The 53,812-nt window shown below is 72.4% G+C and carries 48 protein-coding genes and 1 riboswitch; of the genes, 36 read left to right on the plus strand and 12 right to left on the minus strand.

Features of this window, described 5'->3' with window-relative positions; all coding sequences use genetic code 11:
• Window positions 1–219: 219 nt before the first annotated feature.
• The 7 genes from ABT122_RS24390 to metK all read left to right on the plus strand — a co-directional run bounded on the left by ABT122_RS24390 (window position 220) and on the right by metK (window position 6,650).
• Entirely contained in the window at window positions 220–1,413 is a 1,194-nt protein-coding gene (locus tag ABT122_RS24390; RefSeq protein WP_351556189.1) for a quinone-dependent dihydroorotate dehydrogenase, read from the plus strand.
• On the plus strand, window positions 1,410–2,252 hold the full coding sequence (pyrF, locus tag ABT122_RS24395; protein ID WP_351556065.1) for an orotidine-5'-phosphate decarboxylase: 843 nt from the start codon (window positions 1,410–1,412) through the stop codon (window positions 2,250–2,252). The genes ABT122_RS24390 and pyrF overlap by 4 nt, the downstream gene beginning before the upstream one ends.
• Before the next feature lie 291 nt (window positions 2,253–2,543).
• Window positions 2,544–2,867, plus strand: coding sequence for an integration host factor (locus tag ABT122_RS24400; RefSeq protein ID WP_003956414.1), 324 nt, complete (start codon window positions 2,544–2,546; stop codon window positions 2,865–2,867).
• A gap of 38 nt (window positions 2,868–2,905) precedes the next feature.
• Window positions 2,906–3,478 (plus strand): guanylate kinase, encoded by a 573-nt coding sequence (gene gmk / locus ABT122_RS24405; RefSeq protein ID WP_351556068.1) that lies wholly within the window; start codon window positions 2,906–2,908, stop codon window positions 3,476–3,478.
• 80 nt (window positions 3,479–3,558) lie between these two features.
• Window positions 3,559–3,831 carry a DNA-directed RNA polymerase subunit omega gene (rpoZ, locus tag ABT122_RS24410; RefSeq protein WP_005319902.1) on the plus strand — a complete coding sequence of 91 codons (273 nt, stop codon included), beginning with the start codon at window positions 3,559–3,561 and terminating at the stop codon, window positions 3,829–3,831.
• A gap of 108 nt (window positions 3,832–3,939) precedes the next feature.
• Window positions 3,940–5,142, plus strand: a complete 1,203-nt coding sequence (gene coaBC, locus ABT122_RS24415) for a bifunctional phosphopantothenoylcysteine decarboxylase/phosphopantothenate--cysteine ligase CoaBC (protein ID WP_351556071.1) — start codon at window positions 3,940–3,942, stop codon at window positions 5,140–5,142.
• A gap of 284 nt (window positions 5,143–5,426) precedes the next feature.
• On the plus strand, window positions 5,427–6,650 hold the full coding sequence (gene metK / locus ABT122_RS24420) for a methionine adenosyltransferase (RefSeq protein WP_351556074.1): 1,224 nt from the start codon (window positions 5,427–5,429) through the stop codon (window positions 6,648–6,650).
• Window positions 6,651–6,722: 72 nt separating this feature from the next.
• Here metK and ABT122_RS24425 read toward each other — a convergent pair whose 3' ends face one another.
• From ABT122_RS24425 to ABT122_RS24440, 4 genes are read right to left on the minus strand one after another with little or no spacing between them, the layout of a single operon-like run.
• Entirely contained in the window at window positions 6,723–7,844 is a 1,122-nt protein-coding gene (locus tag ABT122_RS24425; protein WP_351556077.1) for a hypothetical protein, read from the minus strand.
• Window positions 7,841–9,808: a hypothetical protein gene (locus ABT122_RS24430; protein WP_351556080.1), complete on the minus strand. Its 1,968-nt coding sequence runs from the start codon at window positions 9,806–9,808 to the stop codon at window positions 7,841–7,843. Before ABT122_RS24430 ends, ABT122_RS24425 begins: the two co-directional genes overlap by 4 nt.
• The gene (locus ABT122_RS24435; protein WP_351556083.1) at window positions 9,805–10,536 is read right to left on the minus strand and encodes a toll/interleukin-1 receptor domain-containing protein; all 732 of its coding nucleotides are present in this window, start codon (window positions 10,534–10,536) and stop codon (window positions 9,805–9,807) included. The genes ABT122_RS24430 and ABT122_RS24435 overlap by 4 nt, the downstream gene beginning before the upstream one ends.
• Before the next feature lie 17 nt (window positions 10,537–10,553).
• Window positions 10,554–11,780 carry an NsdA family TPR-like regulatory protein gene (locus ABT122_RS24440; protein WP_351556086.1) on the minus strand — a complete coding sequence of 409 codons (1,227 nt, stop codon included), beginning with the start codon at window positions 11,778–11,780 and terminating at the stop codon, window positions 10,554–10,556.
• Between the two features lie 245 nt (window positions 11,781–12,025).
• On the opposite strand from ABT122_RS24440, the gene ABT122_RS24445 reads away from it, so the two are divergent.
• On the plus strand, window positions 12,026–14,170 hold the full coding sequence (locus tag ABT122_RS24445; protein ID WP_351556088.1) for a primosomal protein N': 2,145 nt from the start codon (window positions 12,026–12,028) through the stop codon (window positions 14,168–14,170).
• Window positions 14,171–14,343: 173 nt separating this feature from the next.
• On the opposite strand, the gene ABT122_RS24450 is transcribed toward ABT122_RS24445, so the two are convergent.
• Window positions 14,344–14,859, minus strand: a complete 516-nt coding sequence (locus ABT122_RS24450) for a hypothetical protein (protein WP_351556091.1) — start codon at window positions 14,857–14,859, stop codon at window positions 14,344–14,346.
• 240 nt (window positions 14,860–15,099) lie between these two features.
• On the opposite strand from ABT122_RS24450, the gene fmt reads away from it, so the two are divergent.
• From fmt to ABT122_RS24470, 4 genes are all read left to right on the plus strand, one after another.
• Window positions 15,100–16,041 carry a methionyl-tRNA formyltransferase gene (fmt, locus tag ABT122_RS24455; protein WP_351556094.1) on the plus strand — a complete coding sequence of 314 codons (942 nt, stop codon included), beginning with the start codon at window positions 15,100–15,102 and terminating at the stop codon, window positions 16,039–16,041.
• Between the two features lie 224 nt (window positions 16,042–16,265).
• On the plus strand, window positions 16,266–17,714 hold the full coding sequence (locus tag ABT122_RS24460) for an RsmB/NOP family class I SAM-dependent RNA methyltransferase (protein WP_351556097.1): 1,449 nt from the start codon (window positions 16,266–16,268) through the stop codon (window positions 17,712–17,714).
• Between the two features lie 365 nt (window positions 17,715–18,079).
• Window positions 18,080–18,766 (plus strand): ribulose-phosphate 3-epimerase, encoded by a 687-nt coding sequence (gene rpe / locus ABT122_RS24465; RefSeq protein ID WP_351556100.1) that lies wholly within the window; start codon window positions 18,080–18,082, stop codon window positions 18,764–18,766.
• 180 nt (window positions 18,767–18,946) lie between these two features.
• Entirely contained in the window at window positions 18,947–19,978 is a 1,032-nt protein-coding gene (locus ABT122_RS24470) for a sugar-binding transcriptional regulator (protein ID WP_351556103.1), read from the plus strand.
• A gap of 146 nt (window positions 19,979–20,124) precedes the next feature.
• Here ABT122_RS24470 and ABT122_RS24475 read toward each other — a convergent pair whose 3' ends face one another.
• Entirely contained in the window at window positions 20,125–20,616 is a 492-nt protein-coding gene (locus ABT122_RS24475; protein ID WP_351556106.1) for a hypothetical protein, read from the minus strand.
• Between the two features lie 389 nt (window positions 20,617–21,005).
• Here ABT122_RS24475 and ABT122_RS24480 point away from each other — a divergent pair, with 389 nt between their 5' ends.
• From ABT122_RS24480 to ABT122_RS24500, 5 genes are all read left to right on the plus strand, one after another.
• A complete protein-coding gene (locus ABT122_RS24480) occupies window positions 21,006–21,614 on the plus strand; it encodes a helix-turn-helix domain-containing protein (protein WP_351556109.1) in 609 nt (202 codons plus the stop codon).
• Window positions 21,615–21,701: 87 nt separating this feature from the next.
• Window positions 21,702–22,208 (plus strand): hypothetical protein, encoded by a 507-nt coding sequence (locus tag ABT122_RS24485; RefSeq protein WP_351556112.1) that lies wholly within the window; start codon window positions 21,702–21,704, stop codon window positions 22,206–22,208.
• Entirely contained in the window at window positions 22,201–23,496 is a 1,296-nt protein-coding gene (locus ABT122_RS24490) for an MAB_1171c family putative transporter (protein WP_351556115.1), read from the plus strand. The genes ABT122_RS24485 and ABT122_RS24490 overlap by 8 nt, the downstream gene beginning before the upstream one ends.
• Window positions 23,497–23,696: 200 nt before the next feature.
• Entirely contained in the window at window positions 23,697–25,139 is a 1,443-nt protein-coding gene (locus tag ABT122_RS24495) for a GuaB1 family IMP dehydrogenase-related protein (protein WP_351556118.1), read from the plus strand.
• 156 nt (window positions 25,140–25,295) lie between these two features.
• Window positions 25,296–26,168 carry an RNA polymerase sigma factor SigF gene (locus ABT122_RS24500; RefSeq protein WP_351556121.1) on the plus strand — a complete coding sequence of 291 codons (873 nt, stop codon included), beginning with the start codon at window positions 25,296–25,298 and terminating at the stop codon, window positions 26,166–26,168.
• On the opposite strand, the gene ABT122_RS24505 is transcribed toward ABT122_RS24500, so the two are convergent.
• Window positions 26,128–27,123: a GDSL-type esterase/lipase family protein gene (locus tag ABT122_RS24505; RefSeq protein ID WP_351556124.1), complete on the minus strand. Its 996-nt coding sequence runs from the start codon at window positions 27,121–27,123 to the stop codon at window positions 26,128–26,130. The two genes, ABT122_RS24500 and ABT122_RS24505, sit on opposite strands and share 41 nt — an antisense overlap.
• A 384-nt stretch (window positions 27,124–27,507) precedes the next feature.
• Here ABT122_RS24505 and ABT122_RS24510 point away from each other — a divergent pair, with 384 nt between their 5' ends.
• The 3 genes from ABT122_RS24510 to ABT122_RS24520 all read left to right on the plus strand — a co-directional run bounded on the left by ABT122_RS24510 (window position 27,508) and on the right by ABT122_RS24520 (window position 30,715).
• Entirely contained in the window at window positions 27,508–27,963 is a 456-nt protein-coding gene (locus ABT122_RS24510) for an Lrp/AsnC family transcriptional regulator (protein WP_351556127.1), read from the plus strand.
• 198 nt (window positions 27,964–28,161) lie between these two features.
• Window positions 28,162–28,959 carry a carbon-nitrogen hydrolase family protein gene (locus tag ABT122_RS24515; protein WP_351556130.1) on the plus strand — a complete coding sequence of 266 codons (798 nt, stop codon included), beginning with the start codon at window positions 28,162–28,164 and terminating at the stop codon, window positions 28,957–28,959.
• A gap of 64 nt (window positions 28,960–29,023) precedes the next feature.
• Complete coding sequence (locus ABT122_RS24520; RefSeq protein WP_351556133.1) at window positions 29,024–30,715, plus strand: flavin monoamine oxidase family protein; 1,692 nt, start codon at window positions 29,024–29,026, stop codon at window positions 30,713–30,715.
• A gap of 9 nt (window positions 30,716–30,724) precedes the next feature.
• On the opposite strand, the gene ABT122_RS24525 is transcribed toward ABT122_RS24520, so the two are convergent.
• Complete coding sequence (locus tag ABT122_RS24525; RefSeq protein WP_351556136.1) at window positions 30,725–31,411, minus strand: DUF5995 family protein; 687 nt, start codon at window positions 31,409–31,411, stop codon at window positions 30,725–30,727.
• A 73-nt stretch (window positions 31,412–31,484) separates the two neighbouring features.
• Window positions 31,485–32,882, minus strand: a complete 1,398-nt coding sequence (locus tag ABT122_RS24530) for a uracil-xanthine permease family protein (protein WP_351556139.1) — start codon at window positions 32,880–32,882, stop codon at window positions 31,485–31,487.
• A gap of 176 nt (window positions 32,883–33,058) precedes the next feature.
• Between ABT122_RS24530 and ABT122_RS24535 the strand changes: the two genes are divergently transcribed.
• A complete protein-coding gene (locus ABT122_RS24535) occupies window positions 33,059–34,330 on the plus strand; it encodes an alginate lyase family protein (RefSeq protein ID WP_351556142.1) in 1,272 nt (423 codons plus the stop codon).
• A gap of 583 nt (window positions 34,331–34,913) precedes the next feature.
• On the opposite strand, the gene ABT122_RS24540 is transcribed toward ABT122_RS24535, so the two are convergent.
• A complete protein-coding gene (locus ABT122_RS24540; RefSeq protein ID WP_351556144.1) occupies window positions 34,914–36,113 on the minus strand; it encodes an MFS transporter in 1,200 nt (399 codons plus the stop codon).
• 100 nt (window positions 36,114–36,213) lie between these two features.
• On the opposite strand from ABT122_RS24540, the gene ABT122_RS24545 reads away from it, so the two are divergent.
• The 11 genes from ABT122_RS24545 to ABT122_RS24595 all read left to right on the plus strand — a co-directional run bounded on the left by ABT122_RS24545 (window position 36,214) and on the right by ABT122_RS24595 (window position 46,550).
• Window positions 36,214–37,392 (plus strand): ROK family transcriptional regulator, encoded by a 1,179-nt coding sequence (locus ABT122_RS24545; protein ID WP_351556146.1) that lies wholly within the window; start codon window positions 36,214–36,216, stop codon window positions 37,390–37,392.
• A 313-nt stretch (window positions 37,393–37,705) separates the two neighbouring features.
• Window positions 37,706–37,836, plus strand: a riboswitch (FMN riboswitch).
• 160 nt (window positions 37,837–37,996) lie between these two features.
• A complete protein-coding gene (gene ribD / locus ABT122_RS24550; RefSeq protein ID WP_351556149.1) occupies window positions 37,997–39,088 on the plus strand; it encodes a bifunctional diaminohydroxyphosphoribosylaminopyrimidine deaminase/5-amino-6-(5-phosphoribosylamino)uracil reductase RibD in 1,092 nt (363 codons plus the stop codon).
• Window positions 39,089–39,697: a riboflavin synthase gene (locus ABT122_RS24555; protein WP_351556152.1), complete on the plus strand. Its 609-nt coding sequence runs from the start codon at window positions 39,089–39,091 to the stop codon at window positions 39,695–39,697. It begins immediately after the preceding gene.
• A complete protein-coding gene (locus ABT122_RS24560) occupies window positions 39,694–40,338 on the plus strand; it encodes a nicotinamide mononucleotide transporter family protein (RefSeq protein WP_351556154.1) in 645 nt (214 codons plus the stop codon). The genes ABT122_RS24555 and ABT122_RS24560 overlap by 4 nt, the downstream gene beginning before the upstream one ends.
• A complete protein-coding gene (locus tag ABT122_RS24565) occupies window positions 40,335–41,684 on the plus strand; it encodes a bifunctional 3,4-dihydroxy-2-butanone-4-phosphate synthase/GTP cyclohydrolase II (protein ID WP_351556157.1) in 1,350 nt (449 codons plus the stop codon). The genes ABT122_RS24560 and ABT122_RS24565 overlap by 4 nt, the downstream gene beginning before the upstream one ends.
• A 25-nt stretch (window positions 41,685–41,709) precedes the next feature.
• The gene (gene ribH, locus ABT122_RS24570; protein WP_351556160.1) at window positions 41,710–42,195 is read left to right on the plus strand and encodes a 6,7-dimethyl-8-ribityllumazine synthase; all 486 of its coding nucleotides are present in this window, start codon (window positions 41,710–41,712) and stop codon (window positions 42,193–42,195) included.
• Window positions 42,196–42,228: 33 nt separating this feature from the next.
• Window positions 42,229–42,501 carry a phosphoribosyl-ATP diphosphatase gene (locus ABT122_RS24575; protein WP_351556163.1) on the plus strand — a complete coding sequence of 91 codons (273 nt, stop codon included), beginning with the start codon at window positions 42,229–42,231 and terminating at the stop codon, window positions 42,499–42,501.
• A gap of 55 nt (window positions 42,502–42,556) precedes the next feature.
• Entirely contained in the window at window positions 42,557–43,414 is an 858-nt protein-coding gene (gene hisG / locus ABT122_RS24580; protein WP_351556166.1) for an ATP phosphoribosyltransferase, read from the plus strand.
• A gap of 15 nt (window positions 43,415–43,429) precedes the next feature.
• Window positions 43,430–43,885: a PH domain-containing protein gene (locus tag ABT122_RS24585; protein ID WP_351556169.1), complete on the plus strand. Its 456-nt coding sequence runs from the start codon at window positions 43,430–43,432 to the stop codon at window positions 43,883–43,885.
• A 233-nt stretch (window positions 43,886–44,118) separates the two neighbouring features.
• Complete coding sequence (locus ABT122_RS24590) at window positions 44,119–45,465, plus strand: hemolysin family protein (RefSeq protein WP_351556172.1); 1,347 nt, start codon at window positions 44,119–44,121, stop codon at window positions 45,463–45,465.
• A complete protein-coding gene (locus ABT122_RS24595) occupies window positions 45,462–46,550 on the plus strand; it encodes a hemolysin family protein (RefSeq protein WP_351556174.1) in 1,089 nt (362 codons plus the stop codon). The genes ABT122_RS24590 and ABT122_RS24595 overlap by 4 nt, the downstream gene beginning before the upstream one ends.
• A 46-nt stretch (window positions 46,551–46,596) precedes the next feature.
• On the opposite strand, the gene ABT122_RS24600 is transcribed toward ABT122_RS24595, so the two are convergent.
• Window positions 46,597–48,501, minus strand: a complete 1,905-nt coding sequence (locus ABT122_RS24600; protein WP_351556191.1) for an AAA family ATPase — start codon at window positions 48,499–48,501, stop codon at window positions 46,597–46,599.
• A 378-nt stretch (window positions 48,502–48,879) separates the two neighbouring features.
• Window positions 48,880–49,524, minus strand: coding sequence for a uridine kinase family protein (locus ABT122_RS24605; RefSeq protein WP_351556177.1), 645 nt, complete (start codon window positions 49,522–49,524; stop codon window positions 48,880–48,882).
• A 212-nt stretch (window positions 49,525–49,736) separates the two neighbouring features.
• On the opposite strand from ABT122_RS24605, the gene ABT122_RS24610 reads away from it, so the two are divergent.
• The 4 genes from ABT122_RS24610 (at window position 49,737) to ABT122_RS24625 (ending at window position 53,489) form a co-directional block, all read left to right on the plus strand.
• Window positions 49,737–51,101, plus strand: coding sequence for a C39 family peptidase (locus ABT122_RS24610; RefSeq protein WP_351556194.1), 1,365 nt, complete (start codon window positions 49,737–49,739; stop codon window positions 51,099–51,101).
• A 118-nt stretch (window positions 51,102–51,219) separates the two neighbouring features.
• A complete protein-coding gene (locus ABT122_RS24615; RefSeq protein WP_351556180.1) occupies window positions 51,220–51,384 on the plus strand; it encodes an SCO1431 family membrane protein in 165 nt (54 codons plus the stop codon).
• A 74-nt stretch (window positions 51,385–51,458) separates the two neighbouring features.
• The gene (locus ABT122_RS24620; protein WP_351556183.1) at window positions 51,459–52,127 is read left to right on the plus strand and encodes a TetR/AcrR family transcriptional regulator; all 669 of its coding nucleotides are present in this window, start codon (window positions 51,459–51,461) and stop codon (window positions 52,125–52,127) included.
• Between the two features lie 189 nt (window positions 52,128–52,316).
• A complete protein-coding gene (locus ABT122_RS24625; RefSeq protein ID WP_351556186.1) occupies window positions 52,317–53,489 on the plus strand; it encodes an acyl-CoA dehydrogenase family protein in 1,173 nt (390 codons plus the stop codon).
• Window positions 53,490–53,812 lie beyond the last annotated feature (323 nt).

Below are 53,812 nucleotides of genomic sequence, written 5' to 3' on the forward strand. Positions count from 1 at the left end.
CTACGACATCCGCACCGCCGCCGTCGCCCGCTCCGTCCCCTGCCTCACCACCGTCCAAGCCCTCGCCGCCGCCGTCCAAGGCATCGACGCACTCAACCGGGGCGATGTCGGTGTCCGTTCCCTCCAGGAACACGCACAGCACCTGACCGCGGCCCGCGACTAGCGATCATGAAGGGGGACACCGGAAACGGTGTCCCCCTCCTGATGAGGACACCACTCATGTACAAGCTGTTCTTCAACCTCGTCTTCCGGTGGATGGACCCCGAGCGGGCCCACCACCTGGCGGTCCGCTGGATTCGTCTCGCCGCGCGCGTCCCCGTACTGCGCACCTTCGCCGCCGCCGTGCTCGCGCCCCGGCACAAGGAGCTGCGGACCGAGGCGCTCGGGCTGCGGATGCACGGCCCCTTCGGACTCGCGGCCGGCTTCGACAAGAACGCCGTGGCGATCGACGGCATGGCCATGCTCGGCTTCGACCACGTCGAGATCGGCACGGTCACCGCCCTCGCCCAGCCCGGCAACCCCAGGAAGCGCCTCTTCCGGCTGCTTCCCGACCGGGCGCTGATCAACCGCATGGGCTTCAACAACGAGGGATCGTCGGCGGTCGCCCAGCGGCTCGCCGGGCGCCGCCCGGTGTTCCGGAGCGTCGTCGGCGTCAACATCGGCAAGACCAAGGTCGTACCGGAGGCGGAGGCCGTCGCCGACTACGTCACCTCCACCGAGCGGCTGGCCCGACACGCCGACTACCTTGTGGTGAATGTCTCCTCGCCGAACACGCCCGGGCTGCGCAATCTCCAGGCGACGGAGTCCCTGCGCCCGCTGCTGACCGCCGTGCGCGAGGCCGCCGACCGCACCGTGACCACCCGGCGCGTCCCCCTGCTGGTCAAGATCGCGCCGGACCTCGCCGACGAGGACATCGACGCGGTCGCCGACCTGGCCGTGGAACTGGGGCTGGACGGCATCATCGCCACCAACACCACCATCGGCCGCGAGGGGCTGGAATCGCCGCCGTCGCTGACGGCGGAGACGGGCGGGCTCTCCGGCGCGCCCCTCAAGGAGCGCTCCCTCGCCGTTCTGCGGCGGCTGTACGCCCGTGTGGGCGACCGGATCACCCTCGTCGGGGTCGGTGGCATCGAGAACGCCGAGGACGCCTGGCAGCGGATTCTGGCGGGGGCGACCCTGATCCAGGGGTACAGCGCCTTCATTTACGAGGGCCCGTTCTGGAGCCGCGCGATCCACCGGGGTCTCGCCGCCCGTCTCGCCGCCAGTCAGTACGCCACTCTCGCCGAGGCCGTCGGCGCCGCCGTCCGCCCGGGCACGCCCGCGCAGACCGGCCCGGCGCGTTCCGCGCAGGCCGCCCCCTCCGCGCCCGACTCCTCGACGACCGACCCCGCCGGCAAGGAGTCCGCCGCGTGATTCCCTTCGGAACCCGTCTGCGGACGGCCATGGACACCCGGGGTCCGCTCTGCGTCGGCATCGACCCGCACGCCTCCCTGCTGGCCGCCTGGGGCCTCGACGACGATGTCGCGGGCCTGGAGCGGTTCACCCGTACGACCGTGGAGGCGCTGGCGGACCGGGTCGCCGTCCTCAAGCCGCAGTCGGCGTTCTTCGAACGGTTCGGCTCGCGCGGCGTCGCCGTGCTGGAGAAGGCCGTGGCGGAGGCCAGGGCGGCGGGCGCGCTGGTCCTGATGGACGCCAAGCGCGGTGACATCGGCTCCACGATGGCCGCCTACGCCGCGACCTATCTGGACCCGGCGTCCCCTCTCTTCTCGGACGCGGTGACCGTCTCGCCGTACCTCGGCTTCGGCTCCCTGCGCCCGGCGCTCGACGCGGCCTCGGCGGCCGGTGCCGGCGTCTTCGTGCTGGCGCTGACCTCCAACCCGGAGGGCGCCGAGGTCCAGCGCGCCACCGCGGCCGACGGGCGCTCGCTGGCACAGGTGATGCTCGACCACATGGCGGCCGAGAACGCGGACGCCCGGCCGCTGGGCTCCGTGGGCGCGGTGGTCGGCGCCACCCTCGGCGACGCCGGGGTGGATCTGGACATCAACGGTCCGCTGCTCGCCCCGGGCATCGGGGCCCAGGGCGCGACGCCCGCCGATCTGCCGGGCGTCTTCGGCGCGGCGGTCGGCCATGTGGTGCCGAGTGTCAGCCGGGGCGTGCTGCGCCACGGGCCGGACACGGCGGCGCTGAGGGCGTCGGCCGAACGGTTCGCGGACGAGGTCAGAGCGGCGGTATCGGGAGCGACAGGGGCGTAAGAGGGCAGGCCGCCTCCCTGGTGGAACCGCGCAGCGACCACCGGTAAAACACGTGTACCAGCCCTCTTGACAGAATCTTGGCCTAAATCACAGCCCTAATGTCGGAAAAGTCCTGGTCGGTCGATGCTGACCAGGACTTTTCGCTTGTTCTCGCTGACTGGAGCGGTGATGGCCGCTAGTCTCCGTCGAAGAGCGAACGTGCACTGCGTTGCTCGTTGCTCGCCTGGTGTGGGGCGACTAGGTTCCTCACCGGTCCGTATCCGACAGTTCGACATCCGAGGTGACGTAGGCGTGGCTCTTCCGCCCCTTACCCCTGAACAGCGCGCAGCCGCGCTCGAAAAGGCCGCCGCGGCTCGCCGGGAGCGGGCCGAGGTCAAAAATCGACTCAAGCACTCCGGCGCCTCGCTCCATGAGGTCATCAAGCAGGGTCAGGAGAACGACGTCATCGGCAAGATGAAGGTCTCCGCCCTCCTTGAGTCCCTGCCCGGCGTGGGCAAGGTCCGCGCCAAGCAGATCATGGAGCGGCTCGGCATTTCCGAGAGCCGCCGAGTGCGCGGTCTCGGCTCCAATCAGATCGCGTCTTTGGAGCGCGAGTTCGGCGGTGGCCCCGCCTGACGTTCCCGGGCACCCTCGGGAACCTGGATAATCGCTGCATGGCAGCAGAGGTACGTCCGCGGCTGACCGTGCTCTCCGGCCCCTCCGGGGTCGGCAAGAGCACGGTCGTCGCGCATATGCGCAAGGTCCACCCAGAGGTCTGGCTCTCGGTGTCGGCAACCACCAGAAGGCCGCGCCCCGGCGAGCGTGACGGTGTTCAGTATTTCTTCGTCTCGGACGATGAATTCGACAAGCTGATCGCCAACGGCGAGCTCCTGGAGTGGGCCGAATTCGCGGGCAACCGCTATGGCACCCCTCGGCGGGCGGTCCTGGACCGCCTGGAGGCGGGGGAGCCCGTGCTCCTGGAGATCGATCTTCAGGGCGCCCGGCAGGTCAAGGAAGCCATGCCGGAGTCCCGGCTGGTCTTTCTCGCCCCGCCGAGCTGGGACGAGCTGGTCCGCCGGCTCACCGGGCGGGGCACCGAATCGGCCGAGGTCATCGAGCGCCGGCTGACCGTCGCCAAGGTGGAGCTGGCCTCGGAGTCGGAATTCGACACGACGCTGGTCAACACCTCCGTCGAGGACGTGTCGCGCGAGCTGCTAGCCTTGATGATGGTGTCTTCCGGGGAGTGACCTCCCGGGATCTTCTGGGGGCTGACTCCAGGAGGATCTTCACACCGTTCGGTCTTTTCCCATTCTTCGGAAGGTAGAGCGTGTCCTCTTCCATTACCGCGCCCGAGGGCATCATCAACCCGCCGATCGACGAGCTGCTTGAGGCCACGGACTCCAAGTACAGCCTCGTGATCTACGCGGCGAAGCGCGCGCGTCAGATCAACGCGTACTACTCGCAGCTCGGTGAGGGCCTGCTTGAGTACGTCGGTCCGCTCGTTGACACCCACGTCCACGAGAAGCCGCTGTCGATCGCCCTGCGTGAGATCAACGCGGGTCTGCTGACCTCCGAGGCCATCGAGGGCCCGGCCCAGTAAGCACGCGGTATCAGCTCGAATGACCACAGGCCCGGCGGGATGTCCGCCGGGCCTGTGGTGTCTGATGGTTGTTCCGGGGACAGAGCCGGCCGAGTGCGGGGAGACACAGTGGACAAGCCGAAGATCGTTCTGGGGGTCAGCGGGGGTATCGCCGCCTACAAGGCGTGCGAACTGCTCCGACGGCTGACGGAATCCGGCCACGATGTACGGGTCGTGCCGACCGATTCGGCCCTGAACTTCGTCGGGGCGGCGACCTGGTCGGCGCTTTCCGGCCATCCTGTCTCCACCGAGGTCTGGTCCGACGTCCATGAGGTTCCGCATGTGCGCATCGGGCAGGGCGCGGATCTGGTGGTCGTGGCCCCCGCCACCGCGGATCTGCTCGCCAAGGCCGCCCACGGCCTCGCGGACGACCTGCTGACCAACACCCTCCTCACCGCCCGCTGCCCCGTGGTCTTCGCGCCCGCGATGCACACCGAGATGTGGGAGCACCCCGCCACCCAGGAGAATGTCGCGACCCTGCGCCGGCGCGGCGCCGTGGTGATCGAGCCCGCCGTCGGCCGGCTCACGGGCGTGGACACCGGCAAGGGGCGGCTCCCGGACCCCGGGGAGATCTTCGAGCTCTGCCGCGGGGTGCTGGCCCGGGGGCCCGTCGCCCCCGATCTGGCCGGCCGCCATGTCCTCATCAGCGCGGGCGGCACCCGTGAGCCGCTGGACCCGGTCCGCTACCTGGGCAACCGTTCCTCCGGCAAACAGGGGTACGCCCTCGCCCGGACGGCGGCGGCCCGGGGCGCCCGGGTCACTCTGATCGAGGCCAACACCCAGCTGCCGGACCCCGCCGGGATCGATGTGATTCATGTCGGTACGGCGGTCCAGTTGCGGGAAGCCGTGCTCAAGGCGGCGGGGGAGGCCGATGTGGTGGTGATGGCCGCCGCCGTGGCCGATTTCCGCCCCGCCGAATACGCCACGGGCAAGATCAAGAAGAAGGACGGCCAGGAGCCCGCGCCGATCGCCCTGGTCCGCAACCCCGACATCCTCGCCGAGGTGTCCGCCGAACGGCCCCGGGCCGCTCAGGTGATTGTGGGCTTCGCCGCCGAGACCGAGAACGTCCTGGCCAATGGCCGCGAGAAACTCCGCCGCAAGGGCTGTGATCTGCTGGTCGTCAATGAGGTGGGGGAGCGCAGGACCTTCGGCTCCGAGGAGAACGAGGCCGTGGTGCTCGCGGCGGACGGCGGGGAGACCCCGGTGCCGTACGGCCCCAAGGAAGCCCTCGCGGACACCGTGTGGGACCTGGTGCTGCCCCGGCTCCCATGAATTCCGTGTGTCGCACACCACGTGACACGTCAGCCCCGGGGCTCCACCGCAACCACGAGTTTTCGGCCTGCCGCCCTGTTCGGCGCCCTCCATGGCCCGCCGGAAGGGTGATTGGCCGATTCTCGCTACAACCGTCGCTCGACGGCCATTCGCCGCCACCTGGCGAGACGGGTGGTTCGCAGCCGGGGGGCGGCGGATAAACTGGCCATGGAACGTCGCGGGGCGCAGCCCCCTGCCGGTCCGCCAATGATCAGCCAGCAGCCGCTGCAACCCCAGGGAGCGATGTGTCCCGCCGTCTCTTCACTTCGGAGTCCGTGACCGAGGGTCACCCCGACAAGATCGCCGACCAGATCAGCGACACCATTCTCGACGCACTCCTGCGGGAGGACCCCACCTCCCGCGTCGCCGTGGAGACCCTGATCACCACCGGCCTGGTCCATGTGGCCGGCGAGGTGACCACCAAGGCCTACGCCGACATTCCCACGCTCGTACGCAACAAGATCCTGGACATCGGCTACGACTCGTCGAAGAAGGGATTCGACGGCGCGTCCTGCGGCGTCTCGGTCTCCATCGGCGCTCAGTCCCCCGACATCGCCCAGGGTGTGGACACGGCGTACGAGAAGCGCGTCGAGGGTGCCTCCCAGAGGGACGAGGGCGACGAGCTGGACAAGCAGGGCGCCGGCGACCAGGGCCTGATGTTCGGCTACGCCTGCGACGAGACCCCCGAGCTGATGCCGCTGCCGATCCACCTCGCGCACCGGCTCTCCCGCCGGCTCTCCGAGGTCCGCAAGAACGGCACCATCCCCTACCTCCGTCCCGACGGCAAGACCCAGGTCACCATCGAGTACGACGGGGACAAGGCCGTCCGCCTGGACACCGTGGTCGTCTCCTCGCAACACGCCTCGGACATCGACCTGGACTCGCTGCTCGCACCCGACATCCGCGAGTTCGTCGTGGAGCACGTCCTGACCCAGCTCATCGAGGACGGCATCAAGCTCGACACCGAGGGCTACCGCCTCCTGGTGAACCCGACCGGGCGCTTCGAGATCGGCGGCCCCATGGGTGACGCCGGCCTCACCGGCCGCAAGATCATCATCGACACCTACGGCGGCATGGCCCGCCACGGCGGCGGCGCCTTCTCCGGCAAGGACCCCTCCAAGGTCGACCGCTCCGCCGCCTACGCCATGCGCTGGGTCGCCAAGAACGTCGTCGCCGCCGGCCTCGCCGCCCGCTGCGAGGTCCAGGTCGCCTACGCCATCGGCAAGGCCGAGCCCGTCGGCCTCTTCGTCGAGACCTTCGGCACCGCGACCGTCGACACCGAGCGCATCGAGCAGGCCATCGCCGAGGTCTTCGACCTCCGCCCCGCGGCCATCATCCGCGACCTCGACCTGCTCCGTCCCATTTACGCCCAGACCGCCGCCTACGGTCACTTCGGCCGCGAGCTGCCCGACTTCACCTGGGAGCGCACCGACCGCGTCGACGCCCTCCGCGCGGCTGTCGGCCAGTAGCCCCCGGCTCGACCACACGAAGCGGGCTTCGGCACCCCTGTCCGGGGTGCCGAAGCTTTTGCCCCGGGCGGGTCAGAAGGGCGGGAGGGGCGATTCCGGGGGAGCTGGTGCGTCCGTCTCCTGCTCCGGTGGAGAAGCCTGCGGGCGTGGCGACCCGAAGCGCTCCTTGAGTCCCGCTGCCTGATCCTCGTCGTGATGGTTCATGGTCTGGGCCACGTACTCGGCGAGGAGGATGGTCTCGGGGGACTCCGGGGAGAGCCCTGTGTCCCGCAGGAAGCGGGAGAAGGCGAAGGCGAGGTCGTTCGCCGGCGGAGGCTCGTCGCGACGAGCCGAGGGATCGAGGGGAGAGTCGGCGTCCGCGGGGTCGGCAGGAGCCCCCGCAGGCGGGTCGTCGTTCCTCTCCGGCGCCACCAGGTGCTGTAGCCGGTCCATGACGTCCTCGTCATTGGCGACGGAGGTGAGCTGCGCCAGCAGACCGAGATCCTTCACCGTCCTGTCGATGCGGTCGTCATTGCGGTGGAGCCACCACACGACCGCACTGCTCGTGTCCTTCAGCACATCCTCACCCAGATACGCCCGTCTGCTCTGCTCGTACTTCCGTTCGTGTTCCCAGACGGCTTCGTCCTTACGGACGGCTGCCAGCTTGGCGAGCCTCTCCCTGTCCTCGTCCGCGAGGGTGAGTGCGACATCCAGCGCCATTGCCTGGACACGACTGGTCGAATCCGCGCACATGGTGGCCAGCTCACCGTCCAGCTCGTGCTGGACCAGCGAGGCCCGGCCGGGCTCGCGTGTGGAGGTGATGGCTCGTGCCCGTTCCAGGATGGAATCGACGGCCAGCCCGCAGGCATGGATCGGCGGGGCCCCGCCCGGTGCCGGCACGGGGCACCAGCGGACGGTGGCCGAGAAGAGAAAGTCGTAGTCCTCCGCACTGCTGGGCAGGGCCACCTCGGTAATCCGCAGTTCACGGCGTTCAACCGGAGGTACCGGCAGATCGGGCTCCCGCAACAGGGCCACGGGAAAGGGGTCCCTGTTCCGCTCGGCCAAGGACACCGCGGCGACAGGAGCCGTCACCAGGAGAATTCCGGCGACGGACCAGGCCCAGAACGGCCAGTGCCAGTGGAGGCCGAGAATGGTGAGCAGCAAGCCTCCGATCAGGGTGAGAAACACCAGCATGGTTTTCTGTCCCGAGCTCATGGCGCTGTTTCCTCCCGGAGGGAGCCGAAGCGGGTGCGCTGGGAGTTACGGATCTTCTCGAAGAGCAGCGCGGGAAGGGCGTCGGCGGCACCGTCGGGCAGCGGCCGGGCGCTCGCCCATTCCCGGGCGAGACCGTAGAGGCGCCCCAGCCGGTCGCCTCTGCCTTCACAGGCCTCCACCAGAGTGTTCAGCAGCGGATCTGACGCCTGCGGTCGGACACACGCCATACGCAGCCACTCCCGCACCGCGGTGGCCCACACCGCTGCCGGGCGCTCGCTGAACACAGCGGTCCAGCACAGCACCAGCCGGCCACTCACCGTTCGGTCGCCGATCAAGGGGCCGCGGCGGTCTCCCGGCGCGGTCAGCGGGCCGGGCGCGGACAGGGCGAGGAAGATGTCCCGGTCCGCGGACCAGTGGTTCGCGCCCGCCAGCCGGTCCAGCATGCGCCGCAGCAGTCTCCGGTCACCGCCGACCAGTCTCGTCAGGGCATCGCGGGCCAGGCTGGACGCCTCCTCTCTCCGGGCCAGATGGTGCAGACGTACCATCGCCGAGTCGGGATGGCGGAAGGCGAGGTCGGCGACACAGACATCCACCAGAACCCGGCGCTGTCGCGCCGACAGCGAGGTCTTCGACCACTCATAGATGCGGCGCCGGAACACCCAGCCGAATTCTCTGCTGTTCAGTCCGTGCTTGAGCGCATGGGCCGATGCCCGCAGCACGGCATCCCCCGCGGACGGCCGTCGGGACCAAATCTCCGCGAGTCCGAGCAGATCATGCGGTCTGCGGACCCTCAGAGACTGCTCGGCGAACCGGCGGATGAGATCGTCCTGCTCGGACTGGGTCAGGTCGAGCCGGTACACGGTCTCTCCCACCCAGGACCGCAGATGGCCGTGGAGATCCGGCAGATCTCGCCAGATGTGCAGACGTACGGCGTCATCGGCACCAAGGGACTTGAACCGCACGCGGTTGTTGTCGTCGATCTCGGCTGCGATCCGGTTCAACCGATCGGAGAGCGGGCGGTGCTCCAGAAGCTCTCGCGCCTCCTGGGACGAGCCCTTCTTGTCGAGCAGCAGCACCGCCGCGCGATGGACTGTGTCGGACCTGGCCTCGTGCAGCATGGCGGTGGCCACCAGCAGGGCGCGGGGGGTGCTTCTGCGGACCGTGTGGAGTTGGACGCCCGGTTCCCGACGCTGCCGCACCACACCATCGAGCGCACGCGAGCACCAATCCTGAAACGAACCGCCCCGTTCCGCTGCCAGGCACAGATACTGCGCGAAGGCGGCGACCTGGGTGAGCGGTGGTGTGCTCAAGAGGAAGTCCGTCACTTCGGCGGGAGAGTCCTCAGCCGCGAGAGGGTCCAGACCGGCGATCCTGAGGTGGCGCTTGACGATGTCGAGCTCCATGCCCTCAGGACGGGAGATGGCGTGGTGCAGATCGAGGAGAGCAGGTGGCAGGCTTCTGTCCTTCCTCCGCGGCAGGACCACCACCAGTCCCGCGTTCCGGTCGTTGACCGCATGACGGAAGGAGGAGAGCTCTGTCAGCACGTTCTCCCATGTGGCGTCGTCCGCGAGGGAGAGATCGAGCAGTAGTCGCCCGTTGTCCGGGACCGTTCCCGGGTTCAGCAGAAGATCGGAATCCTCCTCCCTGTCGAGGAAGACCTCCTGAAGCCCGCTGCCCCCATTGCGCAACTGGACCAGCAGCACGCGCGCGGCCGAGATCCGGCCGTCTCCCGGGCTCCCATTGATCAGTACCGTTCGGCGTCGCTCCAGTGTGAGCAGCGCTTCGGCGAAACCGTCGGGCTGGACGAAGTGCCTTTGGAGCCAGTGGATCTCGTCCTCCGCGACGGCTCGCGGCGGCCGGCCCCGGGAGTCCGCCGCCAGCCCGCCCAGGATGATCTGCGGGCCGGTACCTGTATGGGTGAAACCGCCCAGGGAGTCGATGAGCGTCCGTGCCTGGGCGGTCATTGAGCGCCGTCTTCGCGTCGGCGCTCCCGGACGAACTTCTGCCTGCCGTGGTGATCACCGGCGATGTACTGGGCCCCGTCACCGGTGAAGTGGGGCAGATGCTGAGCACCACTCCCTGTGTGCAGCGGACCGTGAGCGTTCTTGATGACGGTGCCTCCCAGGTCCCCCGAGACGTTTCCCGCCTGGATGACCCCGTCGTGGGCATCCCCGGAGACGGAGTTCCGCACGGATTCGGACGCGGCGGGAAGCGAGACGGCTCCCGCCTTCTCCGCCTCAGCCAGTTCCGGGGTCATCAGGGCGAGTCTGTCCCCGAGCGCCAGCAGGCCGTACTGGGTGTTCTGCGTGTCGAACCTGATCGACTGGCAGCGCGCCAGCCGTCCCAGCCCACGGGGGAGGTCATCGGGGCTCAGCCGCCTGGTTGTGCGCCCCACCAGGACCGGTACGACGGGGATGGAGCAGCGGAAAGCCTCCTGGATTTCCCTGCGCACCCAATCGTCGGCCCTCTGCAACTGGGGAAAACCGGTCCACTTGCCGCCGATCACCGCCAGCAGTACGGAGCTGCGCCGAACCCCCTTGAGCAGTTCTTCGTCGAAGAGATCACCCAGCTGAATCGACTTGGAAGCGCGAAAGACACGCTGCGTTCCGAAGCGCTCGCTCAGGTAACCCTCGATGGCGACGGCGGAGTCCTCTCCGTCGCCGGTTCGGTAATTGATGAAGATCTCGGCCATGACTGTCCTCTCCCGGACTACTGCGACGGTGTGGCGGGGGCGAGTGCGAAAGCGAGCAGCGGGGACAGTTCGCGGACGGCTGGATGGGTGCGATGGCGTGCCAGTGCGCGGGCAAGGCGCCGAAGATCGAGGGCGATAGTCGCGGAACTCACGGTGTACGCCGTCCCGAGCAAATCGGTGATCAGCGCGCAGGCCTGATCGATCTCACCGGCGAGAGCGTGGGCGAGAGCCTGTCGGGTCCCGTACCTGGCCCGGGTGCGAAGGGCTGCCTCCGCGACACGGGAGAGTTCCCGCCCCAGCGCCTGTGCTGCCTCGCGGGGTCGGCCGAGGTCGAGCAGGGACCAGCCGGTGGTCATCGACACCGGGTCGATGAGGTTGGTCGTACCCAGCGTCGGACCATCGGACTCACGGGCATCGCGGTCCAGGAACTCCCGGGCGCGGTCAAGGTTGTGCATGCAAGCGCTGTAGTGGCCCAGGAGCGCATGGCCCTGGGCTTCGCGCTGCGCGGCGAGGCCGCGGACGCGTGCCGACGCCCTGCCCGACTGGGCCGCCCGGGCGAGGGCGATCGTCTCGGCCCCGTCCCCGGCGTAGTAGGCCATGAGTCCACGGCGTACGAGCGAGTAGGACGCCAGCTGTGAGTCCCCACAGGCGGCTGCCAGCTCCACGGCCTGGTCGGTCCAGCTCAGGGCCGTCTCCTCGGCACCGGCCTCCTGCGCCATCCAGCCGGCGAACTCCGCGTAGTGCGCGGAGAGAGCGAGCAGGCCCTTTCCCGTGCGAGGTCCGCTCCGGGCGGACAGGGTGCGCAGCGCACGGGTCTGTTCCGCCAGAGCGGGCAGCACCGCGGCCGGCGGTGCGGTCTGGCCCAGCCGCCTGAATTGATCGAACAGGGCACGGGACACCTCCAGCAGAGTGCCGTCCTCGGCGCCGGGCGGATGGTCGCGACCGGCCAGTGGCGCCATCGCCAGCACGGTGGCGGCGCCCGCGGTCACCAGGCTCCGGCGCCTCGGCGGCTCCACGGAGCCCGCGGCGCGGTCGGGCAGGAACTCCAGGAGTCTGCCGCCGGTCCGCAGTCGTGCGTCACACAGGCGGGCCAGCTCCTCGGTGGGGCGTTTGCGGCCCGTCTCCACCTTGCTGAGTTGTGCCTTGCTGTAGTGGACGAGCGAGGCCAGCTGAGTCAGGGACAGACCCGCGGCCAACCGGGCCCGGCGCAGTTCACTCCCGAATGCGGACGGCTGTTCCAGCACATGAACTCCCGTGATGAGTGTCGCGCCCCGGCTCTGTGGCCGTTCGGCGCCCCGAGCCAGATTGGGCGCGGTCGGACAGCGGGGGCAAGGCGGTCCGTGCGTTTCCTGTTTCCGGTTCGGAGGCCGACGGATTCCGGGCGCCTGCTTCGTGAAGGAGGCACCGCCGGGCGGGCCGGTAACGTGGGGGAACGAGTGGTCGAGCCGGCCTCGGCGGCTTGTCAGTGGGGTCTGGTAGGAATTTGGCTGTGAGCAGCGACAATCAGCAGCCCGATGAGCCCGCCGCCGGTGGGCCCGAGCAGCTTGCGCTCATCCGGGAGAGCGTGCGCCGGGCCAAGGTGCCCAAGGCCAAGCCGCGGACCTGGCGGGGGGCCGCGCTGGCCAAGGAGCTGCCGGTGGCGCGGGTGGTGGTCAACAAAGGGGTGCTCCACCTCGACCAGTACTTCGACTACGCCGTGCCCGAGGAGCTCGACGCCGACGCGCAGCCCGGGGTGCGGGTGCGGGTGCGGTTCGGGGCCGGGGGGCACCGGGTGCGGGAGGGGCGCCGGGAAGGGGGCGGCCTGATCGACGGGTTCCTCGTCGAGCGGCGCGCCGACTCGGACTACGGCGGAGCCCTCGCCGCCCTCGCCTATGTCGTCTCGCCCGAGCCGGTCCTCGGCCCCCGGATGCTGGCGCTCGCCCGCGCCGTCGCCGACCGGTACGCCGGATCGCTCGCCGATGTGCTCCAGCTCGCCATCCCGCCGCGGAACGGCCGGGCCGAGTCCAAGCCCTCGCCCGAGCCGCTCCCGCCGCCGGCCGTGCCCGAGCCCGGCGGCTGGGCGCGGTACGGCAGGGGCCCCGCTTTGGTGTCGGCGCTGGCGGGCGGGGGGGCACCCAGGGCCGTGTGGACCGCGCTCCCCGGACCCGAGTGGCCCGACGAACTGGCCCGCGCGGTCGCCGCCACCCTCGCCTCCGGGCGGGGAGCGCTCGTGGTGGTGCCCGACGGCCGCCGGGCCTCCCGGGTCGACGCCGCGCTCACCGCGCTCCTCGGCGCCGGGCACCACGCCCTGCTCACCGCCGAGTCCGGGCCCGAGAAGCGCTACCGGCAGTGGCTCGCTGTGAGCAGGGGCTCCGTGCGGGCCGTCATCGGGACCCGCTCGGCGATGTTCGCTCCCGTACGGGATCTCGGGCTCGTCGCCGTCTGGGACGACGGCGACTCCAGCCACAGCGATGAGAACGCGCCATTTCCTCATGTCCGTGAGGTTCTCGAACTCCGTGCCGCCCACGAGCAGTGCGCCTTTCTGCTCGGCAGCACCAGCTGCACCGTGGAGGCGGCCCAGCTCGTCGAGAGCGGCTGGGCGCTGCCCCTGGCCGCCGACCGCGAGCAGGTGCGCCGCGCTGCCCCCCTGGTGCGCACCGTCGGCGACGGCGACCTCGCCCGCGACGAGGCGGCCCGTGCCGCACGGCTCCCCAGCATCGCCTGGCAGGTCGTCCGGGACGGCCTCAGGAGCGGGCCCGTCCTGGTCCAGGTGCCCCGGCGCGGCTATGTCCCCCGCCTCTCCTGCGAGCGCTGCCGCGCCCCGGCCCGCTGCCGGCACTGCTCGGGCCCGCTGGAGGCGCCCGACGAGCGCGACCTCACCTGCCGGTGGTGCGGGCAGGGCGCGCTGGACTGGCACTGTGCCGCATGCGGCGGTACGAGACTGAGGGCCCGGGTCGTGGGGGCGCGGCGCACGGCGGAGGAGCTGGGGCGGGCGTTCCCCGCCGTCCCCGTGCGCACCTCCGGCCGGGACCATGTGCTGGACGCGGTCCCGGACCGCCCCGCGCTGGTGGTGAGCACCCCCGGCGCGGAACCCGTCGCCGAGGGCGGGTACGCGGCGGCGCTGCTCCTGGACGGCTGGGCGATGCTCACCCGGCCCGATCTCCGTGCCGGGGAGGACGCGCTGCGGCGCTGGATCGACGCGGCGGCGCTGGTGCGGGGGCAGGAGGACGGCGGCACGGTGGTCGTGGTCGCCGAGCCCACGCTGCGGCCCGTGCAGGCACTGGTCCGCTGGGACCCGGCGGGGCATGCCCGGCGCGAGCTGGCGGACCGGGCCGAGCTGGGGTTCCCGCCCGTGTCGCGGATGGCGGCGGTGACCGGGCGGGCCGAGGTGATCGGCGCGTTCATGGCGGCGGTGGAGCTGCCGGCCGACGCGGAGGTCCTGGGCCCGGTCCCGCTGCCGCAGCCACCCCCGGGCCGCCCGCGCAGGCCGGGGGACCCGCCGGTGGGGGAGGTCTGGGAGCGCCTGCTGCTGCGGGTGCCTCCGGGGAGTGGGGCGGCGCTGGCCGGGGCGCTGAAGTCGGCGCAGGCGGGGAGGTTGGCGAAGGGCGGGGGGGAGCAGGTCCGGATCAGGATCGACCCCTCGGACATCGGCTGAGCAGTCCGGCCCGGCCCGGGCCCGGCCTGTCCCAGCCCGTCCGGGGGCACCTCCCAGCGGCAGCTCTGGGGGAGTTCCAGGACGGACCCCGGGGCGCGGGGCCGTGTTCCGCGGGGGTGGTGCGCCCGGAGCCGGTCCGGCTCCTCTGGGCGCACCCGGCCCGGCGGGGTGGGTCAGCCGTTGCGGGGGCCCGGGAAGGCTCCCGGGCGGGAGTCGTCGCGGAGGGGCTGCGGGGGCATGGCCCGCGCGGCCGGCACCGACGCCGGAAGCCCGGGGACGGGCAGCGTCCGGGTGACCGCGGGCTCCGGGACCCGGTCCTCCGGCGGCACCCCCTGCTGGGCCGCCCGCCGCGCCCCGTACCGCCGGTGCACCGCCTGCTTGGTGACCCCGAGCGCCGACCCCACCGCGTCCCACGAGAACCCCAGTGAGCGGTCGAAGTCCACCGCCGCCGTCACCAGCGTCTCGACGCTGTCCCGCAACTCCTGCGCGAGACGCACCGTCGGAGCGGGTGCCCTGCCGTAGACGACGAAGCCGGTCGAGGGACCGGAGCGGCGCGGGCGGTAGACATTGCCCAGCTGGGCGGTGAGCGTGCGCAGTGCGTCCACCTGCCGGCGGACCCGCTCGATGTCCCTCACCAACAAGTGCAGACTTGCCCGGGCTTGGGCGTCGTGGGTTGCGTGGTCGGCCATTGGGAAGCCTCTCGAACCGGCGTTGAAAGGGGGTCGGGCCGCTCGTCCGGGCGGTCCGCTTCGGTCAATCTCACTTGACCAACGCGCCAGCGGCCGATGTGGTCACGGTGCCGGGGGCGTCAGCGCGTACGAACAGGGCGCGCGGGCTTCCGTACGCCCCCTGCGGTGATCCCCCATAGACTGGTGCGCTCCCGTCCCCGGCTCCCCGGAACACATCAGCCTGAGAGGCAGTCAGCACCGATGAAGCTCGTCTTCGCAGGCACCCCCGAGGTCGCCGTCCCCGCCCTGGACGCCCTGATCGCCTCCGACCGGCACCAGGTCGCCGCGGTCGTCACCCGCCCCGACGCCCCCGCCGGGCGCGGCCGGCGGCTGGTCGCCAGCCCGGTCGCCCAGCGCGCCGAGGAGGCCGGCATCGAGGTGCTCAAGCCCACCCGGCCCAGGGACGAGGATTTCCTCGCCCGGCTGCGCGAGATCGCCCCGGACTGCTGCCCGGTCGTCGCCTACGGCGCGCTCCTGCCCAGGGTCGCGCTCGATGTGCCCGCGCACGGCTGGGTGAATCTCCACTTCTCGCTGCTGCCCGCCTGGCGCGGCGCCGCCCCCGTGCAGCACGCCGTGCTCGCCGGGGACGAGATGACGGGGGCCGCGACCTTCCAGATCGAGGAGGGCCTCGACTCCGGCCCGGTGTACGGGGTGATCACCGAGCGGGTCCGCCCCGACGACACCAGCGGCGATCTGCTCACCCGGCTCGCCTTCGCCGGCTCCGGACTGCTCGCGGCCACCATGGACGGCATCGAGGACGGAACCCTCGAGGCGGTGCCCCAGCCCGCCGACGGTGTCTCGCTCGCGCCGAAGCTCACCGTCGAGGACGCCCGGGTCGACTGGGGCGCCCCCGCGCTCCGGGTCGACCGGGTGGTCCGCGGCTGCACCCCCGCCCCCGGGGCGTGGACGGAGTTCCGGGGCGAGCGGCTGAAGCTGGTCTCCGTGCGGCTGGTGACCGACCGCACCGGCCTCGCCCCCGGGGAACTGGCGGCGGGCAAGAACGACGTCCACGCGGGGACCGGGTCCCACGCCGTGGAGCTGCTCTGGGTCCAGCCGCAGGGGAAGAAGCCGATGCGCGCCGCCGACTGGGCGCGCGGCGTCCGCATCGCCCCGGGCGAGCGCCTCGGCACCACCGGGTCCTAGGCCGTCTCTTCCGGATCGTGCCGGGCTCGCGAGCCCCGGTGCCGCGCCCCGCCGCGTTGTCGTCGGTCGCCGGCGCTCCGCGTGGGCTCCCTCCTCCGCCTTGCGATCCACGGCACCGGACCCCGCTCACCGGTCCGGCCCGATCCGAAAGAAACTCCCCGGGGCCGCTCCCCGGGAGGGGGACTACCCTTGCAGGGTTCGGACCCTTTCACCGCGGAGCACCTTTGAACGACCAGGCACGCGCCAACAGCACCCACCGCCCCGGCAGGCCCTACCGGCGCCCGAAGAAGGACCCCGTGCGGATTCTCGCCTTCGAGGCGCTCCGGGCGGTCGACGAGCGGGACGCGTACGCGAACCTCGTCCTGCCCCCGTTGCTGCGGAAGGCACGCGAGCAGGACGACTTCGACGCACGGGACGCGGCGCTCGCCACGGAGCTGGTGTACGGCACCCTGCGCCGCCAGGGCACCTATGACGCGATCGTCGCCACCTGCATCGACCGGCCGCTGCGCGAGGTCGACCCGCCGGTGCTCGATGTGCTCTCGCTGGGCGCGCACCAGCTGCTCGGCACCCGTATCCCCAGCCACGCCGCCGTGTCGGCCAGTGTGGAGCTGGCCCGCGTGGTCCTCGGCGACGGGCGCGCCAAGTTCGTCAACGCCGTACTGCGCAAGATCGCCCGCGACGATCTCGACACCTGGGTGGCGCGGGTCGCGCCCCCCTACGACGAGGACGCCGAGGACCATCTCGCGGTGGTGCACTCGCACCCCCGCTGGGTGGTCTCCGCGCTGTGGGACGCGCTGGGCGGCGGCCGTGCGGGCATCGAGGAGCTGCTGGCCGCCGACAACGAGCGCCCCGAGGTGACCCTGGTCGCCCGCCCCGGCCGCTCCACCGCCGATGAGCTGCTCGGCTCGCTCGACGACGCGTCCGGACTGCCGGGCCGCTGGTCGCCCTACGCGGTGCGGCTCACCGAGGGCGGCGAGCCGGGTGCCGTGGAGGCGGTCCGCGAGGGCCGCGCCGGGGTCCAGGACGAGGGCAGCCAGCTGGTCGCCATCGCCCTGGCCAACGCCCCGCTCGAGGGCCCGGACACCCGCTGGCTCGACGGCTGCGCCGGTCCCGGCGGCAAGGCCGCCCTGCTGGGGGCGCTCGCCGCGCGGCGCGGAGCCGCGCTGCTGGCCTCCGAGAAGCAGCCGCACCGGGCCAGGCTGGTCGAGCGGGCGCTGACCGGCAACCCCGGCCCCTACCAGGTGATCGCCGCCGACGGCACCCGCCCGCCGTGGCTGCCGGGCGTCTTCGACCGGGTCCTGGTGGACGTCCCCTGCTCGGGGCTCGGCGCCCTGCGCCGCCGCCCGGAGGCGCGCTGGCGCCGCCGTCCCGAGGACCTGGAGGGGTTCGCGCCGCTCCAGCGCTCCCTGTTGCGGGAGGCGCTGTCGGCGGTGCGGATCGGGGGCGTGGTGGGGTACGCGACCTGCTCGCCGCATCTCGCCGAGACCCGGGTCGTGGTGGACGACGTCCTGCGCGGGCGCGGCGGCAACACCCCGGTCGAGGCGGAGTGGGTGGACGCCCGGCCGCTGCTGCCCGGTGTGCCCGCCCTCGGCGACGGCCCGGACATCCAGCTCTGGCCGCATCTGCACGGGACGGACGCCATGTATCTGGCCCTGCTCAGGCGCACCGGCTGAACGGCGGGCCCCGCTGAACGGCCGAACCGCCCGGCCCTCGCCGAACCGCGAGGGCCGGGCGCGGAACCCCCGCTCAGGAACCCCCGCTCAACCGCGGGCCCCGCTCAGGAACCCCCGCTCGCCCCAGGACCCCGGCCGAACCACCGGAACCACCGGAACCACCAGAACCACGGACAGCACCGGAACCACGGACAGCACCGGAACCACCGGAACCACGGAAAGCACCGAAACCACCCGAACCACCGAACCCCGCCACCCGAAATAAGGGTTTTGGTGGGAGTCGTACCGCTTCCGTATGTGAATTGGTCTGTACCGGTTCACCGGCCGGGGCGGGGAACCGGCCCGGAGCATGGCAGGCTTGCCCCATGGCCGTACAGATCAACCCCAGCATTCTCTCCGCAGACTTCTCCCGCCTCGCGGAAGAGGCGAAGGCCGTCGAGGGTGCCGACTGGCTCCATGTCGATGTGATGGACAACCACTTCGTGCCCAATCTGACGCTGGGCGTGCCGGTCGTGGAATCCCTCAGCCGGGCGGCGGACACCCCGCTGGACTGCCATCTGATGATCGACGACCCCGATCGCTGGGCACCCCGGTACGTCGAGGCGGGGGCCGGTTCCGTCACCTTCCACGTGGAGGCGGCGGCCGCCCCCGTGCGGCTCGCGCGGGAGATCCGGGCCAAGGGCGCCCGTGCCTCGATGGCCCTCAAGCCGGCCACGCCGATCGAGCCCTACGAGGACCTGCTCCCCGAGCTGGACATGCTGCTGATCATGACCGTGGAGCCCGGCTTCGGCGGTCAGGCCTTTCTCGACATCATGCTCCCGAAGATCCGCCGCACCCGTGAGCTGATCTCCAAGCACGGCCTTGAGCTGTGGCTCCAGGTGGACGGCGGGGTCTCGGAGACCACCATCGAACGCTGCGCCGAGGCCGGCGCGGATGTGTTCGTCGCCGGTTCGGCCGTGTACGGGGCGAGCGATCCCGCCGAGGCGGTCCGCTCGCTGCGCGCCCGCGCCCAGGGCGCCATCGCCACGGCCGGCTGGGCGTGCGGCCACTGACCCGGCGCGCCCGGGAGCGGCCGGCGGGCCGGTCGCGGAGATCACCGGGAGGCCGCGCGGGCACACGGTCGGCCACCGCACGCACGGGCCTCTTGGCGACAAGCGGCCACAAGCAACGGAACTCGGCCCATCAGGGCTGATCAACATCCATCGGATCTGACAGGATTACGGGTCCGGAGTGTGAACAGCAGTGAGGAGATCGCGGTGTCGACGGGCCGGTCAGCTGCGCGGATGGGACCCGCGGAGCTGGTGCAGGCGGCGGCCATGGCCCGCCGCTTCTATCTAGAGGGCAAATCCAAGATCCAGATCGCGGAGGAGTTCGGCGTCAGCCGCTTCAAGGTCGCGCGGGTCCTGGAGACGGCGCTGGAGCGTGATCTCGTACGGATCGAGATCCGCGTCCCCGCCGAACTGGACGCCGAGCGCTCCGACGCGCTGCGGGCCCACTTCGGGCTGCGGCACGCCGTGGTGGTGGAGTCCCCGGCGGAGGCCGAGGAGTCGCCCGACCCGGAGAACCTGGGCGAGGTGGCCGCCGATCTGCTCGGTGAGCTGGTCGACGAGGGCGCGGTGCTGGGGCTGGCCTGGGGCCGGTCCACCATTCACATGGCCGCCGCGCTCGACCGGCTGCCCCCGTGCACGGTCGTCCAGCTCACGGGCGTGTACGACGCGGGGACCGCCGAGCGCGGATCGGTGGAGGCCGTCAGACGCGCGGCCCAGGTCTCCGGCGGTGACGCCCACCCCATCTACGCGCCGATGCTGCTGCCCGACGCGGCGACCGCCGCCGCGCTGCGCAGCCAGACCGGTATCGCCCGCGCCTTCGACTACTTCGACAAGGTCACCGTCGCCGCGGTCTCCATCGGCTCCTGGGAGCCGGGGATCTCGACGGTCCACGACATGCTCAGCGACGAGGAGCGCGCGCGGTACGCCTCGTACGGTGTCGCCGCCGAGATGTCCGCGCACCTCTTCGACCGCGACGGCCGCCGGGTCGGCCGTGATCTGGGGGAGCGCTGCATCACCGTGGAGGCCGACCGCCTGCGCCGTATCCCCGAGGTCGTCGCCATCGCCGGCGGACAGCGCAAGGCGGAGGCGATCGCGGCCGTGCTCCGGTCCGGTCTGGTCACCAGCCTGGTGACGGACACGGCGGCGGCCGACCATCTGCTGTCGGTCCCCGCCGGGCCGAGGCCCGCGCTGGAGCGGGCGGACCCCGACGACTGACCGGCGCGCGGCGCGACCGGCGGGAGAGGGAGGGCCGGGCGTCGTCCCGGCCCCGCGGACGGCGCCGGATCAGCGGCGGACGGTGTGCGGCTCCGTGCAGCCGGGGTCCCAGGAGGAGCCCGTGCGGCGCGCCCTTCCCGCCGCGCTCACGGCGCCAGCGCCCGGGGCGTGCCCGACAGCCGGGGCAGCCGGGTGAGCTGCGCCCCGAACCCCGTCAGCGCGAGCAGGCAGTCGCGGAGGGCCGCGCGGCGGAACGAGCCGCCCGTGCGGCCGGGGGCGAGGAAGCTGATCTCGTGGTCGGCCGCCGCCCGGGCCAGGCCCGCCGTCTCCTCCTCGGCGGTCCGCCCCAACTGGAGCCAGACCGATCCGATGGGCAGATGGGGCAGCACATGCGGGACGACGGCCTGCCCCAGGATGCGGGAGTCGTGGAACGCGGTGACGGTGATCTCGGTGTGCGCGAGCCGGTCGGCCCACTCGCCCTGAGCGGCGATCACCTCGGCGAACCGGGCGGCCTCGCGGCCACCGCAGCCGCCGGGGAGAATCCAGCTCGCGGCGGGAACGCCCGCCGTGCGGAACTCGTTCGAGATGTGACGGGCCTCGGGAGCCGAACCGAGGACGGCTGCTCTGTTGACATTCATATCTGTGACCTCGAAACGCAGAGAACCATTCGTGCGCAGGCATGACGCTGGTGATCCGGGAGGCTCCCTGTCCTCCCGCGCGCTGGGTACTCGACCTCGCGGCGTGTGCCGGACGGCCGCACGGTGACCGGGGTCCGACGGTCTCCCCGGGCTCCGGTCAACAATTCTTTACCCTACGGCGTCGACGGCCCCTCGCGAGCTGTCACAGCAGGAACTTGCGTATCCGTGCCATGCCATACGGGCCTCCGGGGCCGGTATTCGACCCTGTCCCGGACGAGCCCGGCCCCCGGCCCCCGGCAGGCCGGCTCGCCTTGACCGTCCGGTGCGGCCCGCACATAATTTCTGCCGTCAGGTCCCCTGTGGACGCGCTATCCGGGAGGCCCCAGCGCATGACGGACCAGTCCGGCGCGGTGGAACTGCCCGAGCGGGTGGCGGCCCGGCTGAACCTCCTCTTCGAAGTGGTTCAGCCCGCGGCTCTGCAACGCCCCTGGAGCAGTACGGAAGTCGCGGACCGCGCGGGCGTCGACCCCTGCTATGTCGACGGTCTGCGCACCGCCACCCTGCCTCCGGAGGAGGTCGATCCGCAGATCGGCGAGAAGCAGCGCGATCAGCTCTTCGCCCAGCGCCTGGAGTGCCTCTTCCGCACCCGGCTCTCCCCGGCCACCGGCAAAAGGGTCACCCAGACCGAGGTCGCCGAGGCGCTGAAGAGCAACAAGCAGCACGTCGGCAATCTCCGGTCCGGCCGGAACAATCCCTCGATCGTGCTCGCCCAGAAGTACGCCGACTACTTCAAGGTCGACGTCGGCTACTTCAGCGCCGCCCCGCTCAGCGCCGTCGCCTCCTGCTTCGGGCACTCGAAGGACTTTCTCCTCCTCGGGGACGACGATCCCTATGTCGTCCAGGCCACGGCCAATCTGCGGCTGCTGCGGGCCATGGCCGACCGGAGGGTCCGCCATGTGGTCGGGCGGCTCGTCGACCGGTACGAGGCATCGTGGTGAGACGGCTCCGGGGGCGCCCCGCCGGAGCCCTCCCGGCGCGTTCCCCGCGGCGCGTACGGTGCCGATGGACATCCCGGAGGTGACGACTTGGGCGCCCTGTCGCTGTGGTGGATGCGATGGCGGTGGTCGCGGCGCATCCGTACGGAACTCGATCTGCCGCACGCCCCCTCGCTCCAGGAGGTCATCGACGCCGTCGCCGCCCGGCGGGGGAGGCCGGTCAGGCTCGTCGTCGAACCGCTGGAGCTGAGGGTCTCCGGCTACTGCGCCCAGTCCGATGAGGCCGACTACATCTATGTCGACGCCAACGCCGGCCCGCTCCTCCAGTACCAGGTCGTCTGCCATGAACTCATCCATCTGCACCTGGGCCACGAGCCCGCCGACCAGGGCGCGGTCGACGACGAGGTGTCCCGGGCCCTCTTCAGCACCATGAGCCCCGATGTCGTACGGCTGGTGCTCGGCCGGGACGCCTACGACGAGCGGGCGGAGCTGGAGGCGGAGATCATCGGCACGGTCCTGCTCCAGTGCATCGATCTCTCCCGGCAGACCAACCCGGCCCTGACGGCCTCCTTCGAGATCGGGGGCACGGGTGTCTGAGGCCGTCTACGACGTCATGTATCTGACGGTGAGCTTCGCCGCGTACTCCGTGTGTCTGATCCGGCTGCTGCGGCTGCGGCTCGCCGCCCCGGCGCCGGTGCTGCTCACCACCGCGGCCCTGTTCTGGGGAGCGACCGCCTTTCTCTTCGCCGCTCCGACCGTCTACCGCGCGGTGGGGGAGGGCAGCGGCCACCCCAATCTCGCCGTGCTCTGCGTCTATGTGTCGGTGATCGTGTACGGCGGGCTCGCCCAGGCCATGGCGCTGATGTGGAAGGCCACCGAGGACACCGGCAATACCGGTCAATCCGGAGACACTGCCGGGAGGACGGCGAGCGGAGGGAGCACCGGCGGCGCGGGAGTCCAGCGGCCCGCCCCCGCCGTCGTACGGAGAATCCGCCGCCGGCTCACCGTCTACGGCACCGTGGCCACCGTGCTCGGCGCGGTCTTCCTGGTGGGCCGTCCCGCCGAAGGATCGTCCCCGACCACCTTCGACACCGACCAGGCCGGAGACGCGCCACTGCTGGCCTTCCTCCTCTTCTACCAGGCCGCCTGGTTCGCCGCCTGTCTCTACATCGCCGCCGTCTGCCGCCGCCATCTGCGCCGGACCGGGCCCGGTGAGACCCGGCTGCGGCGGGGGCTGCGCTGTGTCGCGGCCGGCACCCTCGTCTGCGCCGGCTACGGGATCTGCAAGCTCATCGCCATCGCGGGACCCGTCTCGGGTCTGTACCGGATCGATGTCCTCAGCGATGTGGTCGGCCCGATGGCCGCCGCCGTCGGAGCGGTGCTGATCGTCATCGGGTTCTTCTACCCCGTCATCGGCAAGTGGCTGGCCGACCGCCGGGACTACCGGCTGCTCGCCCCGCTCTGGGAGACGGTGGTACGCGACCACAACCCCCGGCACGTGCTCGCCCCGGCCAACCCGGTCCTGGGCAGGTTCGCCCTGGGCAGCACCGGTTTCCTGCTCACCCGCCGCATCATCGAGATCACCGACGCCCAGCGCTCCCTGCACCCCTATCGCTGTCCCGCGCCCGCCGAGGCGGTCCTCCGCCAGGCGGACCGGCACCTGCTCGCCGGCCCCGATCTCCGGGCCGCTCAGGAGGCCGCCGATCTGCTCGTCGCCGTGCGGCGGGCGGCGGCGGGGGAGACCCAGCGGCTCCGCCGGCCCCGGGCCGGGCCCGGCCGGCTGGCGACCGACGACGACGCCAGGGTGGAGCGGGAGCACCTGGTGCGGATCGCCCGCCATCTGGACCACCCCGCGGTCCTCAGCGCCGCGGGCCCTCCGGGATGACCGCGGTGGGCGGGCACCCGGGCGCGAGCCCCACCGGGTGCCCCCGGCGCCCCTTTGGAGGAATCGCTTGACCGCGCCGTCCCGGCCTGGAGCTTTCTCCCGCAGCACCCGGGCCCCACCTCATGGGAGAATGAAGTACGTGCGTTTTCCCCCGCTCATCTGCCCGGGGGCCAACTCCGATCGACTGGGATGTTCTGCACGTGCGTTTCCTCAATGACCTGAAGCCGCCGTACGACCTGACGTATGACGACGTGTTCATGGTGCCGCGCCGCTCGGCCGTGGGTTCCCGGCAGGGCGTCGACCTCTCCTCCCCCGACGGCAGCGGTACGACCATTCCGCTGGTCGTCGCCAATATGACCGCCATCGCGGGCCGCCGGATGGCCGAGACCCTCGCCCGCCGTGGCGGGCTCGTCGTCATCCCCCAGGACATCCCGATCGAGGTCGTCGCCGACGTCGTCTCCTGGGTCAAGAGCCGCCATCTGGTCCTCGACACCCCCATCGTGCTCGCCCCGCACCAGACCGTCGCCGACGCGCTGTCCCTGCTGCCCAAGCGGGCCCACGAGGCCGGTGTGGTCGTCGACGGCGATCAGCGGCCGGTCGGGGTCGTCACCGACGCCGATCTCGCCGGAGTGGACCGCTTCACCCAGCTGACCGAGGTCATGTCCCGGGATCTGCTGATCCTGGACGCGGACATAGACCCGCGCGAGGCCTTCCACCGGCTCGACAACGCCAACCGCCGGTACGCCCCCGCCGTCGACCGGGACGGCCGGCTCGTCGGCATCCTCACCCGCAAGGGCGCCCTGCGCGCCACCCTCTACACCCCCGCCGTCGACGCCTCGGGCCGGCTGCGCATCGCCGCCGCCGTCGGTATCAACGGCGATGTCGCGGGCAAGGCCAAGCAGCTCCTGGAGGCGGGTGTCGACACCCTCGTGGTGGACACCGCCCACGGCCACCAGGAGTCGATGATCTCCGCGATCAAGGCGGTCCGCGGGCTCGACCCGCGGGTCCCGATCGTCGCGGGCAACATCGTCGCCGCCGAGGGAGTGCGCGATCTGATCGAGGCGGGCGCCGACATCATCAAGGTCGGTGTGGGCCCCGGCGCCATGTGCACCACCCGCATGATGACCGGTGTCGGCCGGCCGCAGTTCTCGGCCGTTCTGGAGTGCGCCGCCGAGGCGAAGAAGTACGGCAAGCACGTCTGGGCCGACGGAGGCGTCCGGCACCCCCGGGATGTCGCCATGGCGCTGGCCGCCGGAGCCTCCAATGTCATGATCGGCTCCTGGTTCGCCGGCACCTACGAGTCGCCCGGCGACCTTCAGCAGACCGCCGACGGACGGCTCTACAAGGAGTCCTTCGGCATGGCGTCCGCACGCGCCGTCCGCAACCGCACCAGCGAGGAATCGGCGTACGACCGGGCCCGCAAGGCGCTCTTCGAGGAGGGCATCTCCACCTCGCGGATGTTCCTCGACCCCACCCGCCCCGGAGTGGAGGACCTGGTCGACTCCATCATCGCGGGCGTCCGCTCCTCCTGCACCTACGCGGGCGCGGGCTCCCTGGAGGAGTTCGCCGAGCGGGCCATCGTCGGAGTCCAGAGCGCCGCCGGATACGCCGAGGGCCAGCCCCTGCACGCCAGCTGGAACTGACCTTCCGCACGCGGAAAACGAGGCAAAAGGCCCGGTCCCCGGAGGTTTCGGGGGCCGGGCCGAAGTTTTTTGCCATCCCATGGTTTTTCTTGGCATGGAAGGAATGACCCGGGGTAGGCGCGGCTTTGCACTGACCACGGAGCAGGGGAGGACTAAGTGTCCACGGCGAGCCAGGTTGCGACCGAACTCACACAGCCGGGAACACGGGGCCCGGGCGAAGCGCTGCATCTTCCGGACGTGCCCGACCCCGGGGCGGTGGCTCCCAAGGACGCGCGGGAGATCTCCAGGATCTTCTTCGTCCGGCTGGCGGAGCTGGAGGAGGGGACCCGCGACCACCAGTACGTGCGGAACACGCTCATCGAGCTGAACCTCGCGCTGGTGAAGTACGCGGCCGGCCGGTTCCGGAACCGGGCCGAGCAGATGGAGGACATCGTCCAGGTCGGCACCATCGGCCTGATCAAGGCGATCGACCGGTTCGAGCTGAGCCGCGAGGTCGAGTTCGCCACCTTCGCGGTGCCCTACATCGTCGGCGAGATCAAGCGGTTCTTCCGGGACACCAGCTGGGCGGTCCATGTGCCCCGCAGGCTCCAGGAGCTGCGGATCGACCTCGCGAAGGCCACCGACGACCTCTCCCAGCGGCTCGACCGCTCACCCACCACCCGTGAGCTGGCCGAGCACCTCGGGATCGACGAGCAGGAGGTCATCGAGGGCGTCGTCGCCAGCAACGGCTACACCGCCGGCTCGATCGACATGCCGATGGAGGACTCCTCCGACCACACGGCCTCCCCGCTCTCCGACCGGCTCGGCGCCCCCGACGCCGATCTGGAGATCGCCGAGAACGTCCAGGCGCTCAAGCCGCTGATCGAGGAGCTGGACGAGCGGGACCGCAAGATCCTGCGGATGCGCTTCGGCGACGAGCTGACCCAGTCGGAGATCGGCGCGGAGCTGGGCGTCTCGCAGATGCATGTCTCCCGGCTGCTGACCCGGATCACGACACGGCTGCGTGAGGGGCTGCTCGCGGTCGAATGAGCCGCAGCGCCCCGGCCACCGCGTGGGCCAGCGCCGCATGACCCTCGTCGTCCGGATGGAGACCGTCCGCGAGCTGCCCGGGGCCGAGCACATCGCGCCCCGGCAGCAGCGCGAGTGCCTCGTCCCCGGCGGCCCGGTCGGTGACGGCCTGTTCCAGCGCCGCGCGCAACTGCGCCAGGGTCGCCCCCAGCCGGTTCGCGGTGTGCTCGGCCGCCGGGCGGAGCACCGGGGAGACCACCAGCAGGGGGGTGCCCGGGTGCCCCTGCCGCACCACGGCGAGGAACGCCCGCACCGTCTCGTACAGCAGCGGCGGTGAACAGGGCACCTGCGACCAGCAGTTGGTGCCGAAAGCCAGGGTCAGCGCGTCCGCCGGCAGGGCCGCGAGCTGTTCGGCGGTGGCCAGTTCGCCGTGGGCCGTGCCCGCGTACCCCAGATTCACCGTGTCCAGGCCGAGCAGCCGCCCCGCCGTCGCGGGCCAGGAGTGGGCGGGCCGGGTGGACCACCAGCCCTCGGTGATGGAGTCCCCGTGGACCAGCCAGCGCGGCTGGCGCGGCGCGGGTGTGAGCGAGCCGCCGATGGCGCGCAGCCCCAGCACGAGCGGCGCGCGCGACTCCGGCGGATGGATGATGAAGCGCCGGCCAGGAGCGGGCGGCAGCTCGATGGTGACCACGCCCTCCGCCGTCGGCTCGGCGAAGGTCTCCGAGACCGGGCCGTCCTGCACCCAGAGGGCGAAGCAGTCGGGGAGCGCGCCGGGGACGGCCGAGGCACGGTAGTGGATCTGGACCGCCCGCGCGCCCTCGGCCAGGAACTCCAGCCGCACCCCGATCGGCAGCGCCGCCCGGTCACAGGTGTCCCGGGGCAGCCTGCCCCGGTCGGCGGGGTCCGCCCGCACCGGGCGCTGCCCCTCAAGCCAGGCCACCCCGCGCAGAAATGGACTGGGATCGAGCCAGGTCACCGGTGCCTCCGGAGGGTGCGCAGGGAAAAGCCGACGGGCCGCGGCGCCGTTCGACAGAACCGGAGAAATGTCAGGAACGGCCCGCGCCCCGCCCTCCAGCATGCCTGGTGGTCCCACCCGCGCGGCCGGGACCGGGGAGCGGTCACCCGCACGAGGGGGGTGAACCATTCCGTACGAAGCGCTGTCCGAGCCCTGCGGAAGGACGCGGGCGCGGCGGGCGGCCGGAGGTGCGGGACGGGCGCGGCGCGCGGGCGGAGGCCGGAGCGGAGCGCGGGAGCGCACCGGCCCCCGCTGTTCCGGATCGCGCGCGCGGGCGTGTTCTACTGCGGTGACGGCATCGCGCCGCCCTCCCACCCGTCCCGGCAGAGAAGTGATCCACCCGCAGTGCGACTCAACGACCTCGACGAACGCATCGTCCACGCCCTCGCGGAGGACGCCCGCCGCTCCTTCGCCGACATCGGCGCCCTGGTGGGGCTCTCCGCCCCCGCCGTGAAGCGGCGGGTGGACCGGCTGCGCGCCGTGGGGGCCATCACCGGTTTCACCGTACGTGTCGATCCGGCCGCGCTGGGCTGGGAGACCGAGGGGTTCATCGAGCTGTACTGCCGCAGCAACACCTCCCCCGAGGCCATCGAACGCGGTCTGGAGCGCTATCCGGAGGTGGCGTCCGCCTCCACCGTGACCGGGGAGGCGGACGCCATCGTCCAGGTCTTCGCCTCCGACATGCGCCACTTCGAACGGGTGCTGGAGCGGATCGCGGGGGAGCCGTTCGTGGAGCGCACCAAATCGGTGCTGGTCCTCTCGCCGCTGCTGCGGCGCTACTCCTCGGGATCGCCCGCCTGAGCGGCCCGCCCCCCGGCGCGCAATGAATCGCCGATCGGGCATCGGATCGCGCAACGGATCGCCCCTCGGCGCGCAACGGTCGCGTCTTGTCGCCGCCCAGGCCCGGACCGTACCGTTTTGAACGTCTTTCGCTGCCCGGGGCACCGGCCCCCGGCAGCGCCGCGATCCCGTGCCCGCACCCACCTCCCGAGGTCAGCCATGCCGCCGCTGCGCACCGCCCTGCTCCAGAGCTCCGGCCGACCGGGCTCGGTCGACGGGAATCTCCGGATGCTCGGCGACGCCGCCGCCCGGGCCGCGGCCGGGGGCGCGAAGCTGCTGGTCACTCCCGAGATGGCGCTCACCGGCTATGCGATCGGCGACCAGGTGCCGGTGCTGGCCGAGGCCGCCGACGGCCCCGCCGCCGGGGCCGTCGCCGCGATCGCCGCCCGTCACGGGCTGGCCATCGCCTACGGCTACCCGGAGCGGGCGGGGGAGCGGGTCTTCAACTCCGTACAGCTCATCGGCCCCGCCGGCGAGCGGCTCGCGAACTACCGCAAGACCCATCTCTTCGGCTGCTTCGAGCGGAAGTGGTTCACCCCCGGCGAGCAGCCGGTGGTCCAGGCCGAGCTGGGCGGTGTCCGGGTCGGGATGCTGATCTGCTACGACGTGGAGTTCCCGGAGAACGTCCGGGCGCACGCCCTCGCGGGCACCGATCTGCTGCTGGTGCCCACCGCGCAGATGCACCCCTTCCAGTTCGTCGCCGAGTCGCTGGTCCCGGTGCGCGCCTTCGAGAGCCAGATGTACATCGCGTACGTCAACCGGACCGGTCCCGAGGGCGAGTTCGAGTTCGTCGGGCTGAGCTGTCTGGCCGGCCCCGACGGGCTGGCCAGGACCCGCGCCGGGAGGGGCGAGGAGCTGGCCTTCGGCGAGGTGGACCCGGGCTTCCTCACCGCCTCGCGCGAGAGCAATCCGTATCTCCGCGACCGCCGCCCGGATCTGTACGCCCCGCGAGCCTGATCCCCTTCCCCTCCCTCAGCCCTCCCAGCAGTCCCCCGCAGTCCCCCGCAAGGAGCCCGCCCCCATGACGTCCACGGTGCCCACCGCCGTCCAGCACACCGACGCGCAGCCGCCGATCACCATGTTCGGGCCGGACTTCCCCTACGCGTACGACGACTATCTGGCCCACCCGGCCGGGCTCGGGCAGATCCCCGCGACCGAGCACGGCACCGAGGTCGCGGTGATCGGCGGCGGGCTCTCCGGGCTGATCACCGCGTACGAGCTGATGAAGATGGGGCTCAAGCCGGTCGTGTACGAGGCGGACCGGATCGGCGGCCGGCTGCGCACGGTCGGCTTCGAGGGCTGCGACCCGGGGCTCACCGCCGAGATGGGCGCGATGCGCTTCCCGCCGTCCTCCACCGCGCTCCAGCACTACATCGACCTGGTGGGGCTGACGACCACCCCGTTCCCGAACCCGCTGGCCCCCGGCACCCCCTCCACCGTGGTCGACCTCAAGGGCGAGACGCACTACGCCGAGACCATCGACGATCTGCCCCAGGTCTACCGCGATGTGATGGACGCCTGGAACGCCTGTCTGGAGGAGGGCGCGGACTTTTCGGACATGAACCGCGCCATGCGCGAGCGCGACGTACCGCGCGTCCGGGAGATCTGGGCGCGGCTGGTCGAGAAGCTCGACAACCAGACCTTCTACGGGTTCCTCTGCGACTCCGAGTCCTTCGCCTCCTTCCGCCACCGGGAGATCTTCGGCCAGGTCGGCTTCGGCACCGGCGGCTGGGACACCGACTTCCCGAACTCGATCCTGGAGATCCTGCGGGTGGTGTACTCCGAGGCGGACGACCACCACCGGGGCATCGTCGAGGGCAGCCAGCAGCTTCCGCTGCGGCTCTGGGAGCGCGAGCCCGCGAAGATCGTCCACTGGGCGCCGGGCACCTCGCTCTCCTCGCTCCACGGCGACGGGCCCCGGCCCGCCGTCACCCGGCTGAACCGCACCGCCGGCAACGGGATCACCGTCACGGACGCGTCGGGCTCCATCCGCACCTACCGGTCCGCCGTCTTCACCGCGCAGTCCTGGATGCTGCTCTCCAAGATCGCCTGCGATGACACGCTCTTCCCGATCGACCACTGGACGGCGATCGAGCGCACCCACTACATGGAGTCCTCCAAGCTCTTCGTCCCGGTGGACCGCCCCTTCTGGCTGGACAGGGACGAGACCACCGGCCGTGACGCCATGTCGATGACCCTGACCGACCGGATGACCCGGGGTACGTATCTGCTGGACAACGGGCCCGGCCGGCCGGCCGTCATCTGCCTCTCCTACACCTGGTGCGACGACAGCCTCAAGTGGCTGCCGCTGTCGGCGCACGAGCGGATGGAGGTCATGCTGAAGTCGCTCGGCGAGATCTACCCCAAGGTGGACATCCGCCGGCACATCATCGGCGACCCGGTGACGGTCTCCTGGGAGAACGAGCCCTACTTCATGGGCGCGTTCAAGGCCAATCTGCCCGGCCACTACCGCTACCAGCGGCGGCTGTTCACCCACTTCATGCAGGACCGGCTGCCCGAGGACAAGCGGGGGATCTTCCTCGCCGGGGACGACATCTCCTGGACGGCCGGCTGGGCGGAGGGCGCCGTGCAGACCGCGCTCAACGCGGTGTGGGGCGTGATGACGCACTTCGGCGGCTCGACCGACCCCGGCAACCCGGGTCCCGGCGATCTCTACGACGAGATCGCCCCGGTGGAGCTTCCCGAGGACTGAGACCGGCCGTCAGGACCAGGGGGTGAGCAGACAGCGGCCCACCAGCCCCACCCCCAGGTCCATCCGCTCGGTGAACTCGTCGGCGAGCGGCGCGAGGTCCCTGATCCGCCAGAGCACCCGCGCCGCCGACCACGCGGCGTCCCGGGCCCGGTCCAGGCTCCAGGCACCCGCCAGATGGGTGAGCGGATCGGCCAGCTCCAGCAGATCGGGGCCGGGCATCAGCTCCTCGCGGACGCGCTCCTCCAGGAGCGCGAGGATGTCGCCCACCCGGTCGAACTCATCCTCCAGATCGGCCGGAGCGCACTCCAGCGCCCGGCAGGAGTCGACGACGGCGAGCGCCAGATCGTGGCCGATGTGGGCGTTGACACCGGCGAGGGCGAACTGGAACGGGCGGATGCCGGGGTGGTGCCGGTACTGGAACAGCGGGCGCCAGCAGGCGGGGGGCCGCGCGCCCGTGTCCACCGCCGCGACGGCGGCGAGATACCGGCCCGCGAAGAGGACGTCCAGCACCGTCGCCGCCCGGGGGTCGGGGAACTCGCCCGCGTCGATCCGGCGGCCGATCTCCTCGGTCACCGCGAGATAGACCCGGTTGAAGACCGCGACCCCGTCCCGGGCGGGCCAGCGGGAGTCCAGCTCCCGCATCCGCCCGGCGATCCCCGCCACCCCGGCCGCCGCGCATCCCTCTGTGTGGACCATGACGGCAGCGTCCCAGCCGCCGGGCCGGGCCGGGGCCGGGCGGCCGGGACTTCCCCACAACGGGGGACAGCTCCTACGGCTTGCTGTCGCCGCCGTCCTTCTCCGTGTCGTACGTGGAGGTGCCGGCGTCCAGGAGCGGCTTCTGCTCCTTCATATGGGCCGGGGCGAAGGCCCGCAGCACGTGGTATCCGGTGATGACCACGATCGTGCCCAGCGCGATCCCGCCCAGGGTGAAATCGTCGGTGATCTTCAGACTGACCCCGCCGACCCCGATGATGATGCCCGCGGCGGCCGGTACCAGATTCAGCGGGTTGCTCAGATCGACCTTGGCGTTGATCCAGATCTGGGCGCCCAGCAGCCCGATCATCCCGTACAGGATCACGGTGATGCCGCCGAGCACCCCGCCGGGGATCGCGGCGACGACCGCGCCGAACTTCGGGCAGAGCCCGAAGAGGAGGGCGAAACAGGCGGCGGCCCAGTAGGCGGCGGTCGAGTAGACGCGGGTGGCGGCCATGACGCCGATGTTCTCGGAGTACGTGGTGTTCGGCGGGCCGCCCACGGCCGTGGAGAGCATCGACGCGGCGCCGTCGGCGGCGATGGCGCTGCCGAGCTTGTCGTCGAGCGGGTCGCCGGTCATCTCGCCGACGGCCTTGACATGACCGGCGTTCTCCGCGATCAGCGCGATGACCACGGGGAGCGCGACCAGGATCGCCGACCACTCGAAGCTGGGGCCGTGGAAGGAGGGGAGCCCGATCCAGTCGGCCCTGCCGACGGCGGAGAAGTCCAGCCGCCAGTGGTCGGTGGCCTCGCCGCCGCCGACCGGTGAGTGGATCTTGCCGAAGACCCGGTCCAGGACCCAGGAGAGCACATAGCCGAAGATCAGCCCGAGGAAGATCGCGATCCGGGAGAAGAAGCCGCGCAGACAGACCACGGCCAGACCGGTGAAGAGCATCACCAGAAGGGCCGTCCACTGGTCCTGCGGCCAGTAGGTGGCGGCGGTGACCGGCGCCAGGTTGAAGCCGATGAGCATGACCACCGCACCGGTCACGACCGGCGGCATCGCGGCGTGGATGATCCGCGCGCCGAACTTCCGCACGGCCAGACCGGAGAGGAAGAGCGCGCCGCCGACGACGAAGACCGCGCCGGTGACGGTGGCGCTGGTGCCGCCGCCCGCCCGGATGATCTCGGCGACGCCGACGAAGGAGAGCGAGCAGCCCAGATAGCTGGGGACCCGGCCCCGGGTGGCGAGCAGGAAGATCATGGTCGCGACGCCGGACATCATGATCGCGAGGTTGGGGTCCAGGCCCATGAGGACCGGGGCGACGAAGGACGCCCCGAACATGGCGACCACGTGCTGGGCGCCGAGGCCGGCGGTCCTGGGCCAGGAGAGCCGCTCGTCGGGGCGTACGACGGCGCCCGGAGCGGGTGTCCGTCCGTCGCCGTGCAGGGTCCAGCGCACGCCGAGGTTCACGGGCCGCTCCTTAGGTCCTTCGGGGGTGTTCGACGATCGGCGCAATGGTAGTGCGAGTTTCGGCCAGGGGTTCCATCCGTGAATCGCGCGCGCGGGATTGTCACCCTCCACCGGCGGGCCTACGCTCGCACGGTCCGGTACATGAATCTCGTTCACATCTCTGACAGGAGGGTTCGATGGCCGGAAGCGCCTTACGGCGGTGGGGAGTTGTGCTCACCGCGCTCGCCCTCTGCGCGGGTCCGCTGCTGCCGTCCGCGTCCGCGTCGTCCCCCGGGCGAGCGCCGCAGACGGTGGTGATCGACGGGGACCGGCTGGTCCGGGCGAAGAAACGGCTCGACCGGGGGGACCCCGCCCTGCGCACGGCGGCCCGGCACCTGGTCGCCCAGGCCGACCGCTGGCTGGGCCAGGGGCCCTGGACCGTGGTGGACAAACCCCGGCCCGCGCCGAGCGGCGACCCGCACGACTACCTCAGCCAGGCGCCCTACTGGTGGCCCACCAGGCCGGGGACCCCCGAGAACCCCTGGGGCTGCCCCTATGTCCAGCGCGACGGCGAACGCAACCCCGAGGTCGACACCGGTACCGACCGGCCCGACATCGGGAAGGTGGTCGGCGCCTCCACGACACTCGGGCTCGCCTGGTACTACACCGGGGAGCGGCGGTACGCGGAGCACGCGGCGCTGATCCTGCGCACCTGGTTCGTCACCCCGGCGACCCGGATGAACCCGCACCTCAACCACGGGCAGTTCATCCCGTGCAGGCACGAGGGCCGCGCGATCGGCATCATCGACTTCTCGCAGATGTACACCAGCGTGCTGGACACCCTCGCGATCCTCGACACCGGGGCGCCCGGCTGGCGCGCCGCCGACCGGAGGGGGATGCGGGCCTGGAACACGGCCTTCCTGGACTGGCTGCTCACCAGCGGGTTCGGCAAGGAGGAGGCGGCGGCGGGGAACAACCACGGCACCTTCCACGACATGCAGGTGGCGGCGCTCGCGGCGGCCACCGGGGAGCGGGCGCTGGCGCGGCGGATCGTCCGGGAGGCGGGGGCCAAGCGGATCGATCCGCAGATCGCGGCGGACGGGAGGCAGCCGCTGGAGCTGAGCAGGACGCGCAGTTGGCACTACTCGGTCTTCTCGCTGGTGGCGTTCGCGCGGCTGGCGGAGATCGGGGAGCGGGTGGGGGTTGATCTGTGGGGGTATCGGGGGGCGGAGGGGGAGAGTCTGTTCGGGGCGGTGCGGTATGTGCTGCCGGCGGCGACGGGGGAGGGGGTGTGGGGGCATCCGGAGCTGGAGTTCCGCAGGTACGCGGCGGGGGATGTGATCCGGGCGGCGGCGGACGCGGGCGATGCCCGCGCCCGGGCGGCCCTGCCGCATCTGGAGCCGCCTCCCACGGGTGACCTCTGGCTTCTCCGCCCGGCGGCGGAACAACTCTCCTCCATCGCCGGCTGACCTCCCGGGCCCCGGGCCCCGGGCTCTCGGGCCCGCACTCGACGAGGGGCCGGGCAGCTCCAGCCTGTCCGGGGTTCGGGGACGGACGCGGTGCGGCAGGGGGCCCGCGTGGTGCGGGCCTTGGTCGGGGGCCTGCCCCCGAGCCCCCGCTCCTCAATCGCCGGAGGGGCTGGGGTTGCTCGGGTCGTGGGCGGGGCTGGGTGTCGGGCCTCATGTGCAGGCGGGGCCGGGAGGTGTGCCGTATCCGTCGGTGGGGCCGAGTGAACAGCCGGTCCGGCGTTTGGGGGCGGACGCCGCACCCCGGGGGCCCGGGCCCGTGTGTTTCGAGCGGGTCCGGGGTTTGGGGGCGGACGCTGCACTCCGGGTGCCCGGGCCCGTGTGTTTCGAGCCGGTTCGGGGTTTGGGGACGGACGCTGCACTCCGGGTGCCCGGGCCCGTGTGTTTCGAGCCGGTTCGGGGTTTGGGGACGGACGCCGCACCCCGGGTGCCCGGGCCCGTGCGTTTCCAGCCGGTCCGGCGATTGAGGACGGACCCCCCGCCCCGGGAGCCTCGGCCCTGGGGCCCCGGCGCGGCCCCCCCCGAGCTACCCGAGAGGGGTCTTCTCCGGCGCGGCCGGCGCGGTCGTGCGGGCCGCGCGGAGCACGTTCGCGGCGAGGAACAGGCCGAAGGCGAGCAGTGTCACCAGACCGAACGACACCACCAGACTCGTCGCGTCCGCCACCGCCCCGATCGCGCTCGGCGCGATCAACCCCGAGGTGTACGTGATCGTCGCCACCCCCGCGATCGCCTGCGCCGGCCTCGGCCCGCTCCGCGCCGCCGCCGCGAACGCCAGCGGCACCACCACCGCCACCCCGAGCCCGATGAACCCGAACCCGGCCAGCGCCAACGCCGGATGCGGTGCCAGTACCACCATCACCCCGCCCGCCGTGGCGAGCACCCCGCCCCAGCGGACGGTCCGCACCGGGCCGAACCGGTCCACCACCCGGTCCCCCACCAGCCTCGCCACCGCCATCGTCAGCGCGAACGCCGTGGTCGACGCCGCCGCCAGCCCCGCCGACGTACCCAGCTCGTCCCGCAGATACACCGCCGACCAGTCCAGACTCGCCCCCTCCGCGAACACCGCGCAGAACCCGATCGCCCCGATCACCACAGCGGACCTCGGCGGCAGCGCGAACCTCGGCGGCGCCTCCTCGTCCGGGCTGCTGCGCAGGTCCAGTACGCGCCGGCAGGCCAGGAGCCCCAGCACCGTCAGCACCCCCGCCGCCAGCGCGTGGTGCACCCGGGCGTCGACGTCCAGCTGTGCCGCGAACGTCCCGCCGACCGAGCCGATCAGCGTCCCCACGCTCCACATCCCGTGCAGGCTCGACATGATTGACCGCCCGAGGCGGTTCTCCGTCTCCACCCCGAGCGCGTTCATCGCGACATCGGAGACCCCGGCCGTGGCCCCGTACACGAAGAGCGCCGCGCACAGGGCGAGCAGATCGGGCGCGAGGGCCGGCAGCACCAGCGCCAGGGTCCACAGCGCCAGCAGCCCCCGCAGGGCGTTCCGCGCGCCGAAGCGGTGGCTGACCATTCCCGCGAGGGGCATCGACAGCGAGGCCCCGATCGCGGGGAAGGCCAGCGCCAGCCCGAGCTGCCCCGCGCTGACCCCGGCGTGGTCCTGAATCCAGGGAATCCGGGTGGCGAAGTTCCCGGTCACCGCGCCGTGCACACAGAAGACCGTGGCCACGGCGAACCGGGCCTGTTTCAATCGCTGCTGCCCGTAGGCGGCCTCGTACGCCATGGCGGCGCCCCTCCCTCTCGTTTGGTGGCCGTAAACTATCAGGAACCCTTCCTGATGGATAATGGTTACAGCCGGGGACCCGATCTGAAAGGATTCCCGCATGCCCGCATCCCCGAGCACCGCCCGGGTCATCAACGATCGGACCGCGCTCGAACTGCTCCAGCGCGAGGGTCCGCTGACGGCCGGACAGCTGAAGACCCTGACCGGGCTCTCCCGGCCCACTGTCGCCGATCTGGTGGAGCGGCTCCAGGAGTCGGGGCTGATCCGTGTCGTCGGGGAGGCGGGTGCCCGCCGCCGCGGCCCCAACGCCCGGGTGTACGGGATCGTCGCCGACCGGGCCCATCTGGCGGCCCTCGACGTGCGGACCGAGGGGGTCTCCCTGGTCGTCGCCGATCTGCTCGGCGCCACCCTCGCCGAGGCCGCCCTCCCCATCGCCCGGGACAGCGACCCCGAGCCCGCGGTGGAGCTGACCGCCTCCCTGCTGGAGCGGACCGTGCGCGAGGCGGGCGCGGCCCGGCTGCACAGCGTCGGCATCGGCGTCCCGGGCCTGATCGACCCGGTCACCGGCGAACTCCGGGACGCGACGGGCCTGCCCGCCTGGCACCGGAGCCTGGTGGCCGCGCTCCAGGAGCGCCTGTCCGCCCGGATCGTCCTGGAGAACGAGACCAACCTGGCCGCCGTCGCCGAGCAGAGCACGGGCGCCGCCCGCGACCGCGACACCTTCGCCTTCCTCTGGCTCGGCGGCGGTGTCGGCGCCGCGCTCTTCCTCGACGGCCGGCTGCGCAGGGGCGCGTCGGGCGGCGCGGGCGAGATCGGCTTCCTCCCCGTGCCGGGCACGGGCGGGCTCCCCTCCGCCTCCGACTGCGGCGGCGGCTTCCACTCCCTGACGGGTTCGCGGGCGATCTGCGCCCTCGCGGAGGAGTACGGACTCAAGCCCCCCGTTCCCCCCGAGACCCACCGCCCCCCGGCGGCGGCGATCGTGGCCGAGGCGGTCGCGGCCGGCGCGGAGGAGTTCCTGGACGCCCTCGCCGCACGGCTCTCCTTGGGCGCCGCGGCGCTCACCGCGATCCTCGACCCGGGCTGTGTGGTCCTCGGCGGCGAGGTGGGACTGGCCGGCGGCGCCGAACTGGCCTCCAGGGTCGAGTCCGCCCTCGCCGAGCTGACCCCGCTGCCCACGCGGGTGCGGCCGGGGGAGCTGGGCGGCGCCGCGATCCTGCGGGGCGCGCTGCTCATGGCCCGCGACACGGCGCAGGAGGAACTCTTCGCGCCGGGGGCGTGAGCGCCCGGGCCCTCGCGCCCGGGCCGTGCGAACGAGCTGTGCGAACGGGCCGGGCGGAAGGCGCGCGGCGCCGGGGCGGCGGCCCGCGCGGAGGGAAGCCCGACGGCGGCAAGGGCCGGGACTCCGCCGCCGGGCGTCCGTCACCCCGCGCGCGTGCGGAGGTCCGCAGAGCGTAAAAGGACTAGACCAGAACGGTCAATACATCAAAATCCAGCCAGCGGTCCGGCCGGTTCCGGACCTTCTGTGAGTCAGTCCACATGATCCGTCTGTCTGGGCCCTTGCCCCGCATGGCACACTGGCCCTGTATCAGCAGCAGCGCACTCCGGGGTCGGTGCAATTCCGAACCGGCGGTTACAGTCCGCGACCCGTCCGCAGCCAGCGGCCGGTTGACCAGGTGAAATTCCTGGACCGACGGTTAAAGTCCGGATGGGAGGCAGTGCGCGGCGGGCGGCCGATCTCCGGCATGCCGACCGCAGACGGCGGCTGATCGCCCGTGCGGCGATCGGTGCGTCCGGCGGTCCGGCACAGCCGTGTACCGGGCGACCCGCTCTCTGTCGTCATCGACAGACCCCGGAGTCCGCGCCCGACGAGGCAGGAGGACCCGGTGGCCACCGCTGCCGACACCACCGCCATGCGCCGCGCCATCGCGCTCGCGGCCCGCGGACTCGGCTTCACCCGCCCCAACCCGGTCGTGGGATGCGTCATCGCCGACGCCTCCGGAGAGACCGCCGGCACCGGCTACCACCAGCGCGCGGGCGGACCCCACGCCGAGGTCCACGCCCTGCGCGCCGCCGGCGAACGGGCCCGGGGCGGCACCGCGTACGTCACCCTCGAACCCTGTAACCACACGGGCCGCACCGGCCCCTGTGCCCAGGCGCTGATCGACGCCGGCGTCAGCCGTGTCGTCTACGCCGTCGGCGACCCCGACCCCCGGGCCACCGGCGGCGCGGCGACCCTGCGCGCGGCCGGGCTCCGGGTGGAGTCCGGGCTGCTCGCCGAGGAGGCGGAAGCGGGCAACGCCGCCTGGCTCACCTCCGTACGGCTGCGCCGTCCCCATGTGCTCTGGAAGTACGCCGCCAGTCTCGACGGCCGGATCGCCGCCCGGGACGGCTCCAGCCGCTGGATCACCTCGGCCGAGGCCCGCGCCGATGTCCACCGGCTGCGCGCCGAGGCCGACGCGGTCCTGGTCGGCTCCGGGACCCTGCGCGCCGACGACCCGCACCTCGCGGTCCGGGGCGTCGAGGGCGCCGTCCAGCCCCTGCGGGTCGTTCTCGACACCCACGCCACGATCCGGCCCACCGCCCGGGTCCTCGACGACGCCGCCCCGACCCTGATAGCCGTGGGCGAGGGCGCCGACACCGGCCATCTCCCCGGTGTCGACATCGCGCGGCTCCCGGCCGGTGACCGGGGCCTGGCCGTCCACGGCCTGCTCGACGAGCTGCACCGCCGGGGCATCCGCTCCGTACTCCTCGAAGGCGGCCCCACCCTCGCCGGGGCCTTCGTCGCGGCGGGCGCCGTCGACAAGGTCGTCGGCTACATCGCCCCCGTGCTCCTCGGCGCCGGACCCGCCGCTCTCGCCGACGCCGGAATCTCCGCCATCGGCGAGGCGTTGCGGCTCCAGACGACCGAGACCCTGCGCATCGGCCCCGATCTGCGGATCACCGCCGTGCCCGCCACCACCCCGAAGGAGAGCTGAGTGTTCACCGGAATCGTCGAAGAACTGGGTGAGGTCACCGCCGTCGAGAACCTCGGCGACTCCTCCCGCTTCCGGCTGCGCGGCCCCAGGGTCACCGAGGGCGCGCGACACGGTGACTCCATCGCCGTCAACGGCGTCTGTCTCACGGTGGTCGAGACCGGCGGCGGGGAGTTCACCGCCGATGTGATGGCCGAGACCCTCAACCGCTCCAGCCTCGGCGGCCTCACCGCCGGCTCCCGGGTCAATCTGGAACGCCCCACGCCCGTCGGCGGGCGCCTCGGCGGCCATATCGTCCAGGGGCACGTGGACGGCACCGGCACCATCCTGGCGCGCACCCCCTCCGAGAACTGGGAGGCCGTCAAGGTCTCGCTCCCCGGCGGGCTCTCCCGCTATGTGGTGGAGAAGGGCTCCATCACCGTCGACGGAGTCAGCCTCACCGTCGTCGACGCCGCGGACGACCACTTCACCATCAGCCTCATCCCGGCCACCCTCGCCCTGACCACCCTCGGCATCAAGCAGAGCGGCGACCCCGTCAACCTCGAAGTCGACATCATCGCCAAGTACGTCGAGTCGCTGCTCGGGGACCGATCCCGGGAGACCGCGCTGTGAGCGCCCTGTCCACCCTGAACTCCGTGGCCTTCACGGCCTTCGGACAGGACATCAAATGGTCCGACATGACCGGCAACACCATCGGTCTGATCGCACTCGCGCTCGGCTGGCGCCGCTCGATCTGGACCTGGCCCGCCCAGCTCCTCTCCGGCGTCGTCCTGGTCGCCGCCTACGCCTCCGCCGACCTCAGCGGAGGCGTGGGCAAGCAGCTCATCGTCATCGCGGTCGCCGTCTGGGGCTGGCGGCAGTGGACCCGGGGCCGGCAGCACGCCCAGGACGGCTCCATCGCCGTCCGCTTCGCCACCTGGAAGGAGCGCGGACTGCTCGCCGGCGGCGCCATCGCCGGCACCCTGGCGGTCGGCGGCCTCTTCACCCTCTACCCGTCGCTGTCCTGGAGCCCCTGGGCCGACGCCTACATCTTCGTCGGCACCGTGGTCGCCATGGTCGCCCAGGCCCGCGGCCTGGTCGAATTCTGGTTCGCCTGGCTGCTGGTCGACATCGTCGGCGTGCCCCTGGCCTTCAGCAGCGGCCTCGCCTTCTCCGGGCTGGTCTATGTCATCTACTTCGCGCTCGTCCTGTGGGGCCTGCGCGACTGGTGGCTGCGGACCCGTACCCCGGCTCTGAAAGGAGTCCCGGCATGATCTCGCCGTCCCGCACCCCGGCCGAGCGGTCCCTCTCCCCGGCCGAGCCGCCTCCCGCCCCGGCCGAGCCGCCCCTCTCCCTCGCCCTCGACCCCGTGGAAGCGGCCATCCGGGACATCGCCGCCGGCCGGCCCGTGGTGGTCGTGGACGACGAGGACCGCGAGAACGAGGGCGATCTCGTCATCGCCGCCGAGAAGGCCACGCCCGAGGTCGTCGCCTTCATGATGAGCGAGTGCCGGGGCCTGATCTGCGCCCCCATGGAGAGCGGCGAACTGGACCGGCTGGAACTGCCGCAGATGGTGGCGGAGAACACCGAGTCCATGCGGACCGCCTTCACCGTCTCGGTCGACGCGGCCCCCGTCCATGGAGTCACCACCGGAATCTCCTCCTCCGACCGCTCCGCCACCCTGCGGCTGCTGGCGAACGGGGCCGCCGGACCCGCCGACTTCGTCCGCCCCGGCCATGTCTTCCCGCTCCGCGCCCGGCCCGGCGGAGTGCTGGAGCGCAATGGCCACACCGAGGCCGCGGTCGACCTGGCCCGGCTCGCGGGTCTGCGCCCCGCCGGGGCGATCGTCGAGATCGCCGGCGAGGACGGGGTGATGCTGCGGCTGCCCGAGCTGATCCCCTTCGCCCGCAAGCACGGGCTGACGATCATCTCCATCGAGGACCTGGTCGCCTACCGTCTCGCCACCGCCGCAGGCCCCGCCCGGGCGGTGCCCACCGTCCGCCGCGAGGCCGCCGTCGACCTGCCGACCGCCTTCGGCCGCTTCACCGCCTACGGCTACCGCTCCACCGCCGACGGCGTCGAGCACGTCGCCCTCGTCCACGGAACCGTCGGCGACGGCGAGGACCTGCTCGTCCGCATCCACTCCGAGTGCCTCACCGGCGATGTCTTCCAGTCCCTGCGCTGCGACTGCGGCCCCCAGCTGCACGCCGCCATGGAGCACATCACCCGGGCCGGCCGCGGTGTCGTCGTCTATCTCCGCGGCCACGAGGGCCGGGGCATCGGCCTGCTCCCCAAGCTGCGCGCGTACGAACTCCAGGAGCGGGGCCGCGACACCCTCGACGCCAACCTCGAACTCGGCCTCCCCGCCGACTCCCGCGACTACGCGGCCGGCGCCCAGATCCTCGCCGACCTCGGCGTGCGGAGCCTGCGGCTGATGACCAACAACCCCGACAAGATCACCGCGCTGGTCGGCCACGGCCTCACCGTCCACGGCCGGGAGCAGATGCCCGTCCAGGCGGGCGAGCACAACCTCCGCTATCTGCGCACCAAGCGCGACCGGATGGGCCACCAGCTCCCCGGGCTGGACACCCCCGCCGTGTCCGCCTGCGCCAACCAGTGACAACAGAGATCCCCCGAGGAGAAGTGTGAGCGGCAAGGGCGCACCCGAACTGTCCGTACGCAACTGCGGCGACCTCCGAGTCGCCGTCATCGCGGCCCAGTGGCATGAAAAGATCATGGACGGCCTGGTCGAGGGCGCCCTGCGCGCCCTGCGCGAGCTGGGCATCGACGAACCCACCCTGCTGCGGGTCCCCGGCAGCTTCGAGCTGCCCGTCGTCGCCAAGGTCCTCGCCGAGCGCGGCTACGACGCGATCGTCGCCCTCGGCGTGGTCATCCGCGGCGGCACCCCGCACTTCGAGTACGTGTGCCAGGGCGTCACCCAGGGGCTTGTCCAGGTCTCCGTCGACACCGGTGTCCCCATCGGGTTCGGCGTGCTGACCTGCGACACCGAGGAGCAGGCACTGGACCGTGCCGGTATCGAGGGGTCGACCGAGGACAAGGGCCACGAAGCGGTCACCGCGGCCGTCGCGACCGCCGCCACCCTCCGCTCGGTCAGTGAACCCTGGCGCTGAGCGGAGCCCCGCACCCCGTACCCTGAGAGCATCATGGCGAACAAAACCTTCGAAGAACTCTTCGCCGAGCTCCAGCTCAAGGCGGAGACCGGCGACCCGGCCACCTCCCGCACCGCCGAGCTGGTGGACAAGGGCGTCCACGCGATCGGCAAGAAGGTCGTCGAGGAGGCCGCCGAAGTCTGGATGGCCGCCGAGTACGAGGGCAAGGAAGCCGCCGCCGAGGAGATCTCCCAGCTGCTCTACCACGTCCAGGTGATGATGGTCGCGCGCGGGATCTCCCTGGACGACGTCTACGCCCACCTCTGAGCACCACCGCCCGCTGCCCCGCCCCGCACACCCACGACGCAAGGAAGCCGACCTCATGCTGCGCATCGCCGTCCCCAACAAGGGTTCACTGTCCGGACCTGCGATGGCGATGCTCCATGAGGCCGGCTACCAGCAGCGCAAGGAGTCCAAGGAACTCGTCCTGGTCGACCCCGTGAACGAGGTCGAGTTCTTCTATCTGCGCCCCCGCGACATCGCGATCTACGTCAGCTCCGGCCGGCTGGACATCGGCATCACCGGCCGCGATCTGCTCCTCGACTCCGGCGCCGGTGCCGAGGAGATCCTCCAGCTCGGCTTCGCCCGCTCCACCTTCCGCTACGCCACCCGCCCCGGCACCGCGGGCGGCGTCGGGGAGTTCGGCGGCATGACCGTCGCCACCTCCTACGAGGGCATTGTCGCCAAGCACCTCGCCGACAACGGCATCGACGCCTCCGTCGTCCACCTGGACGGCGCCGTGGAGACCGCGATCGAGCTGGGCGTCGCCCAGATCATCGCGGATGTGGTCGAGACCGGGACCTCGCTGCGCAACGCGGGCCTGGAGGTCATCGGCGAGCCGATCATGACCTCCGAGGCCGTGGTCATCCGCCGCACCGGAGCCGACCCGGCCGACCCCGCCGAGCCCAAGGTGCAGCAGTTCCTCCGCCGGCTCCAGGGCGTCCTGGTCGCCCGCTCCTACGTGATGATGGACTACGACTGCCGGGTGGAGCACCTGGAGCAGGCCGTCGCCCTCACTCCCGGCCTGGAGTCGCCGACCATCTCCCCGCTGCACCACGAGGGCTGGGTCGCCGTCCGCTCCATGGTCGCCGCCAAGGAAGCCCAGCGGATCATGGACGATCTGTACGAGCTGGGCGCGCGGGCCATTCTCACCACCGCCATCCACGCCTGCCGGCTCTGAGGAACCACCGAGACCATGACCAGCCCCGCCGCCGCCCCGGAGCAGCAGCTCCCGGTCACCTTCCGGCCCACCCGCACCCGTGTCGTCCTGCTGAGCGTCGGCACGGTGATGTTCTCCGTGATCGCCTTCGTGGGGCTGACCCTGGAGCGGCTCAACCCGGGGGAGCGGATCAGCTTCGTCTTCACCGCCTTCCTCTTCCTCGGTGTGCTGGCCCTGCTCAGCAGGCCCAAGGTGGTCGCCGACGCCACCGGTGTGACGGTCGTCAACATCACGCGCGTACGCCACCTGGAGTGGGCGGAGATCGTCAAGGTGAACCTCCGTCCGGGTGATCCCTGGGTCTTCCTCGACCTGAGCGACGGGACCAGCCTGCCGGTCCTCGGCATCCAGCCCGGAATCGCCCGGGAGCAAGCCATCAGCGACGCCCGCGCCCTGCGCGCGCTCGCCGAGTCCCACGGCACCGTCCCCCGCTGAGCCGCCGCTCCGCCCGGCGCTTCGCCCGCCCCGGCGGGGGCGGGCGCCTCTACTCTGGTGACGGCGGCGCCCAGCGCGCCCCGTCCCGTCCGCCGCGCCGGCCGGGCCGCGCCCTCCGCGGCGGGCCCGCCGGCGGCCGTCACGGGGCTCCAGCGATCCGAGGAGTGACCCTCTCCGGCAATGGACGGACCGTCCGGTAGTACCCGCGCCGCCCCCTCCCGGGAGGCGGCGGCATGATCGCCCCCCTGTCGCTGCTCACCGCGGCCTTCTTCCTGATCCTCGCCAACGGCTTCTTCGTGGCGGCCGAGTTCGGCCTCGTCACCGTGGAGCGGCCCGACGCCGAACGGGCCGCCGCCGACGGCGACCGCCGCGCCCGCCGGGTCGTCACCGCGCTGCGGGAGCTGTCCTTCCAGCTCTCCGGCACCCAGCTCGGCATCACCCTCACCTCGCTCGTCGTCGGCATGCTGGCGCAGCCCGCGCTGGCCCGGCTGCTCGGCGGGCCGCTGGCCGCGACCGGGCTGCCGGCGGCGGCCGTCCCCTCGGTCGCCGTGGTCATCGGGATACTTTTCGCCTCCGCCGTGCAGATGGTCGTCGGCGAACTGGTCCCGAAGAACTGGGCGGTTTCCCGGCCGCTCCAGGTGGCCCGGTTCACCGCCGGGCCGCAGCTGCTCTTCTCCGCGCTCTTCCGCCCCCTCATCGCCCGGCTCAACGCCCTCGCCAACCGGGTCGTCCGCCTCCTCGGCGTCGAGCCCGCCGAGGAGCTGGCCTCCGCCCGTACCCCCGGCGAACTGGTCTCACTCGCCCGGCACTCCGCCCGCGCGGGCGCGCTGGAGCAGGACACGGCGGATCTCTTCGTCCGCACGCTCGCCCTCGGCGGACTCACCGCCCACCATGTGATGACCCCCCGGGTGAAGACGGTCGCCCTGCACAGCGACGCCACCGCCGCCGATGTCCTCAACCTCACCCGCGCCACGGGCCTCTCCCGTTTCCCGGTCTACCGCGAGAGCATCGACGACATCATCGGCACCGTCCACCTCAAGGCGGCCCTCGCGGTCCCCGCCGGGAGGCGGATACGCACCTCCGTGGGCTCGGTCGCCGCGCCACCGCTGCTGGTGCCCCGCACCCTGCCCGTACAGCGGCTGCTGGACCGGCTCCGGGGTGAGCAGCCGCTCGCCGTGGTCGTCGACGAGTACGGCGGTACGGCCGGAGTGGTCACCCTGGAGGACATCGTCGAGGAACTCGTCGGCGAGGTCCGCGACGAACACGACACGGCCCGGGGCGCCGGGCCCGGCATCACCCCCGTGGCACCCGAGGACGGCCGCCCCGCCTGGGAGGCCGACGGCGGCTGCCGGGTCCTCGATCTGCGCCGGACAGGTCTCGATGTGCCCGACGGACCGTACGAGACGGTGGCCGGTCTCGTCGCCGATCTGCTGGGGCGCATCCCCGCCCCCGGCGACCGGGCCGAACTGCCCGGCTGGCGGCTGTCGGTGCGCCGGGTCGACCGCTACCGCGCCGAGCGGGTACGCCTGGTCCGCACCGGCGCACCGCAGGCCGGCCCCAGTCCGGAGGCGGGCCGGTGAGTCTGCTCCCCCTGCTGCTCGCCGTGGTGCTGGTGCTCGCCAACGGCTTCTTCGTCGGCGCCGAGTTCGCCCTGGTCTCGGTGCGCCGCAGCCAGATCGAACCCCTCGCCGCCGGCGGCTGTGCCCGGGCCCGCCGGGTGCTGTACGGACTGGAGCATCTGCCGCGGATGATGGCGGCGGCCCAGTTCGGCATCACCGTCTGCTCACTGACGCTGGGCGCGGTCGCCGAGCCCACCGTCGCCCGGCTCCTCGAACCGCTCTTCCACGCCGCCCGGGTGCCGGAGGGGCTGGTGCACCCGCTGGGGTACGCCATCGCCCTGGCGGCCGTCGTCTGTCTCCACCTCGTCATCGGCGAGATGGTGCCCAAGAACCTCGCCATGGCCGCCCCCGAGCGGACCGCGCTCTGGCTCAGCCCCGGCCTCGTCGCCTTCGCCCGGCTCTGCCGTCCGGTGACGGCGGGCCTGGGCGCCTGCGCCGGTGCGGTGCTGCGCGGTTTCGGGGTCGAGCCGCGGGACGAGGTGCCTGCGGTCTTCACCAGCGCCCAGCTCGGACGGCTGGTCGAGGACTCCGGCCAGGCGGGGCTGCTGGACCCGGCCGAGCAGGAGCGGCTGGCCGACGCGCTGGAGCTCGGCAGCCGCCCGGTGACCGAGGTGCTGATCGCCCGCTCCGCGCTGGTGACCGTCGGCCCGTCCGTCACCCCCCGCCAGATCGAGGAGCTGACGGTGCGCACCGGCTACTCCCGCTTTCCGGTACGGGGCGAGGGCGACGGGCCGTATCTGGGCTACCTCCACGTCAAGGACGTCCTCGATCTGGAGGAGCCGGAGCGGGCCGTGCCCCAGCGGATATGGCGGCCCATGGCGACCCTCGGCCGGGAACTGCCGCTGGACGACGCGCTCACGGTGATGCGCCGGGCGGCGGCCCATCTCGCACAGGTCGCCGGGGCCTCCGGGGAGATCCTCGGTCTGGTCGCCCTGGAGGATGTGCTGCGGACCCTGGTCGGCGAGGTCCGCGAACCCCCGCCCGCCCCGGCCGCCGGCTCCCCGCCGCCGGTCCGCACCACCGGGGACATCGCCCTGGTGAGCTGAGCCCTCGCCGGGCCGCGGCGGCCCGAGCCGCCCGCCCGGTCCGGTGTCACCCCGGCGAGGGCTCCTGAGGGCCGCGGCCACGGGGACCGCGGCCCGACAGGACCTCCCCGTACGCCTGCATCAGATCCGGCAGCCGCAGCGTCGAGAGATCGTCCCGGGTGGGTGTGCCCGGATAGCCCGACAGCCGCAGATCACGGTAGGCACAGCTCTTCTCGTACAGCGTCCGCAGAAAGCGCCCGTTGCCGAGTTCGTCGATCCAGCTCTGGTCCACCACATGGCCGCTGACCGAGCGCAGCTCGTCCACGGCCTCCTCGTCCCACACATCGCCGTTCTCCGCGGCCAGCACCTGGCCGATCGCGGTCAGCTCCAGCGGGCGGTACGAGGGGAAGTCGATCCGGGTGGTGAAGCGGGAGGCGAGCCCGGGGTTGGCGGCGAGCAGCCGGTCCATGCCCTCCGGGTGGCCCGCCAGGATGACCACCAGATGGTCCCGGTTGTCCTCGGCGCGCTTCAGCAGCACCTGGAGGGCCTCGTCGCCGTAGGCGTCGCCCTTCGAGTAGCCGGAGTTGGCCAGGCTGTACGCCTCGTCGACGAAGAGCACCCCGCCGAGCGCGGAGTCGATCAGCTCATTGGCCTTCACCGCCGTCTGTCCGAGGAACTCGCCCACCATGTCCGAGCGCTGCGCCTCCACCAGATGGTCGCCGCCGAGCAGCCCCAGCGCGTAGAAGACCCGGCCGAGAATCCGGGCGACGGTGGTCTTCCCGGTGCCCGGAGGGCCCGAGAAGAGGAAATGCCGCTTCGGCGGCTGCACCGGCATCCCCTGACCGGCGCGCAGCCTGGCCATCTCCAGCTGTGCGGAGAGCGCCTTGACCTGCCGTTTCACCGGATCGAGCCCCACCATGCGCTCCAGCTCGGCCAGGGCCTCGGCGAGCAGCGCCGGATCGGTGGGGCCCGAGGGGACCAGGGCCGGGGGAGCGTCGGCCGGGTCCTGCGCCCGCCGCCGGATCACCTCGGGCAGGGGTACGGAGGGCACCGAGCCGGGCAGTTGCGTCCCCGGGTCGGAGCCGGGCCGCTGGTCCGCCGCCGCACCGCCCTCACCGTCCGTGGACTCCCCGCGCTCCTGAAGGGGCTCCTGGCCGAAGCCGGCCAGCGAGACCGCGAGCCCGGTCGTGTTGTCGTACCCCTCCAGGCCGTCGTAGTCGGCGATCGCCGTCAGCCGGGCGGAGGTGTCCATGAACGCCGGGTCGATCCGGTGCACCGCCCGGTACAGCGGCAGCGCCGCCGCGCTGCGGCCGGTGCCCTCGTGCGCCCGCGCCAGCCAGTAGCGCAGCTCCTTGCGCTGGGGCTGCTCGCTGCGGCAGCGCATCAGCGCCGCCGAGAGCAGCGGCTCGGCCTGTCCGTACATCTCCAGGCGCACCCGGGCCATTCCGCCGAAGAGCCCGGCCTCGATGCCCAGCAGCGGATCGTTGACCAGCGGCTCGGTGTGCCGGACGAGCTGCTCCCAGTCCTTGACCAGATAGGCGCGGCAGGCGTGCAGAAAGCGCACCTGGGGATCGGTGTCCACGGGCGGCAGGGCGGCCAGCGCCCGGTCCAGCTCGGGCACGTGCCGGCCGTCGAGCCAGTGGGAGGCGTGGGCGAGCAGCAGATCCCGCTCGCTCTCCAGCACCGGCTGGACCCACCAGCCCAGCCAGTACCAGGAGTTGAGGGTGCGGCGGTGGCGCGAGCGCTGCTCCCCGAAGCGGTCCCGGGCGCGGTACATCCGCAGCAGCGCGTTGGTGGTGTCGACGCGCAGGGCGTGCAGCCCCAGCCAGCCGTCGGCCATCCCGGGATCGAGCCGTACGGCGGTGCGGAACTCCTCCTCCGCCTGCGGATAGGCCCCCATGGTGTAGGCGTCCACGCCGCGCACCCAGGCGAGGTCGGCCGGGGCCGGTGCGCCCTGCGTGCCGATATTCATCAGGTCCCCCACAAAGTGCACCTGCGCCATGTCCGGAGACTCGCCCCCGGGCCCCGCCGACGGGGGCGGGAGACGGCAGGCAAGGCACCGAACCACCGTTCCGTGGACGGGATTTGACCCCACCGAAAAGCATCGTACCTGCGCAGGGACGCCGAGCTTAAGGGCGCCGTGGGGTGATACGGATCGCGGTGACCGAGGGTTAGGGAGGCGGGCGGGCGGCGGTGGGGCGGCGGGCAGAACGAAGCCCCCGGTCACGGGGGAACAACCGGGGGCTTCGCGTCTGTGGGCAGCGGTAAAGCCGCACATTGAGAACGTAAGACCTCTGCGCCCCGTCGGTCAAGCAGAGTTCGGGCCCTCTTGGGGCGGATTTCCGACTGGTCAGTAGGGCGGGGGAGTGCGGTGACCCAGTGTGATGATCTGGTTCTCGGGTGCGTTTGTTCGAGGGCCGGGGAGCGTCTCGTAACCCCCGGGGCACTCCCTGATCAGGGCGTCCGCGAAGGGCCGCGAGGGGTCGGCCGCGAAGTGGCGGGACTCCGCAGCCGTCCAGCCGTCCCAGAAGGCGGTCAGCCCGTCGCCGTCCCGCCGCCGCCCCCGCCGCCAGGAGTCCTCGGCGCCCCGCTCCATCCAGAGCAGCGCGGCGAGGTGGGGGCGCAGCGCGCGGCGCCCCGCGCCCACCCCCTCGACCAGGACGGCCGGGGCGGCGGGGAGGGCGCGCGGTGGGGTGAACCGGCGCGCGGTCCAGTCGTACGGCGTGTACTCGGCACTCACGCCCCGGGTGAGCGGCCCGATCACCTGGGAGAGCATCCGGCCGGTCCAGCCGAACAGCTCCTCATGGCTGGCGAGGTCGTCCAGGTGGAGTACGGGGACGGGGGCGCCGCCGGTGTGCTCCAGGGCGCCGGCCAGCCGGGCGGCGAAGGTGCTCTTGCCCGAGCCGGCGTGCCCGTCGACCGCGATCAGCCGCACCGGGCCGCAGGAGGGCGGCAGCGCGCCGAGGGTCCGGGCCAGGCCGTCGAGATCGTCCACCCGGCCACCCTACGGCGCCCCGGCGGGGCCGGTCGTCCCGGTGGGAGGGGCCGGTCGTCCCCGGCGGGACGGGCAGGTCGTCCCCGGTGGGACGGGGACCCGGGAGCGGAATCCCGGCGGCTGGCCGGAGCCGGGCCGAGCGGCGATAGTGGCCTCGTCGGCTCCGCACGCCCCGCCGTCCCGCCGCCACCGAACCGGGGGTTCCCTTGGACCTGTCCCACGGAAGCGTTCCGCGCAGAACCCTGCTGGGCGCCGTCGCCGCGGCGGCCGGAGCGGGCGCGCTCACCGCCCCGGCCGCCCCCGCTGTCCCCGCGGCCACCCCCGCCACCCGCCGGGGCCCCGGCGCGCCGGCCGTGGAGAACCGTTTCTGGACGACATCCGCCGACTGGCGCTCCGGCACTCCCGACGGGGTGCGGACGGCCGGGGGCGCCCGCCCCTCGGTCGTCGTCGCGCGCCCCGCCGGCCGCCTCGACCACACCGATCCGCACACCGGCCGGACCGGGAGCTGGGAGTACGCCACCTGGACCTCGCCCGAGCACCGCACCCGGGTCCCCGCGACCGAGATCATCGCCTCCTGGAACGCGGACACCCCGGCGGGCACCTGGCTCCAGGTGGAACTGCGCGGCACCTACGCGGACGGCACCGCGACACCGTGGTTCGTGATGGGCCGCTGGGCGGCGGGCGATACCGACATCCGCCGTGCCTCGCTGGACGGCCAGAGCGACGGCCGCTCCTCCGTCCGGACCGACACCCTCGCGGTGGACGACCCGGCGAGCGCGGTACGGCTGGTCGCGTACCGGCTGCGGCTCACCCTCCACCGCAGACCCGGCACCCGGCTCACCCCCACCGTGCGGCGGGCCGGAGCGATGGCCTCCGCCGTCCCGCACCGGTTCACCGTGCCCGCCTCCGCGCCGGGGCCCGCGCGGGAGCTGGACGTACCCCGCTACTCCCAGAACGTCCACACCGGCCGCTATCCGGAGTACGACGGCGGCGGCGAGGCCTGGTGCAGCCCCGCCTCCTCGCAGATGGTCCTCGAATACTGGGGCCGGCGGCCCACCGCGGCCGATCTGGCCTGGGTCGATCCGGCCTTCGGCGACCCCCAGGTCTGCCACGCGGCGCGGCAGACCTTCGATTACCAGTACGAGGGCTGCGGCAACTGGCCCTTCAACGCCGCCTACGCCGCCTCCCACCACCGGATGAACGCGGTCGTCACCCGGCTCTCCTCGCTCACCGAGCTGGAGCGGCTGATCGCGGCCGGGGTCCCGGTGATCACCTCGCAGTCCTTCCTCCCGGAGGAGCTGACCGGCGCCGGATACGGCACGGCGGGCCATCTGATGGCCGTCGTCGGCTTCACGGCCGCCGGCGATGTGATCGCCAACGACCCCGCGTCCGACAGCAACGGAGCGGTACGCCGGGTCTACCGCCGCCGCGCGTGGGAGAACATCTGGCTCCGTACCAAGCGGTACGGAGCAAACGGGGCAGTGGCGTCCGGCACAGGAGGCGTCTGCTACCTCTACTGGCCCGAGCGCCCCACGCCCGCCCAGCGCCGGGTTCTGGCCTCCCTCGGCATCCACTGAGGGCGCCGCCGGCCCGGGGGCAGTGACGCAGGTCCTACCCCGGGGGCCGGGAGCGCTGGCACTGTGGCCGGGTCACCCGGGGCGCCCCGGCCCCACCGCCCGACCGAGCGAGACCACCATGACCTCCGCATCCGCTTCCGCCGCATCCGCCCCCGCGACCCCCGCCGCCGCCCGTACCCGCACCGGAGGCCCCGACGACCGCTCCGGCCTGGCCGAGCACCTCGCGGGCTGGACCCTGGTCGTGGTCATCGCCATGCTCGTCACCCGCCTCGGGCTGATCTGACGCCCCCCGGGGCGCCGGACGCCCTCTGCCATACTGCGGACATCCTGTGTCCAGGCGCGAGGCAAGGGCCTGAATTGACCAAGAGTGAACGGCGTGCCGGGACCGAGAAGTACCGGGCACGCCGCGCCGAACTCATCGCGACCGGGCGGAAGCTCTTCGCGGACACCTCGTACGACGCGCTCTCCATGGACGACATCGCCCGGCACGCCGGGGTCGCCAAAGGGCTGATCTACTACTACTTCACCAGCAAGCGCGGCTACTACCTCGCCATCGTCGAGGACTCGGTCGCCGATCTCGTGGCACGCGCCGCCGGAGAGCCCGAACTGCCGCGCTTCGAGCGGGTCCGCCGCACCGTCGACGGATATCTGCGGTACGCCCGGAACAACGAGGCGGCCTTCCGCACCATCGTCACCGGGGGAGTCGGCTTCGACGCCGAGGTCCAGGCCATCCGGAACGCGGTGCGCGAGGAGCTGGTCGCCACCATCGCCGAGGGCGCCTACGGCACCCGGGAGATCCCCGCCGTCGCCCGGCTCGCGCTCCTCGGCTGGCTCAGCGGTGTCGAGCAGATCGCCCTCGACTGGGTCGGCCGCCGGGAGCCGGACCGGGAGCTGGTCTGCGCACTGCTGATCCGGCTGCTGCGTGCCGCCCTGGCCACCATCGAGGAGTTCGAGCCCGGCTTCCCCCAGCCCGCCCCCGAGCCGGCGCGCGGCCCGGCTCTCCCGGAGGCGCCGGTCGCGCGCTGACCGCCTCCCACCTGCGCACCCGTGACGGAACCGCTGTGATCGGGCATACTCGACGCGCCACAGCCAGAGCCACCGCCGAGCCCTCTCCGCGACCCGGAAGCGCGGCATCGGCACGGCAGAGAGCGGCGCGGCGCGCTCACACCCCGGGCGCGCGGAGCCACAGTGCCCGACAGGGAGGAGAGCGCCGACATGACCGACAGCGTTCCGCAGTTGGTGGACCGTCAGCTGCCCACGGAGGAGTCCAGGGATCTCATCGCCCTGGTGCGTGACATCGTCCAGCGGGAGGTCGCCCCCCGGGCGGCCGAGGAGGAGGAGTCCGGGCACTTCCCCCGGGAACTCTTCACCCTGCTGTCCTCATCGGGCCTGCTCGGTCTCCCCTACGACAGCCGCTACGGCGGCGGGGACCAGCCGTACGAGGTCTATCTCCAGGTCCTGGAGGAGCTGGCGGCCGCCCGTCTCACCGTGGGGCTCGGCGTCAGTGTCCACTCCCTCGCCTGCCACGCCCTGGCCGGCTACGGCACCGAGGAGCAGCGGGCCGACCGGCTGCCCGCCATGCTCGGCGGCGGGCTGCTCGGCGCGTACTGCCTCTCCGAGCCCGCATCCGGCTCCGACGCGGCCTCGCTGAGCACCCGGGCGGTGCGCGACGGCGACGGCTGGGTGATCACCGGGACCAAGGCCTGGATCACCCACGGCGGGGTCGCCGACTTCTGCACCGTGCTCGCCCGCACGGGGGTGGAGGGGGCCCGGGGCATCACCGCGTTCCTGGTCCCCGGCGACGCGGCGGGGCTGAGCGCCGCCGCGCCGGAGAAGAAGATGGGCATGAAGGGCTCGCCCACCGCGCAGCTCCACTTCGACGGGGTGCGGGTCCCCGACAGCGGCCGGATCGGGGAGGCGGGGCAGGGCTTCGCCATCGCGCTCTCCGCCCTGGACTCCGGGCGGCTCGGTATCGCCGCCTGCGCCGTGGGGGTGGCTCAGGCGGCGCTGGACGAGGCGCTGGGGTACGCCGCCGAGCGGCGCCAGTTCGGCAGGCCGATCGGGGACTTCCAGGGGCTGCGGTTTCTCCTGGCGGACATGGCCACCCGAGTGGAGGCGGGCCGCGCGCTGTATCTCGCGGCGGCCCGACTGCGGGACGAGGGGCGTCCCTTCAGCCGGCAGGCGGCGATGGCGAAGCTGTTCTGCACGGACGCGGCGATGAGTGTCACGACCGATGCGGTTCAGGTGCTCGGAGGGTACGGGTACACGGCGGACTTCCCTGTCGAGCGTCTCATGCGCGAGGCCAAGGTGCTGCAGATCGTGGAGGGCACCAACCAGATCCAGCGCATGGTCATCGCCCGTCACCTCCTGGGCCCCGAGTCCCGCTGACCCTCCACCCCCTGCGGGCCCTGTGCCGAGGCGCCTGCCCGCGAGCCGCGCATTTCAGCGCTGTCCGGCGGTTGGGGCCGCGCACTTCAGCCGGTCGGCGGCCGGGGCGGTGCTTTTCTGCGCTGTCGGGCGGTGAGCCGCGCACTTCAGCCCTGTCCGGCGGTCGGGGCCCCGCACTTCAGCCGGTCGGCGGTGAGCCGTGCTTTTCAGCCCTGTCGGGCGGTGAGCCGTGCTTTTCAGCGCTGTCGGCGGTTGGAGCCGGACATCTCAGCCTCGCCGGCGTTTGAGGCGCGGGGGTTCGGGGGCTGGCCCCCGACCCGGGC

The sequence above is a fragment of the Streptomyces sp. NPDC001985 genome (assembly GCF_040296845.1).
Taxonomy (GTDB): Bacteria; Actinomycetota; Actinomycetes; order Streptomycetales; family Streptomycetaceae; genus Streptomyces.

Excerpts from the sequence above, each read along its gene's own strand:
- rpe (WP_351556100.1), top strand. The coding sequence starts at position 18,080 with ATGGCCGTACAGATCAACCCCAGCATTCTCTCCGCAGACTTCTCCCGC.
- ABT122_RS24430 (WP_351556080.1), bottom strand. The coding sequence starts at position 9,808 with ATGACCGCCCAGGCACGGACGCTCATCGACTCCCTGGGCGGTTTCACC.
- ABT122_RS24425 (WP_351556077.1), bottom strand. The coding sequence starts at position 7,844 with ATGAGCTCGGGACAGAAAACCATGCTGGTGTTTCTCACCCTGATCGGA.
- ABT122_RS24540 (WP_351556144.1), bottom strand. The coding sequence starts at position 36,113 with ATGGCGTACGAGGCCGCCTACGGGCAGCAGCGATTGAAACAGGCCCGG.
- ABT122_RS24615 (WP_351556180.1), top strand. The coding sequence starts at position 51,220 with ATGACCTCCGCATCCGCTTCCGCCGCATCCGCCCCCGCGACCCCCGCC.
- ABT122_RS24475 (WP_351556106.1), bottom strand. The coding sequence starts at position 20,616 with ATGAATGTCAACAGAGCAGCCGTCCTCGGTTCGGCTCCCGAGGCCCGT.
- ABT122_RS24450 (WP_351556091.1), bottom strand. The coding sequence starts at position 14,859 with ATGGCCGACCACGCAACCCACGACGCCCAAGCCCGGGCAAGTCTGCAC.
- ABT122_RS24585 (WP_351556169.1), top strand. The coding sequence starts at position 43,430 with ATGACCAGCCCCGCCGCCGCCCCGGAGCAGCAGCTCCCGGTCACCTTC.
- ABT122_RS24565 (WP_351556157.1), top strand. The coding sequence starts at position 40,335 with ATGATCTCGCCGTCCCGCACCCCGGCCGAGCGGTCCCTCTCCCCGGCC.
- hisG (WP_351556166.1), top strand. The coding sequence starts at position 42,557 with ATGCTGCGCATCGCCGTCCCCAACAAGGGTTCACTGTCCGGACCTGCG.
- fmt (WP_351556094.1), top strand. The coding sequence starts at position 15,100 with ATGAAGCTCGTCTTCGCAGGCACCCCCGAGGTCGCCGTCCCCGCCCTG.
- ABT122_RS24390 (WP_351556189.1), top strand. The coding sequence starts at position 220 with ATGTACAAGCTGTTCTTCAACCTCGTCTTCCGGTGGATGGACCCCGAG.
- ABT122_RS24545 (WP_351556146.1), top strand. The coding sequence starts at position 36,214 with ATGCCCGCATCCCCGAGCACCGCCCGGGTCATCAACGATCGGACCGCG.
- ABT122_RS24575 (WP_351556163.1), top strand. The coding sequence starts at position 42,229 with ATGGCGAACAAAACCTTCGAAGAACTCTTCGCCGAGCTCCAGCTCAAG.
- ABT122_RS24520 (WP_351556133.1), top strand. The coding sequence starts at position 29,024 with ATGACGTCCACGGTGCCCACCGCCGTCCAGCACACCGACGCGCAGCCG.
- ABT122_RS24515 (WP_351556130.1), top strand. The coding sequence starts at position 28,162 with ATGCCGCCGCTGCGCACCGCCCTGCTCCAGAGCTCCGGCCGACCGGGC.
- ABT122_RS24600 (WP_351556191.1), bottom strand. The coding sequence starts at position 48,501 with ATGAATATCGGCACGCAGGGCGCACCGGCCCCGGCCGACCTCGCCTGG.
- ABT122_RS24590 (WP_351556172.1), top strand. The coding sequence starts at position 44,119 with ATGATCGCCCCCCTGTCGCTGCTCACCGCGGCCTTCTTCCTGATCCTC.
- ABT122_RS24625 (WP_351556186.1), top strand. The coding sequence starts at position 52,317 with ATGACCGACAGCGTTCCGCAGTTGGTGGACCGTCAGCTGCCCACGGAG.
- ABT122_RS24535 (WP_351556142.1), top strand. The coding sequence starts at position 33,059 with ATGGCCGGAAGCGCCTTACGGCGGTGGGGAGTTGTGCTCACCGCGCTC.
- ABT122_RS24435 (WP_351556083.1), bottom strand. The coding sequence starts at position 10,536 with ATGGCCGAGATCTTCATCAATTACCGAACCGGCGACGGAGAGGACTCC.
- gmk (WP_351556068.1), top strand. The coding sequence starts at position 2,906 with ATGGCAGCAGAGGTACGTCCGCGGCTGACCGTGCTCTCCGGCCCCTCC.
- ABT122_RS24480 (WP_351556109.1), top strand. The coding sequence starts at position 21,006 with ATGACGGACCAGTCCGGCGCGGTGGAACTGCCCGAGCGGGTGGCGGCC.
- ABT122_RS24525 (WP_351556136.1), bottom strand. The coding sequence starts at position 31,411 with ATGGTCCACACAGAGGGATGCGCGGCGGCCGGGGTGGCGGGGATCGCC.